This window comes from Mesorhizobium sp. LSHC420B00 (assembly GCF_000503055.1).
Lineage (GTDB): Bacteria > Pseudomonadota > Alphaproteobacteria > Rhizobiales > Rhizobiaceae > Mesorhizobium.
In genome coordinates this window covers 1-57,671 of the sequence record NZ_AYVY01000028.1, presented here as the reverse complement: position 1 = coordinate 57,671, position 57,671 = coordinate 1, and the positions used below count along the sequence as shown (strand labels likewise).

Genomic DNA, 57,671 nt, shown 5'->3' with positions numbered 1-57,671 from the left:
GGACGTGCGGTCCACAAGATCTGAGGGCCGAGCCTGAGTTTATGCAACTTTCCTAAAATGCCCGGAACCGACGCCCGTCCTGCGGCTTAAATCTTTTCTGGAGTCGCAGATTCATGAGTAGCGCAAAGGACCGGCTTTCCTTCATCGAGTTTCAATCACCCACCGTGGTTACCAAAGCACCCGAAGACGCCGAATGGCTCACGAAATAAAGTACGAGGCTACCGGACCCAACTCATCGTCGAGGGGGGAAGAGCACGAGCCTTCACGCGTCGCGCCTATGACTGGTCGCATCGCTACAAGAGCATTGTCCATGCCGCGGCGAACCTGCCGATAAAGTCTGCGATCATCGACGGCGAAGCCGTTGTCCTCGGCGACACGGGTCTGCCGGACTATCAAGCCTTGGAGCGGGAGTTGGGCAACCCGAACTCGCCCAGGCTTATCTTCTATGCATTCGATCTTCTGCACCTTAACGGCGCGACCTTCGGCAGCAGCCGCTGATTGAGCGCAAGGCCGCGCTGGAGAAGCTGCTGAGCGATACAGCGCCGAGATTGACCTATGCCGAGCACCTCCAGGTAAGCGGCAGCGACATGTTCGCTCACGCCTGCGGGATGGGCCTGGAGGGGATCGTGTCCAAGCGAGCGGATGCGCCCTATGGCTCCGGCGTCCAGACGAGTTGGGTGAAAGTCAAATGTATGAAGAGCGACACTTTCCCGATTGTGGCTTTCGTCGAGAAGCTCGGCGCCGGTCTGCGCCGTATCGCATCGCTCTACATTGGCAGGCGACAGGACGAGGCTGTGTCCGTGCTGCCAGGATCGATCTTCGCCAACCGCGATCTCGCCTCGGCCACGCGTCGTTGCGCAGCCCGGATCCTGCTGCACAACGCGAGATTGATGCCGACACCGCAGCCTTCATCCATCATTTCATTTGCACGTTCGAGGGAGCGTTCCGCCCGGTTAAGCCGCTGTCGGGCTCTCGCCAGTTCCATATCCAAAAGTTCCATTATTCCGAATCCATTGCGGTCCCTTCGATTTGTAAACCGCTTATTGTAGCCGTTGGTTCCGGCTGTTCGCGAGCGTGCAGCTCAGAGGTCGATGTGGCGGGCACAGTTCTGGAGCGAGAGTGGTGGCGCCGGTGGCCTGGAGGTCGCGACGAACGAAACGCCGGCCCAGTTCAACCCGCCCCATGTATTTCAAAGCTGCGGGGATCGTTCTTCACCAAGCGGTCTGCGGCCTCGACCGCAGTTCGTAGCCTGCTGCACAGCGCGAGATTCTCGGCCAGCATTTCTTCAGTGCGTTGAAGCGCGAGCTCGGTCCGGTGGATTCGCTGCCTGGCATTGGCAACTTCCGATGTCAAAATATCGGCTGCTATCCCATGGCCCTGGGGTTCCATAGTGTCCATAGATCCCTAAATACATTGGGGCCGATATCGTTCCCCTGATGTCGTGCGAAGCGGGGTGTCGCAGCGTTCTGGATTGGGACTGGGGAAAAATGAAGGCCTCGAGCGTTCATCGATTGACCAGTGGAAACGGCACCTGCGTCCGCGGAAGATGGGAACGCGTTCCCGACGCCGAGGCGGCCTCGCCGATCAATTCGCGTCCTTCTGACGACCCGGCCGTTTACTTTCAGTTTGCAGCTGGCGCTCAGCTCATCCCACGCGATGGCAGACGACTATCCGAGCTGGTGAATTGTAACGCCGGGAACAACAGCCTTCGCGATCTCGCAAAGGTGCTGGTGATGCGTCAGATAAATCACCTGGCCAGCGCTTGCCATCTCACCAAACAACCTGAAAACCTCCTCGGACCGGAAATGGTCGAAGGTCTCCATGATGTCGTCGGCAATGAATGGCACCGAGGGTCGAAACTGGGCGAACTCGTAGTATCCGGCAAGCCGCAGCGCCAGGTAGAGCTGAAAACGCGCACCCTTTGATAGCGCGTCGGCGACCTTGGACTGCCCGTCGCGCTGCAATGCGATGAGGACTTCCCCGCCCTTCACAGGTTGGGTCGCAAGCCCCGAATACTGACCGCGCGTGATGAGTGCGAATGCGTCAGATGCCCGCTTCATCATCGCGGAGCGATGGCGTTCGCGGTACACGCGCAGAGCGTTCCCGGCAGCCATGATGCCCAGTTTCAGCTCGATGTAGCGGACTGCCTTTTCTTCGATTTCCAGCAGGACGGTGCGGCGCTCGGCATCTATCCGCGCAACCGCGCTGTCGCCGCCAATCGCGTCCAGCTTGTCGGTCGCCCGGGTCTGGCGAATAAGCTGCTGTTGTATCGCTTCATCGAGATCCCGAAGCCGTTGCTCACTTTCAGCCTTCTCGACCAGGAGACTATCGATCTCGACAGAATCCAGCATCGAACGCGCCTGGTCGAACCCTTCCACCGCGAGCTCTACCGACAGCTGCTCCTCAAGCTCGGCAACGGCAGCGCGTAGGCGATCCCTTTCCCGTAGCAACTCGTCGCGTTCCACGACTTCCGACAGCGTGGTGACGCCAAAGGCGGTCAGGACCTCACTTTTGCGTCGCTCATGCGCCGTTGTCTCGAGATTGAGACTGTCACGAGCGTCCTGCAGGCGCTGCAGGTCATTGATGAGGTTTGCCTTCATCTCTCTGGCGCGATCGGCGCGCTCCAAGCGCTCAGCAAGCCGGATCGCCAACTGCTCCGGTTCGTCGTCGTTCGCCGGCTCACCCGCTTCAGCTGCGGCAGCGGCGACCTCGACAATGAAATTGTCTCGGTCTGCCTCCATCTTCTCGATGCGGAGCTGCATGGCATCCCGCTCCTGAATGCTTTTCGACAGCTCAGCCAATTGATCGAGCACGTTGCCGATGCCGGGCGCTGAAATGCCGCTTTCAAGCCAGGTGCCGGCAAGCGCTTCGGTAATGCCGGCCAACCATTCCTCCTCGCGCCTTTCTGCCACGTCCAAAGCCCGTCGTCTGGCGGCCAGATCCTCCTCTTTCGCGCTCACGGTCTTAAGCGCCTCGGCACGCTCCGCATCGACCTTGAGCTGCCTGTCGAGGAACAGTTCTGCCACGGCCATGACAGTCTCCAGGCTGTCGCCGGGTTCCGAGTCTAGGCCGACCCTCGCCAACGCCCCGATCAACTCCTGCTGGATCTGCTCTCCCTCGTCGAGCGCGCGGCGGGCCTTCTTGCGTGCCAACTCGACCTCCTCCCAGGCCGCGAGCGCATCAATGCGGGCAGAGGTATGATCCTCGATCGTTTCGATCAGACGCTCGGGCGAGAATTCCAGGCACTCTGCCAGTAGCTCGCTGGCCACCTCGCGAAGTTCGGAGAGTACAGCCTGATCGTCCAGGTCGATCTGTGCAAGCTGGTCGCGGATACGTGTGATGGCGGCTGTTGTTTCGGTGAGGCTGCAGAGCGTTGTCCGGATCTCGGCGAGCTCTCGCGCGTTGGCCAGCCGAACCGCTGCAACACTGTCGTCACGCGCCAATAGCGCCTCGAAATCGTCAGCAGTTTGGCCAGTAAGTTCGCCCCGATGCCTGGCCCACGCCTTGTCTCGGGCGCGGCGAATGGCGGAGGCCGCCGCATCATCGGGTACATCGACCGAGGCACGAAGCGCATCCAGGCGAGCCGACCGCAGGTCGTGACTCTCCTGGTGTTCGGCGAGACGTTCGCAAAGGACAGCCCTGCCCTTTCCCAACCCAGCTGCCCGCACCTTCCATGCACCAACTTGCGTGACACTCGGGACGGGCACCCTGGCCAGTGCCCCGGCGTCTCCGGACCAGGGATGCAGTCGAGCGATTGCCGCCTCCCATCGAACCGTGCTCGCGTCCTCCGCCTCGCGGGCCATCCTGAGGTCTTTTAGGTGCCCGCTGGCTCGCGCTTTCGACAAGGCCGAGGCGAGCCTTGCCCTGGCAGGTTCGGGCACCCCCCTCTCTTGCCCAACCCGCTCGCGTGCCGCCTGAAGTGCATCGAGCGCCGCCGCGCATTCGTTGCGGGCAACGCGTACGCCGGTGGTGATTCCCGATCGCTCTTCGAGCATGGCGCGAACAGCGCCGACTGTGGCAGCAGGCAAAAGCAGCGCAGCCGGATCTGCCTCGGACGATCTTCCAAGGGCGGCAAGGCAATTCGCCACGGCGCTGTCGAGTATCTGCAGCTCGGTCCTGCGGCTTGGCAGGTCCAGGCCTGCGGAGACATGGCGCACTTTGCGATCCGCGAGCGCCCGAACCCGCTCGGACATTGCCAGGATCGCCTCGTCCACATCGACCGAGCCGATTTTCATTGTCACGCGCTCGGCGTCGTCGATGTTCCCTGACAGCCGCGTTCTCAGGCTGGCGTCGTCATCGATCAATCCGGTGACGGTGCCTGTCCAGGTCCGCAATGGTGAAGCGATGTCAGGCAGCTCGGCAAGCTGGGCCGCCTTGCGTCGAATGTCGGCGAGGATCGGCATAGCGCGAAGGTACCTGGCAATGGTGTCAAGCCGAGCCGACAGCAATGATCGTTCAGCAATACTGCGGTCGTATTTTTCCGCCGCGTCAAGACGTTCGGCCTCAAGGCTCTCAAAAGTCGAGGCCAAGGTGTCGATCGCGTCCCTGCGCGACTTGAGTTCCGCAAGGCGCTTCTTGAGCAGCGCAAGTTCGGTTCCGTGAGCCTGCTTGCGATAGAGCCCGTCCGCTTCGGTCTCTAGCGCGCTCAACATGTCGCTCGCATGCCCAAGCCCGGCGCTGGCCGTGAACAGGAGCTTGCCCAGGTCGCCACGCGACTCCAGGATTGATTTTCCGCCTGCTTCCAGCGTCTCGTCGTCCAGCGAGAACATGGTCTCGTATGCGTCCCGCGACAGACCTGCGAGATGGGCTGCTATCGCCACCTCGCTCACCGGTTGCTCCATTGCGTTCAGCAGCGAGTTGGTGCGCTGCTTCGTGCGCGTGAATGTGTGCTCAGTGCCGGCGAGTTCGAGCACCCCGCCTATACGCATCGCGCTGTACTCGTGCAGGAAATTGTAGCGGCTGCGTTCCTCGATACCGAACAGCAGGTCCAGATAACCGGAAAGTGCGGTCGACTTGCCGGCCTCGTTCAGCCCGAACACAATGTGGAAGTCGGGACCGGACTCCGGCCTTGGGCCGAATTCGATCGTCCCGTCGGTGAACTTTCCATAACGAATAAGATCAAGGCGCCGGAGCCTCATTGCGCTCCACCTGCTTTGAGGCGGGCCGTGACCAGGTCGGCACCGCTGGCAAGCACCTTGTCGATGAACAGTTCCAGCCCAGCTTCGTCCCGTCCGGCGAAGTCGCGCCCGTCCGGCGGCAGATCGGCAATCATCTTTTGGACAAGCGCCCTCGCCTCGGCGCGGAAGGCCTCAGCCTTGACATTGGCATGCATGGATTGCGCGAGTTCGAAAATCGGATCGGCGACGTCATCGGCTGTTTCCGCGCTCTGTGGAGCGAGATCAAGCTCAAGTTTTTCGACCCATGTGTCGCCCGTCTGCTGCGCCGCCTGCTCGGCTTCGGCCAGCAGCAGGTCCCTGTCGCGGATCAGCGCCCATGACAACGGCGACGCCCCGGCCAGTCCGAGACGGACCACAACGTGGCGGGATCTGACGGAACCCCGGATACCTTCGAGCGCGGAACGGACACGGCCGACGACCTCAGACCATTCGACCGTCCCGGTCAGATCGACGCTCGCCCGCTCGAACTGCGCGATACTGGTCAGTTTTTCCTCGATCTCGACGGACCGGTCATCTCGTATCGTGACCAGAGTGGCGGATTTCTCTCCGGCCTCGTTGATGTCCCTGCCCTGCGGCATTCCCGTCATCACAACGGTGCTTGCTCCAGGATGGACTTGGCGGACGTGGATGTGCCCAAGCGCCCAATAGTCAAAACCATGGCCGTGCAGGTCAGCGATGCTGCAAGGGGCATAGACATCGTGACCGGGCGATCCAGCGAGGCTGGTGTGCATGATGCCCACATTGACCGCCCCTTCCCGGGCCGCCGGATATTTGGGCAGCAGGCTTTCCGGGGCCTTTGGGTTCGCGAAGCTCAATCCATGGAATGCGACGTCAAGCCCGCCGGCCGTTTGCAGCACCGACTGGGGGCGGCCGCCGAAGATCGTGACCGTGTCAGGAAAAACGAGCTGTTTCGATATGCGCGATAAGGCGTCGTGGTTTCCGCGAATCTTGAAAACCCTGATGCCGGCCTGGTGGAGGCGTGTCATTTGCGACGCCAGGAAACGGGCGGTCTTCATCGACGTCTGGTCGCCATCATAAAGATCGCCGGCAATGACGAGCGCATCGGCACGTTCCGCAAGGCAGAGGTCTATTATCGAGACAAATGCCTGGCGACTGGCGTCCCCCACAAGTTCGGCAAGATCAGGGTTTCGCAGCGCCAGCGAACGTAGCGGCGAGTCGAGGTGAATGTCGGCCGTGTGTACGAATCGAAATGCCATTCGGGTCTCCGCCCGGAGCATAGAGGGGTTCGGCCGCGGCTCGGTGAAAAAATTCCAGGATGCGCGTTGTCGGTTGTCCAAATGGTGCGCAATCGCTTACGCTTATGGTTCCGTTCAACTCCATCTGCGTCGCCGCTATCAGCGCCGTGCCGATCAGTAGTCGTCTGATCGTTTGTCATCGGCATTCGTCGGTTCTTTGGAGATAGCGCGCCGCAAGGTGTCGTTGATCCGATCCTGCCAGCCCGGTCCATCTTCCTGGAAGTGGTCCAGCACCGCCCTATCGATCCTGATCGAAACAAGCTCTCTGACATTTGGAGCAGCCGACGGTTCGCGAACCGGCGCCGCCGGCTTTTTGATCGGCTTGAAGGCGGCTTCAGCGGCTGACATCGGATTTGTGGGTCGGCGTGGAGGATTTGCCATTTGATGATCCTGACTGGTCATAATGCTTGTCGAGCGGCTCAGTGCGAATGCGCATCGTAATTGAGCCTGGCCAAGTATGAAGGCAGCTTAAACCTCCAAAAGGGGAGGAAAAATCCGACGCGATGTCCATGTGGGGCCAACTCAGGCAATTCAATGACATTGCTGTAGGATACAACAAGCCAAAGTGCTCCACGGGGCAACACCACGTCGCCAACCATCCTACGCTGGAGGACGCAAACGCGAAAAACGCGGGGGACTTCCCGCCTTCCGTTACCTGACAACCTGGTTCACACGATCGTTTCTGAAGCGTCGCAGCAATCTGCTGCCCAGGTCTCTCCATCACACCAAGCTTCGCGCGCTTTTTTTAACGGCGGTCAGTACATTCGCGACTTGCCGCGCTCCTGCGGCTCTCGCCACGGCGCGCCAGAGAAATCAACCTGCTTTGCGGAGATTGCCAGCAGAAGACTTGCCGGTACGTCGGTCCTGCTCGATGTCGTAGTTGATCTTTTGGCCCTCAACGAGGTTCGACAAACCAGCGCGCTCGACGGCGGAGATGTGAACAAAAACGTCCTGACCGCCATCGTCGGGTTGGATAAACCCAAACCCTTTAGTGCTGTTGAACCACTTCACGGTTCCAGTTGCCATGTGCATATACTCCTTGTGACTTCCCAGCGTGTTTGATCCGACGAAGAGGCCAGACCGGTTCATAGATAGACGCAGCAAAAGCGAGAAATCGCAAGGCCGGATGGATCGACCAGAATACCAACTTCTCTCGGATGGCCCACTCGTCTCACAAGTCGACAGGAATTTTCCTTTCCGGCGTGAAGCCCCTCCAGCCATCCTTGCTGTCCTGGGTTATCACGGTCCGCTCGTTTCCCTCCGGCCCTTAGCCTGCCGACTTGCGTTTCGAGTTCTTGGTCGACCGTGCTGACGCGGGCGTAGCCTATCTGGCTCATAATGTGTCACCTCAATGTCTAGACTCGAGGCTTGGTCACAAATAGTCGATGCCAACTCCGACGTTACGCTGCCCAAAAAGCCATTGATCCGGGAGCACGACCCCTGCAAAAGTCCGACCTTTACAGGAACATTTCGCCTATGGCGGAGTTGGGCGCGTTGCCCGCGATAAGGTGCCAACAGGTGACGCCGGCGGGCTTTTGGGAGGAAGCCATGATACGTGCCATCCCTTCACTCCACCTTTCCCGTCGCCGCGCATTGCAGTTCGGGCTGGGAGCCAGCCTCGCCGCCACGACGGGCCTGGCGCCGGTTTCTCGCGCCTACCCCAAGGAGGAAGTGCAGGACGAGGACATTTTCCGCTTTGCGCTCAACCTGGAATACATGGAGGCCGAATACTACCTTCGCGGCACCACCGGAAAAGGCATCGACGCCGCCGATGCCGGTTCGAAACCCGGCGATGTGGTCGGCGGAAAGAAAGTGTCCTTCGAGACACCCGCCATCGGCGAATTCATGCAGGAGGTTGCTGAAAACGAACTCGCGCATGTCCGGTTCTACCGCAAGACGCTTGCAAAGAACGCCGTCGACAGGCCGGCCATCGATTTCGATGCTGGGTTCAAAGCGGTTGCGGAGGCAGCGGGCCTCGGGCCGGACTTCGACCCCTTTGGCAACGAAACGAACTTTGTTCTCGGCGGCATGCTGTTCGAGGATGTCGGCGTCACCGCCTATGCCGGTGCTGCGACGCTTCTGAAGAACAAGGACTTCCTCGCCGCCGCGGCGGGCATATTGGCGGTCGAGGCCTACCACATGGGAATGGCGCGCTCCACTCTATACCGGAAGGGAGAGAAAGCCTGGAAGGCCGCCAACGCCGTCTCCGATGCACGAGACAAGATCGACGGGCCGGAAGACAAGGACCAGGGCATCCAGGTGAATGGCAAGGCCAATTTCGTTCCCTCGACTCCCGACGCGATCGCGTTCACCAGGACGCCGAAAGAAGTGCTGCGGATCGTCTATCTCACCGACAAGGACGGCGTCAGCAAGGGTGGCTTCTATCCGGAAGGGATGAACGGGACGCTGAAGAGCACCTGACCCGCTCGCGACAGGCGATCGGATCGCCGGAAGAGACGCAGCGGACCTGCGGTCGGCACTGCTGGTACGGCTGCGCGACGATCACGATTCAAATCCGCTGCAGGAGTCCCCCACCCAAGATTGATTGAATTCCGAACCGCGATCATTGCGGCGTTCACAAGAACGTCAGGAAAGTGCGGTCGGTTCGTTCCGATGGACGGAACGAACCGACCGCTTTGCCGAGAAGCAGGCTCTGCAGTTGGTGCGGCGAGAACCGCCAATTTTCCCGCATTGTTCCGTACGGCCGACCGCCAAGCTGTAAAATGGTGGCGATATGGAAGACACGCGACGCTCTGCCCGACGATCACATCCTCCGGCTGGCGAGCAGCCTTGTGAGCCAATCGGGATCCATTTCCGGCACGGAGGACAAAAGCCGTTCGGTATAGGGGGCATGCGGTGGCGTGAGAACTTCGCTCTTTAATCCCTGCTCGACGATTTTCCCCTGGTGCATGACCACAATCTCGTCGGCGATCGCTCGCACGGTGGCAATGTCATGGGTGATGAAAATGTAGCTCATGCCGAGCTCGCGCTGAAGCCGCATTAAGAGCTTCAGGATTTCCTCCTGCACAATCTGGTCGAGCGCGGACGTGATTTCGTCGCAGATGATGAGTTCCGGATCGGCAGCCAACGCTCGGGCGATGCAAACGCGCTGCTTCTGACCCCCCGACAGTTCGGCCGGCAGACGATCCAGGTAAGTTTCGCTCATCTCGACCATGTGCATGAGTTCGCCGATCCGCCTATCCCGCTGTGCACCCTTGAGGCCGATGTAGAATTCAAGCGGACGAGCTATGACTTCTTCGACCGTCTGGCGCGGATTTAGGGCGTTGTCGGGCATTTGATAAATCATCTGTATGCGGCGCAAGATCTCTTTTGGGCGCGCCTTCAGGGTCTTGGAAAGGGCCTGGCCAGCAAAGGAAATCGATCCCGAAAGCGGCGGCAGCAGGCCGGTAATAACGCGAGCGAGCGTCGATTTCCCGGAACCGGATTCGCCGACCACAGCCACCGTTCTTCCACGTGGAACTTTGATGGAGACATCCTGGAGCACCTTAACCGCCCGGCCGTAGGCCGCCGTGACGTTGTCTATCGTAAGCAGATAGTCATCGGCCGGAACTTCGGGCTTGGCGAGCTTGCGCACGGCCCAGAGCGTCTTAGTATATTCCTGGCTGGGCGAGGCGAGCATCTGGCGCGTTTCTGCCTCCTCCACGGTAAGTCCATGGCGCAAAACCATGATCCGGTCCGCCATTTGCGCCACCACCGCCAGATCATGCGTCACATAGATTGCAGCGGTGTTGAATTCCTCCACGATGTTGCGAATGGAGGCGAGAACTTCGACCTGCGTCGTCACATCGAGCGCCGTCGTTGGCTCGTCAAAGACGATGAGGTCCGGACGGCAAGCCATCGCCATGGCGGTCATTGCCCGTTGCAACTGTCCGCCGGAAACCTGATGAGGATAGCGAAAGCCGATGGTCTCCGGATCTGGAAGCTGAAGACGGCGATAGAGATCGACGGCACTCCGGTTCGCTTTCTCTCGGCTGGCAATCCCATGCGCCACGACTGTTTCGACAGTCTGATCGAGGAGTCGGTGGGCCGGATTGAAAGAGGCCGCTGCGCTTTGCGCGACATAGGCGATACGGGAGCCTCTGAGGCGGCGGCGCCCTGTTTCGCTGAGGGCCAGAAGATCAGTCCCGTCGAACAGGATCGAGCCCTGTGTGATACGGCAGCCCGGCTTGGCGTAACCCATCGCGGCGAGGCCAATGGTGGATTTGCCGGCGCCTGACTCGCCGATCAGGCCAAGAACCTCCCCCCGCTTCAGCGCCAGATCGACCCCACGGACAATGGGATGCCACCGCTCGTCCGAGAAACCCTCGACATGTAGGTTGCGGATCTGCAGCAGATCCTTGCCTTTTTCGCGCGAGCCCGGACCGCTACCTTTCATCGCGCAACCCGCTGGTTGCGTGCAGGAACCAGTCGACGACGAAATTCACGGAGACTGTAAGGAGGGCAATCGCGCCGGCCGGCAGCAGCGGCGTGACATCACCGTAGGTGATCAGGGTCGCATTCTCGCGCACCATCGACCCCCAATCAGCGGTCGGCGGCTGAATACCGACGCCCAGGAAAGACAGTGCCGCGATCGTGAGGAATACGAAGCAAAATCGCAAACCGAACTCCGCGACCAGCGGCGGCATGACATTGGGAAGGATTTCCTTGGCGATGATCCATTTCGGGCCTTCGCCGCGCAATCGCGCCACCTCGACATATTCCATCACTGCCACGTTAAGCCCGACGGCGCGTGCGAGCCGAAAAACGCGGGTGGAATCGAGCAGCGCAATGATGATTATCAGGCTGGTGATCGACGAGCCGAAGATCGAGAGCAGCACCAGGGCGAAGATCAGGCTTGGGATCGACATCAACACGTCCACCGCACGCGACAGTATCTGGTCGAGCCATCCCCTATACAATGCGGCAAGAAGGCCGAGCGAGACGCCGACCGCGAAGGACAGCAATGTGGTCGCGACGGCGATACCGATGGTGTTGCGCGCACCGTAAATCAGGCGCGTGAGCATGTCCCGGCCGAGCTGGTCGGTTCCCAATTTGAACTGCTGGCTCCACGGTGCAAAGGCTTCGCTGAAGACCTGCGTTTCGCCGAATGGGGCTATCCAATGCGCGAACACCGCAACGATGACATAACCGAGGATCACGAGGATGCCGAACCATGCACTGAAGGGTGCCTTCTTCAGCGCCGTTTTCGCACGGGTGGCGCGCGAGCGCCTCAGCCTGTGAACCTGAGCCATGGGTTCGTAGCTGGTCATCGTGGATGCAAGAGTCTTGGATTGGTGGCGATGGAAATAATATCGGCGGTCAGATTGAGCAGGATGTAGGTCGCGGCGAAAATCAGGGCGCAGGCCTGGACAACCGGAACATCCCTTGATTTGACCGCGTCAACCATCAGCTGACCGATGCCGGGATAGACGAATACCACTTCGACCACGACCACTCCGACGACGAGATAAGCAAGATTGAACGCCACCACCGTGACGATCGGAGCCCATGCGTTGGGCAAGGCATGCCTGAGTACGATGGCCATGGGCGACATTCCCTTGAGACGCGCCATGTCGATATATGGGCTTGCCAGCATGTTGATGATCGCCGCTCGTGTCATTCGCATCATGTGCGCCACGATGACGAGCGTAAGAGTGATCGCCGGCAAGGCTACTCTCCAGACATGTTCCCAAAACGGCGTCTGATCGTTCACATTCGACAATGTCGGGAACTTAGGAACTGCATTGAGTATCCAGTTCAGCGAGACCGCGAGCCAGTGCGGCAGGGATTGTGCGAACTCGGATCCGATGAACGTGTCGCGCGAGATGACAAGGTAGGCAAGCATATAGGCGACGAAAAACTCGGGGAACGAAATGGTCGTCAGCGTCACTGCGTTCACCAGCCGGTCGAACCAGCCATTGCGGTAGAGCGCAGCGAGGATGCCCAATCCCAGGGCCAGCGGAACTGCTATCAGCGCGGTCATCGATGCAAGGAACATCGTATTGTAGAGGCGCGGGGCGATAATCTCGGCGACGGTGCGCCGGTATCCGGTGCGGCTCGCGAATGAAGAGCCGAAATCACCGTGGAGCATCTGCCCGACCCAGACGAAGTAGCGCTCGACAGGCGGACGGTCGATGCCGATTTCTCGCTGGAAGGCGACGACCGTTTCGGGTGTCGCCGATTGCCCGAGCATCGCCTTGGCGAAGTCGCCCGGCAGCATTGCAATCGCAGAGAAGATGATGATGGACACGATGAACAGCGTGACCAGGCCGAGGCCGAGGCGCTGCAGAACCGTTCTTGCGACGGGGTTCATGGGTACGCGTTTCCCGTTGCTGCCGCCGCCCTGCCACACCAGTCAGGGCACGCGGTTGCAAGCCGGAGCCTAATAGCCATCGCGGGTCCGGCCCGCACTCTCACGCAGTGGCGATCCACCAGCGTTCGGCCATCTTCAATCCATCATTCTCCCAGTTCGGCGCCACCTCGCCATGTGCGAGCTTATTGGATTTGGCGCTGACGAAATTGTTGAACACCAGCACGATGCTGCCGCCATCATCATGGGTCAGTTGCTGCATCTCGGCATACATTGCCGCCCGCTTGGCCTCGTCCGTCTCGGCGCGCGCCTGGACAAGCAACTCGTTGAAGCGGGGATTTTTCCAGAACGACTCGTTCCAGCTGGAGTCTGCGGCGAAGGCTTGCGTGAACATCCAGTCGGCCGTCGCGCGACCGCTCCAGTAGGAAGCGCACCAAGGTTTCTTGAGCCAGACATTGTCCCAATAGGCGTCCTCGGCCTCACGCACGACGTTTACCTCGATGCCGCACTGGGCTGCCGTCTCGCGGATGAGGGCAGCCGCGTCCACAGCGCCGGCAAAGGCGGCATCGGCGACCGAGAGGTCCACCTTCAGCTTTTCCATTCCGGCCTTTTTCAGGTAATGCTTGGCTTTTTCGGGATCAAAACTATGTTGCGGCTGCGGATTCGTAGCGAATTTGATCGCCGGCGCGATCGGGTTGTCGTTGGCCACAGTGGCGTGGCCGAGAAAGATCTTGTCGACGATCTCCTGACGGTTAATCGCCCATTTCAAAGCCATTCGCACGTCTGGATTGTCGAACGGCGCAACCGTGACATTCATCGGCAAGGTATAGTGGCCATAGCCGGTGACCTCGACGATCTCCACCTTGGGATTGCGTTTCAACATGCCGAGGGTCTTGAGGTCGGCGCGGCCAATATAGTCCACCTCCCCTGTCGATAGCGCGGCCATGCGAGCGGCGAGATCGGTGATGGCGATGAACTCCACCTCGTCGAGATAGGGTTTGCCGTTCTTGAAGTAGTTCGGATTGCGCTTGAGTTTTGCCGAAACTCCGGGCTGGAAATTCTCAAGCACGAAAGCACCGGTGCGAACGCCCGATCCCCAATCCGCCTTGCCGTCCTTGGCCGGCATGATGACCAAATGGTAGTCACTCATGATGTAGGGGAAATCGGCGTTGCCGCTTTTCAGCGTGAAGACAACCGTTTCCGGGCCATCCGCCTTGATGCTCGCGACGGGCTCAAGCAGCGGCTTCGCCGCCGATTTGGTTTCGTCGCCCATATGATAGCGCAGCGAAGTCACGACATCGTCCGCCGTCACATTCTTGCCATTGTGGAAGGTTGCGCCCTTGCGCAGCTTGAAGACCCAGGTTTTGGCGCCATCGGATGATTCAAAGCTCTCGGCAAGATCCGGTTGGACGTTGCCTTTCGCGTCGACCTCGGTGAGGCTGTTGGACATCGAGCCGGAGAATGCCGTCTGTGTGAATGTGTCCGGGTAGCCGGCCGGATCGATCGAATCCGTCGTTGCGCCATGTGCCATGCCGAGCTTGGCGAAGCCGCCCTGCAGCGGTTCGGCCCGGGCCGTGCTGACAAAGAGCTTGTCCGCAGCGGTGACCGTCAGCCCAGCGGCCAGCCCAAGATGAATGAAGTCACGGCGGGAAATCTTGCCGTGACCAATCAGGCTTTGAGCGATACCAAGCTTGTATTCAGATTCTGACATTTGACTCTCCCATTACGGATTTTCCGCGTTATTGTTCGTCAAGCACCTGTGAAGTTAGTTTCGATCACCTTTCTTCTACTCTTCGAATCCGTACCTCAATCAGGCCGTCACATAGATGCTGCCCGCCTCGACGGTTACTGGAAATGTGCGCGCGCGAACGGACGGATCGACCAGGGCCGCGCCTGATTTGATGTCGAATTCCCAGCCATGCCAGGCGCAGCGCACGATCTCGTTTTCGCGGTGATAGATGAATTGCGCCTCTTCGACCGGTGCAGTTGTTCCGCATTGCGGCCCCTCGCAAAGCGGAGCGCCGCGGTGCGGACAAACATTCAGCAGCGCGTGGAATGAGTCTCCGATGCGAAAAACGCCGACCGAAAGGCTGCGGATCTTGGCGATGAAGGCAGATCCGGTTTCGATCTCGTCGACACGGCAAATATATGTCTTCTCGGGCATCGTCTGCTTCCTCAGGCGGCATTCGCCGCTTGCGCGCGGGGGATGCGTTTGTAAACCTCCAGCGCATTCAGCCCCATGATCTTGCTCTTCCAGGCAGGAGGGATTTGCAGCGTGTTGGCATCGTCGTAATCCCAATGCGGATAGTCTGAGGCAAACATCAGCGTATTTTCTCCGTCCATTGCCTCGAGAGTGGACCAGAGATGCTGAATATTTGCGGGCTGCTCCAGTGGCTGCGTGGAAAAGCGGATGTTGCGCCGGCAGTATTCGGAAGGCAGCATTTTCAGCCATGGCGTCTCTTTGCGTAGGGCTTTGTAATCGGCGTCCAGGCGCCACAGCACCGACGGCACCCAGGCGACGCCGCATTCGATGACCACGAAGTAGAGGTCCGGCCATTTTTCGAAGACGCCATGCGCAATCATGCTTGCGACATGCGAAATCGCCGACATGTGCAGGATGGCATGGGTCTCCCAGAAGAATGTCGTCGGGGCCGGAGCAATCGCGGTCGAATTCACGCCGCCATGGCCGCCCAGATGTATGGCAAAGGGCAGCCCCACCTCGGCGCAAGCCTCGTAGATTGGATGGTAAAACGGATCGCCATAAGGCTTGACGGAGCCTTGCGAAGCGAGAACCTGAACCATGCGCGGATGATTGCCCAGACGGCGTATCTCGGCGGCCGCGAGCTTCGGATCCTGTGGCGCGATGATGATCGAGCCCATGAAGCGATCGTCCTTCGGCAGCCATTGGTCGATCTGGTAGTCATTGTAGGCGCTGACGAGGGCGCTGGCATAATAAGGATTGGCGAGGGTGGAAGCCTCGATCGGCTCATCGCCGGTCAGGATCGCCACATCGACCTTGTACTTGTCGAGGTGCTTCTGTTTCATGATGAGATAGTTGTCGGCTTCCGTTTTCGGACGGACGTCCTTGCGGGAGAAGTCCTGCGGATGAAACCAGGGACGATGGCCATGCGGGAAGGCGCCAACGGGGCCTGTCTTCTCGCCTTCAACGAACATGTCCTTCCATAGGCCGGAAAGGTAGGGCTCCAATACGGTCGCGCTTGACCAGTAATTGTGACAATCGCAGTCGACTATGAACACGTTGCTCAGCTCCGTAGCTTCAGCCTGGTCGATCTGCCGGCCGATTTCACCGAGGGCAGCTTCCGCCTTGAGTATTGTTTGATCAAGCTTATGATCCTGCGCAATATGATCGACTTTTTCGATCGGGAGGTCCCGTGCAGCTAGATCACATCGAAACCTTTCTCGACATCATCGAGTCGCGAAATTTCAATCGTACCGCCGATCGCTTGGGGTTGACCCAGTCGACGATCAGCACCCGCATCAAGAACCTCGAGAGCGCGATCGGGTCCGAGCTCTTTCAGCGCGGGCGCGCCGGCGCTGAGCCGACAGCCGCGGGACGGCGGTTCGAAGCGTACGCCAGATCCCTGCTGTCGACCTGGTCGCAAGCTCGCCACGACGTGCGGGCGTTCAACCGTTTCGAGGGCACCTTGCGCATCGCCGCACAGGTGGGCATGACCCGCTCGGTCCTGCCCGGATGGGTCGAGACACTATGCCAGGCCCTTCCAAAGTCCTCGATCCATGTCGAGTCGGATTATTCAAACCAGATGGTCAGCGATCTTAGCATGGGAAATCTGGATATCGCCGTGCTTTATGCGCCTCGCTACCTGCCTGAGATCGCCTACGAACATCTGATGGTCGAGGAATATGTGATGGTTTCGACGGCTGCCAGAACGCTGTCCGACGTCGACCCCGAAACCTACATTCGCCCGGGCTACACGGCCGTGCTGGAAAAGACGCACGCAGAGTTGCTGGCCGAGTTGGCGATCTGCCGGCTTTCGACGGGATCGGAAACTCTGGCGGAGATCATGCTCCGACGCACGGGTGGCACCTGCTATATGCGCAGCGACGATGCGCGCAGGTTCACTGCTGAACTCCCATCGTTCCTGGTCGAGGGAGCGCCGACGCTGTACCAGCCAGTCCACACCGCCATACTCGCGCGCCGCAAACACGAACCCATCATTCGCAAAGGCATCCGAGCTCTCCAGGTCGCTGTAATGTCTCTGGAAGTTTAATCGAAATTGCCGATCATAAAGGCAGGATTGCGCGGCTGTTCAGCGGGTGTTGAAGTGGCATCTTGGCTCGACTTCAAACCCGAGTTGAATGATGAATGCACACGCGGCCTTTGGAACCTCCGGCTTCGTCCCGACGAAGCGTCACCGACAGTGGGCACAGACCACACCACAACTTGCGCTCTGCCGGCGCGTGATCGACGAAACGCACGATGTGAAAACGTTCGTTCTCACACCCGCCTCAGATCGGATGTTCTGCTTCAGCGCTGGCCAGTATGTTCTTGTGCACCTGAGGATCAACGGTGCCGCGGTGACGCGCTCCTACTCCGTTTCGTCACCGCCGACGCGACCGCTCGACCTGCAGATCACCGTGAAACGGACGCCGGGCGGGCTCGTTTCGAATTGGCTCCATGATAATTTGAAGCCGGGTGATGGGATCGAGATCGAAGGGCCGCTCGGCTCGTTCAATCTCGACGATCTGCCGCATGCAAAGTCCCTCTTCCTTTCGGGTGGCAGCGGGATAACTCCCGTCATGTCAATGCTGCGCACACTTACCGACCGGGCAGCCGACCAGGATATCCGCTTCATTCACAGTGCGAGAACGCCGGACGACATCATCTTTCGGCTCGAACTGGACGCACTTGCCGCTCGCTTTCCCAATGTTCAAGTGACTAGCATTTGCAGTCAGGATGACCCGGCATGGACGGGTCCAACCGGGCGAATTAATCGTGAGATGCTCCTGACCTTGGTTCCCGATCTACTCAGCCGCACGGTTTTTGCCTGTGGGCCGGAGTCGTATATGAAGGCGGCACGCGCCTGCCTGGACGCAATCGGCCTCACCCCTTCACAGTATCATGAGGAGAGTTTCGGAGGCGGCAACAGTTCGCCTTCGGTAACGGCTTCAAAGGTGTCGTCTTCGGTCCGCTTCGCCCGCTCCGGCATTGCGCATCACTGTGCGCCCGGAGAGACCCTGCTGGAAGCGGCGCGCCAATGTGGCGTCCACATCCCCACCGCCTGCCAGCAGGGAGTTTGCGGTACCTGCCGGATCGCCAAGCTGTCCGGCGAAGTCGTCATGGACGACCTGGGCGGGCTGACCTTGGAGGATCAATCGGCAGGCTACATCCTGGCGTGCTGCAGCCGCCCACATGGCGACGTTTTGCTTGATCTCTAACTGTACCGCATCGCGGGACGAAATCGGGTCAGCCTTTGCGTTCCACGACCAAGCCATACTAATGCGACCGCAAGTCGTTAGCGTTTCGGAACCTGTTTTCCGCCTATCACTTTCACCAGCGAGATCGTCNGATCGTCTCGTGCACAATCGCTAGGGAACGAGTGCCCAATTGGCTGTCTTTGCAACCAAGAGCATGAAATTCTCAATCCCATAGCACACTCTAATTCGCTTCGAACACATTACTTGCTGTTCGACGTTCCGGGCGTGGAGTTATTGGAAACGCAATTCTGTTTGTTTGCACATCCGCCGGTCCTGATAGTCACGGTCTTGACCTTTTTCGGCGTAACCTTGCTTGGCTCGGCCGGCTGAGCCTCGGTTTGCTCCGCATGCACACCCTTGCTTTGCTCGGCGGGTGGAGTAGTGCCCACTGCCTCGCACCGAAACTGATCGTACTCCTCCATCTCCGAGTTCACGCCGTAGAACTTGCGCGTGTTGGTTTCCCCGACCGCCAGGGTAAAACTGTCATCAAATCGATCGAACAGCCTCCGAGCCAGTCTGTAGCTGCCTGACAGTGTGCATTGGATGGACGTTGCGCAATCGCTATGAAAATGCAACGACAGAAAGCTGCCCGTCGCGGTATGCGTGATCAACTTGCTGCGGGTCACACATTGGGCCCCCGCCGATGGAGGCCGGTTTGCTGGAGAGTGGCTCCAGACCACTCCCTTTTTCTTCGGAGTGGCCTTGCGCAAATCCATGATGTCGGAAAGGAACGTGTTATCCAGGCCGGTCATGGACCCGTAACTTCCAGTCCGAAGATCGTAGTCAAGTCCGTTCAATTTCTCCAATCCGCTTTCGATCATCAAAGCCACGGCGTTCAAGCCACTTTCGGACTTGACGATAACTGCGCCTCCCGACATGCCTGGGTGCAAGTCGCAATCGGAATGGTAAACCGTCGGCCTATTCCAATCACCTTGCGAAAATAGAATCTGGATCACACCGCCACGATCGAAATCCACGCTCGCGTTTGGCCCGTCGGCGCGCCTTATTGTTTGCCCCCGTCATGGCTAGCCGTTCGAATGAGGAATCCGCGCCTTCGGGCCGACCAACAGCCATGTCGTCATCTTGCCCTTGCCCTTCACATCAATAGGGCCGCGGCTTTCGAAATCAAACTGGTCCTTCACAAGTTCGTAGGTCTCCGGCGAAATCTGGATCCTGCCCGGCACGCCTGTAGTCTCCATGCGCGATGCGACATTCACCGCATCGCCCCAGACGTCATAGAAGAACTTCTTCACTCCTACGACGCCCGCAACAACCGGGCCGCTGGCTATGCCGATGCGGATCGACACGGCGCGTTCATGCGGATCGTGCATCCGGCCGGCGGCATTGAGCATTTCGATCCCAAGACGGACCAGAGCAGCGGCGTGATCCGATCGCGCCACGGGCACGCCGCTGACAACCATATAGTTGTCGCCCGTGGTTTTGATCTTCTCCAGGCCATGGCGTTCAACCAGCTGATCAAAGGCCGTGAAAACGTCGTTGAGGAATCCGACAAGTTGGACGGGCGAAGTCTGGCTGGCCTCCGCGGTGAACCCTGCCATGTCGGCGAAAAGAATCGACACGTGCTCGTGCTTGTCCGCAATAACTTGCGTGGGACCGGACCTCAGCCGATCTGCAATAGCTGTAGGGAGGACGTTCGCCAGCAATGACTCGGATCGCCCATATTCGAACTCTGCGATTGCCTCGGAGCGTGCGGCTTCGCGAACCGCATAGAACACGACGGCGAACATGACCGTCATGGTGGCAGTCACAACCGCGATGAAGCCGCCTAGCATTGCTGCCTCGTCTAGGAGTCCGGCGTTGCGCGGAGCAAAGATTTCCAGAGCCAGGATCAACGCCAAGGAGAGAATGCCGACGATGAGTGGAGGTGCGATGGGTTCCACACCTAGAACTAGCACCGCGCCGGCAGCAAATGCCAAGTACTCCACTTGCATGCCGCTATCGGTACCGACCAAGAAGCAAACGACGAAAATTGCGGGGTAACTCACCAAAATAAAAATCATAGCAGCAACGTTCGGTCCTATGCGATGCAGCAGAGGAATAGCAAACAGAAAAACCGCCATTCCCATGTCAATGAGGCCGACGGTGCGGAGCTTGAAGCTTGGCAGGAACAAAGCGGCGAATCCCAGCCAAACCAGGGCCATGCTCCAACACGTGATATTGAGGACGCGAAGTCGTCTTGCAACTTTCCTCGGATACCGTTCCGTTCCGTAACTGAGGGCTTCAAGCAGGCGCATTAGAATTATCCGCGAAGAAATTGGCGACCCAAGAGGGCATAGGCCGCGCGCCTTATTCTTGACCCTTTTGCTGCCATTTCCCCGGTCACGTCGGCTCTGCCCGTGTCCCCGTCAGCGTCCGCAGGCCACGCAGTTCGAGATCAGCCCGCGTCAGGCCGAAATGATCGCCCACAACTGCGTCACCCCCATCGCAAGGACGAGGATGGTGCTTGCTCCGGTGAACAGCGCCGTGGGTATCTGCTTCAGGTGAGCGCCGAAGCTGCTGCCCGAGAAGTCGTCGACTGCATCGTCCAGCATTGCTTTTAAGTCATCCAAGGCGGCCTTGGCTGCCAAGACTCCGTAAGCCGTGATTGAAACCACAATCGTCGCGAGCGCGAACCTGGCAGCTAGTCCCGCTGATGATGCGTATGCAAGGATTGCGAACATGGTCGCGATGCTGGCGAAAAAAGTGATCGCGTATGTCTGCGTCACATGGGCAAGTCGCGCAGCCGTCGCCGCTACGTATTGATCAGCGGTGAGTTTCGCCATGTGCTCCTCCGGCAAGTGACCCGCTTGGTACCGAATTGCAGTTGCTAAAGAGGAAGCGAGCTCTTTCTCCCCGCATTAAAGGCCGCCAGAACGGAAGCGAAATTCCCCGTTCTGTTCGCACCTCTCCATCCCAACAACTTAGCACAAGTTGAAGGGAACTTCAGCAGCTCCTAAAGAATAATCTTGGGTCGTGCTCCGGGCTGTAAATGTCCGAAAATGGCGCGCATCGCGACCGTTCGTCGTGATTGAGCGGGCGTCTGCTCGCCACCCAACGAAGTCATTCGACGCTCATTTAGGGCGTTCTCGAGGGCGGACGTTTGAACCAGCGGGACGCGCCATCTGCGGACCTTCCTAGACGCTACCGCTAACGTCGGGTTTCGCAGAATCCAGATCTACATCGCCTCCGTTGCCAAAAGTCTCCTCTCGTCCCGTTCCCTGAGCGGTGATGGCGGATCCTGTCTGGAATGCTGCAATGGGCCGTTGATAGAAGGGCACTACGACAAAGCTACAAGCCTCCTAGGCTTGGTGGATCAAATATTGGATGAGAGCGGAGCCGACGCGTATGTGATTGGCTACTTCGGCGATCGGGTTTTGCGGGCAGCGCGCGAAGTCTGTTCGCCCCTGTCCCGCAAGCGCGGGCCAATCGGCCAATATTGTCGGTCTCGAGGAACCCATTTTATCTCATGCTGGACAGGTATTGGCGCCTGCCTCGCCTCTGGACCGTGCTTCCTTGCCTACTCTTCGGCCGACAGCACATTGCGCGCGGCATAGAGTTCCGCCGTGAAATCAGTAATCAGAGTCGAGTTGATGCCGTCTGGCGGTCGCAGGATCAGCGCTCGGAAATGGACCGCCGGCTCGAATGGTGTCGCGATAATGCCAGCGATCATGCGGTCGGCGATAACGGACGGATTAACCAGGCCGATTCCCATGCCTTTTGCAGCAAGAATGGCGATCGTCAAGCCATAGGGGGTCTCGATCAGGATGCGCGGGCGCACGCCATGCGCGGCGAAGACCTTGTCCATCGCAACCCGCACCGTGTCCTCCGGTGACAGTGCCAGGAATGCCTCGTCGGCGAGATCGGTTGGCGTGATCACCGCTTTCTCCGCCAGTCGATGGTTCTTCGGCATCACGCAAACCGCGCGCGGCGTGTTGAAGACGCTGTGGAGCACACCGCTCGTGTCCACTTCGTCAGCGGCGAGCCCTATGTCGAAACTGCCTGATGCCACCAGATCGCGCACCACGTTGGAGGTACGCACCTGATAGCTGATGCGCACCTGCGGATGCTTGCGCGAAAACGCCACGATGGCACGCGGCACCAGCCCATGCCCCAGTGCCGACAGGCTGGCGACACGGATCGTCCCCGTGCCCACTTCCTTGATCTGGGCCGCGCGCAGCTTCAGGCGGTCGAGACCGACCAGATTGGCCTTCACTTCTGCATGGAAAAGTTCGCCTTCGCGCGTGGGTACCAACCTGCCGCGGATGCGGTCGAACAACTTGAAGCCGAGTTCGGCCTCCAACTTCGCGAGCGAGCGGCTGATCGCTGGCTGCGAGGTGTCGAGCAGCATTGCGGCAGCGCCAGGCCGCGCGTGATCATGATTGCGTTGAAGACATCGACGTCGTGCAGGTTCATGGATAAGTCATATCAAAAACGAATGAACTTTATCGTTACAGTCATAGATAGCAATGGGGGAGATGGCTATGGTTTGCCTATGACCCAGCGCGACGACACCTGCCATGTCCATCCTCCCAAGCGTTCGCAAGAGCCGTTCCAGTCGCTGGCGATGCCTGTCGAGCGTGCGTCGACCGTCGTCTTCGACGATCTGGAATCCTTCGAACGTCGCGTCGAGCGTCTGTATGACGGCTTCAGCTACGGGCTCTATGGCACGCCGACCAGCCGTCAGTTGGAGGATCATATCGCCATGCTGGAGCACGCGACGCGCGCGCTTGTCGTGCCTTCCGGCATGGCAGCCATCGTGCTGGCGACCATGGCCCACCTGCTGCGGCGGCGACCGGGTGCTGATGCCTGAAACACTTTACGGTCCGGCGCGCGACATGATGGCCCGTTTTCTGGGGCCGCTCGGCATCCATGCCGTTTCCTATGATCCCCGGCTCGACGCTGGAATAGCCGCGCTGCTTGACGACACGACACGGCTGGTGTGGGTGGAATCGCCGGGCTCGACCACCTTGGAGGTGCAGGACGTGCCGGCCATCGTGGCAGCAGCTCACAAGGCCGGCGCATTGGTGGCGGCGGACAATACCTGGGCTTCGCACCTGCTGTTCAAGCCACTCGACCACAACGTCGACATCTCCATGCAGGCGCTTTCCAAACATGCCGGCGGCCATGGCGACCTGCTAATGGGTTCGGTCGCCGTGCGTGACGAGGCTCTGTTCCGGGGCCTCAAGGATACGGCGCGATTTCTCGGCTACGGCGTTTCGCCAGAGGACTGCGCGCTATGCGAGCGCGGCTTGATGACCATGCCGGTGCGCATGCGACATGCCGACGCCACGGCTCGCAGCATCATGGAGTGGCTGTCGGGGCGGACCGAAATCGCCCAGCTCCTTCACCCGAGCCTGCCGGACCATCCCGGCCACACTGTCTGGAAACGCGACTTCGCCGGTTCGGCGGGTGTGTTCTCCTTCGTGCTACGGCCGGAACTGGCCGCGCTCCAATCCAAAGTTCTCGGTCGCATGCGCCTGTTCAGGCTGGGCGCGAGCTGGGGCGGTGTGCACTCGTTGATCTCGGTCAGCGATCCGCGAAGAGACCGGCTCGCCCCCGACTGGCTGAAGCGTGGTCCGGTCTGGCGCCTATCGATCGGCCTCGAGGCAAGCGACGACCTGCTGGCCGATCTTTCCCAAGCCTTCGACCTTTTTGCCGAAGCCCTGCGGAACGGAGCTGCCTTGGCCGATGCCAAGGCTGCCGAGTGACACCAAACTCAACAAAACAAGGGGAATAATGATGAAAAGCAGAAGTTTGAAATGGATCGCCGGTATAACGATCGGGCTAGTGGGTCTGGCCGCCGGCGTCGGCGAGGTGTCGGCGCAGGCCGTCGTCAACAAGATCAAGGAGCGCGGCTATGTGAGCTGCGGCGCCAGCCAAGGCGTGCCAGGTCTCTCGCGCCCGGACGAGAAAGGCTATTATCGCGGCTTCGATTCCGACATCTGCCGCGCGTTCGCGGTCGCTATCCTCGGCGACAAGGATAAGATCCGCTATGTGCCCCTCAATGCCGGCCAACGTTTCCCGGCACTGCAGACGGGCGAGATCGACATTCTGTCGCGCACATCCACCATCACGTTTACACGGGACACGGTTGTCCGTTTCGTCTGGATCAACCTCTACGACACGGACGGTGTGCTGGTGCGCAAGGCCGACAACATCACTGAGCCGAAACTGCTCGACGGCAAGACTGTCTGCCTGCAGGGCGGCGGCTCCCTGACCGAAAAGGCCATTGAGGAAACCGAGGAGGAATTCGGGATTTCCATGAAGAAGGTCTATTACGACTCGACCATTCAGGCGCGTGACGCCTTCTTCGGTGGTCGTTGCGACTCCTACGTGACCGACGGCACCGCCGCGGCAGGCCAGCGTGCCTCGGTGGCCAAGAATCCGGACGACTACGACATCCTCAAGGTCGGCCACGCCGCCGAGCCCAACGGCGTAGCTGTCGCGCGCGGCGACGACCAGCTCTTCGACGTGGTGCGCTGGACGATGAACGCCTTGTTCTGGGCTGAAGCAAACGGCATCACCGCTCAGAACATCGATGAAAAGCTCGCTGCGAGCAATTCGGAGATCAAACGGGTGCTTGGCGAAGAGCCCGGCTTTGGCGCGCCGCTCGGGCTGGACGACAAATGGGTCTACAACGTCATCAAGCAGATGGGCAACTATGCCGAAATCTGGGACCGGAACCTGGGCAAGGACAGCACGCTCAAGGTCGAACGCGGCATGAATGCGCTGTGGAAAGACGGCGGTCTCAACTATCCCTTCCCATGGGATTGAGCCTTGGTCGGGGGCGCGCCGAGCGCGCGCCCTTCCCTTCAACTGATGAACCGAGACCGCTATGCTAAGCGATGCCAAGACCAGATCGATCATCATTCAAGGCGTGTTGGTGACGGCCGTCGTGGCTTTCGCTGCGCTGCTGGTCTCCACCACCTTCGCCAATCTAAAGGCGCGCGGTATCCCGATTGGCTTCGATTTCCTGACGATGCCCTCCAGGATCATCATTTCCGAGGCCATCCTCACCTATAAATCGCGCGATCCCTACTATTGGGCTATCGTTGTCGGGCTGGCCAACACGGTCTTCATTTCCGCTCTTGTAATCTTCTTCTCCTCCGTCCTTGGCCTCGTCGTCGGCATCACCCGGCTGAGCAGCAATCCGCTAGCAGCGGGTACCTGCCGGGTCTGGGTTGAAATAGCCCGCAACTCACCGCCGATCGTCCTTTTAATTTTCCTCTATTCGTTGTGGTGGAAGGTGCTGCCGCCGGTCGGCGAAGCGCTGAATCCGCTGCCCGGTGTTTACGCCTCCATGCGCGGCGTCGTCGTGCCGGCCTTCAGCATCGACATCGGTATGACAGGCGCACTGATCATCCTGTTCGCCCTGACGCTCGCCGCGCTCAGCTACGGTCTTGCCCGGAGCAATCGCTTGCCGCGTTTGGTTGTGCCGGCGATTCTGGCTGCCGGCGTCGTGGGACTCTGGCTCGCCGATATTCGCTTCACCGTCGATTTCCCGGTCTTCACGGGTTCGAACTTCCGGGGAGGCAGTGAACTGACGCCCGAGCTCAGCACCATCCTAGTCGGCCTCACGATCTACACCACCGGTTTCGTGGCCGAGATCGTACGCGGCGGTGTTCTGTCGGTCGGCCGCGGCCAGTGGGAGGCCGGCCATTCGCTCGGCCTGCCACGCGGCAAGATCCTGCGGCTGATCGTCATCCCGCAGATGCTGCGGGTGATCGTCCCGCCGCTCAACAGCCAGTACATTAATGTCGTCAAGAATTCGACGCTGGCGATCGCCGTCGGCTACCCGGACTTCCTCGCGGTGATGAATACCATCATCAGCAAGTCGAGCCACTCGATCGAAGGCGTCTTCATCGTCCTCGGCGCCTATCTCGCCCTCAATCTTACCCTGTCGAGCGCGGCCAACTGGTACAACCGCCGCATCGCCATTGTGGAGCGCTGACCATGGCCATGTCTCTTCCCATGTCCTCCGCGGCAGGGCCGGACCATTTCCGGTTCGCCGGCCTGCGGCGCCTCGCCAAGCTGTTGTTCGGCACACCGCTCAACGCCGCGCTCACGCTGCTGTTCGGCGCGCTGCTGTTCGTGACCGTGCCGCCCATGCTGCGCTGGCTGGTGATCGATGCGGTGCTCTTCGACCCCGACCCGAATGCCTGCCGAGCAGCCACTGGCGCCTGCTGGAGCTTCATTTATGCCAAATCCGGCCAACTTCTGTTCGGCATCTATCCGTTCGACGAACGCTGGCGCCCAGCTATTGTTTGCCTGCTCATTCTGGCGCTGCTTGGCTGGTCGGTGCGTCCGGCGAGCTGGACGTCACGACTGCTGGCGCTCTGGGTGCCGGCGTTCGCTTTGATCTTCTGGCTGATGGGGGGAGGCTTCGGACTGGCCGAAGTGCCGACTTCATCCTGGGGCGGCCTGCCGGTGACACTGATCTTGACCGTCGTAGCCATCGGCATCGCCTTTCCGGTCGGCATCCTGCTCGCGCTGGCAAGGCGCTCGACGCTGCCGGCCGTCCGGGTCGGCGCGGTGGTGCTGATCGAATCCGTGCGTGGACTGCCATTGCTGTCCATCCTGTTCGTGGCGTCGATCATGATGCCGCNGACCACGAACCGGGCGAACTCACCGATACCAACAACCGCGCCATCGCGCTGATCGAATCCGTGCGTGGACTGCCATTGCTGTCCATCCTGTTCGTGGCGTCGATCATGATGCCGCTGTTCCTGCCCGAGGCGCTGCTGCCCGACAAATTCGTGCGCGCGCTTGTCGCGCTCACGATCTTCGCGGCTGCCTATCTCGCCGAAGTGATCCGCGGCGGTCTGCAGGCCATCCCGAACGGGCAGTATGAGGCAGCAGCGTCGCTCGGCCTGCCCTTTTGGCGCACACAACGTCTCGTCATCCTGCCCCAAGCCATCCGGGTGGTGATCCCTGCGCTCGCCAACACCATTATCGTTATGATCAAGAATACGAGCCTTATCCTGGTCATCGGGCTGTTCGACCTGATCAGTTCAGGCAAGGCTGCGCTAGCCGACCCCGAATGGCCGTCGCCGGCCGCCGAGACCTTTCTCTTCATTGGCGCGATCTTCTTTGCGCTGTCCTTCTCCTTCGCCCGCTTCGCCGATTTCCTGGAGCGGCGAGGCCCGGCCGCTCACTAGGAATGCTGCAATGTTGAATTCCGTATCTGCCATCCGGCACGTTCCATCCCTGCCCATGACAAACGATCCCGCCGTCGTCGAGATGGTCGGCGTGAACAAGTGGTACGGTGCCTTCCACTCATTGAAAAATATCGATCTCACCATCCAACGCGGTGAAAAACTGGTGATCTGCGGACCGTCCGGTTCAGGCAAATCGACCATGATCCGCTGCATCAACAGACTGGAAGAGCACCAGCAGGGCCGCATCGTCGTGGACGGCATTGAACTGACGGGCGACCTGAAGAAGATCGATGAAATCCGCCGCGACGTCGGCATGGTGTTCCAGCACTTCAATCTGTTCCCGCACCTGACCATTTTGGAAAACCTGACGCTGGCGCCGATCTGGGTGCGGAAGATGCGGCGCAAGGAAGCCGAGCAGATCGCCATGCACTATCTCGATCGCGTGAAGATCCCGGATCAGGCGCACAAATATCCCGGGCAGCTTTCAGGTGGCCAGCAGCAGCGGGTGGCTATCGCGCGCTCGCTTTGCATGAGCCCGAAGATCATGCTGTTCGACGAGCCCACTTCGGCACTCGACCCTGAAATGGTCAAGGAAGTGCTCGACACTATGGTTTCGCTGGCCGAAGAGGGCATGACCATGCTGTGTGTTAGCCACGAGATGGGCTTCGCCCGACAAGTGGCCGACCGTGTCGTCTTTATGGACCAGGGTGAAATCGTCGAGATCAACACACCGGCCGAGTTCTTCTCAAGCCCGCATCACGAGCGCAGCAAGCTATTTCTGGCCCAGATCCTGCATTAGCTACTCCTACGCAATTCCTCGTGCGTATGGTCGGCATGGAGCGCGTGGCGTGAGGCAATGTGATGACGACCCCAACGCTCACCTGCGGCCGGCGCGTAGAGGCCGCAACGCGGCCAGAGTGACCGCAACGAGCCGGCGGACCGCTGCTTTGGATGGCAGGCTGCTGGCCGCTGCGAGAGCGTGGAGGCAAAAGATTGCAAGCTCGCCGGGCGCGATATCATGCCGGAAGCCGCCGGTCTTTGCACCCTCAGCGAGCAGGTCCCGGACGAAATCGCTGAGCTGCTGCTGCGCCTGGGCAACGTGCTCACGTCGATGCAGCCGCACCGCGAGTTCGGTGCCGTGGTGCTCGTGGGAAATAAACGCGTAGGCCTCAAGCACAGCTCTAAGCTTCTCGCCAGCGGTGCCAGCCTGGTCCCGGATGGCGATCAGATGTTCTAGGTGGCCGGCGACCTGACGTTCATGCCAGGCGACGAGGATCGCTTCAACGTCCGGGAAGTACTTGTACAGCGTCGCACGGCCTATTCCGGTTTCCTCGGCGATCTTCGCCATCGTCACCGACAGCAGCCCGTGCTTGGCCACCAGCGCCGCGGTGGTGTCCAGCGTCGCGTCGCGCACCGCGCGGCGGTGCGCATCGATGGTTTCGTTCCATAGCTTCGGCATCACCCCAAGATACCTGACGTGGCAACTTTGTCGAGATAAGAGACATCATGACTTGATGTAGACATTACATCTTGATAAAACTCCAGTCGTCGTTAGCGTCGACATCACAGGACGGAGGAGACGCACATGGCCGACCCGCCTCCTACCCCGGCGCACCGCGCTGGGTGAAAGTGTCGGGGATCATCGCGATCATCGTGGTCCTGCTGGTCATCGCTGTGCTCTTCACCGGCGTCGGCGGGCCTCACGGTCCCGGTCGGCACATGCCGACCTCCAGCGTTACAGAGCCTGGCACGCAACAGCCATGATCATGACGCCCGGCCTCCGCAAGTTCGCGCTCACCGCGCATGTCGCTTCATCGGTCGGCTCCCTTGGCGCGGTCGCTGGCTTCCTGGCTCTCGCCGTCGCCGGCCTTGCCAGCAAGGATTCGCAAATGGTGCGCGCCTCCTACCTCGCGATGGAGCTGACCGCCTGGTACGTCATTGTCCCGCTAGTCCTCGCCTCATTGGTCACCGGACTTGTCCAGTCACTGGGCACCAATTGGGGCCTGTTCCGGCACTATTGGGTCCTGGCGAAACTCCTGCTGAATGTCCTAGTCACGATCGTCCTGCTGCTTCAGATGGACGGCATCAGCTATGTGGCGGACGTCGCGGCAGAGGCGACGTTGTCCAGTACCGATCTTCTCGGGCTGAGGCGCTCAATCCGGACGCACGCAGTCGGCGGCCTGCTGGTGTTGCTCGTGCCTGTGGCGCTGTCGCTCTACAAGCCGCGCGGCTTGACCCGATACGGATGGCGCAAGCAGCTTGAGGGGTCCACGGCGGCTCTGCATCCATAGACGCAGCCGCTCCGCCAATCAGCGCCGGCGCCGCGTCGACCGAAAGGTCGTCGGATGCTCAGGCGAACATCCTCAATGCGTCAGCCCGCTACCGGAACAGAGAATCGATTCGAATATCGATGCAGGAGATGGTAGTCTTCTCCTCAGTCCTCGGGAGGAGGAAATGCGCGCCATTGCATTTGTTGCCGGCGTGTTGGTGGCTACGCCGTCGATGACGGCGGAGCAATTGATCTTTTACACTGCCAGTTTTCCGGATGCCACATCGGTCCAGCTCAGCGTCATGAACGATACTGTCTTTCATGAGAAAGAGTATGACTTTGAGGTGGCTATCGGTCTGGTCGAGACCGACGCGAGTGGTGCGATCAAGTATGTGGATCGCAGAAGCCACCATGCACGCATACGGTGTGCGGCACCGGCTTATGTCAGCGTTGGCACGCGCAAGTACCCGGTAGGTGCTGCCCTGCGCGACCTGCAACGCAGGGATTGGAAGCAAGATCTCTGGACAGTGTTCTGCGCTGTACCCTCGTCCTGAACCTTCGACGCGTCAGGGCCTGCCAGGGGCGCGGTTCCGTTCAGCCCCGCCGTCAACTTGGCGACTCGGGTTGCCGGACGGATGCTGCCTTTCTCGCCGCGCCATTGCCGATTTCCGGATGTCCGGACGGCGCCTGCATCGGTTGCGGCAAGATACTTTCACGAGGAAGAAAGGCGAGGTCTATCGGGAATCGGCGGCCGCTCAGCGCAACCGCGTTCTTCCATATCCAGGGCCCTGTCAGTGTGCCTTTTTGCGTCTGGGTCAACAGCGCCGAAGAGACGACGAGTGAAGCGCCGAGATCCTTGGTCAGCGATTCCAGTCGCTGCGCGACGTTGACGGCGTCGCCGATGACAGTGAATTCGTCGTGGTAACCGCTCTCGAGCACCCCGCCGATGATGGTCCCGTAGTGAAGGCCTATGCCTACGTGAAAGACCGACCCATCAGAGTCGCTAAGCGGCTTCCATTCGTTCAAGAGCGCAATCAGTTCCATCGCGCAATCCAGAGCTCGCTCGGCGTCATCCTCTGCAGCGGTCGGCTGGCCAAACACCGCCATGACACCATCGCCGATGAATTTGTCGACCGTTCCGCCAAACGCAAATATTGTACCTGCGACCAATCGCCGATACTCCGCCAGCACACCGGCCAGTTGCGAAGCGGGGGCCGTCTCGGCGTAGCTGGTAAAGTCGCGCAGATCGACAAACATGATCGCGGCGGGACGCCGCTTCAAATCAAGTGCGTTACCCGCCTCCTGCAGGTGCGCGACCACGAGAGGAGAGAAAAAACGCGCCAAATTATGCCGCCACCGATCAATCTTCAGCACCCTTCTGCGGGTTCGGCTGTGATCCACCGCCAGAAGGCAGGTCGAGATCGCGGCAAACCCGAAGCTCAATGCCAGACCGAGATCAAGGTCGAAGAACGCGTCGAGGAACGTCCCGGGCTCGCCAATCTCGTGGCGGAAGGCCATCAGGCCCAGCATTGTCACCCAGGCCGTCAGGACTATCGCCGAGAAGATGACGATTAGGCGACTGCTCAGGTTCATCCCGATATGGCTTAGAAGGATAAACGGGATAACCAGGCCTGCAGTGGTCAAGCCATGATCGTTGGTGATCGGGGTGCCGAGTATGTGCTCGTACAACACACAAGCTACGAAGATCGCATCCAGCACCGCGAAGTATGTGAGCGGCCGCGTCAAGCGGGAAGCCAGAAACATTCCCGTCAAGAACGTGACGACGATTAAGTAGATTGCCGCAGTTGCTACGTAGATTGTCGAATCGCGGCCAACACTACCTATAAGGGTGATTGCGACTGCTGCAAATACAGCCACCATTCGAAGCGATATGAAGCGAATACGCAGGTCGCGGCCAAGCTTTCTGACGATCTCGTTCAAATTAATGAACAGCTGCCTGACGTTGGCGGCCGGAATGTAAGGCAGCACGTTCATTCTCGAGCAGTCTGCGGAATGCCGGCAAGCAAGCCGCGGGCCGTTGCTCACAGCCCGCGGCGGATGGCGTGCATTTACTTGATCTCGGTAACCGTAATCCGTCCGTTGACGCGGTCGGCTGTGAACTCGATTGCTTGACCCGCTTTGACTTTGTCGAGCATGCCCTGCTCCGCAACGACGAACACCATCGTCATCGCGGGCATGTCGAGATTGGTCAGTGGCTCATGTTTGATCGTCAGCTTTTTCTGCTTGGCGTCGACTTTGACGACTTCGCCTTTTACGTATTCCTGTGCGAACGCGCTCCCGCCGATGGCGAGCGCGAGCGCGAGGGTCGAGAATGCTCTTATCAATATCTTCATGACTGCTTCCTTTGCGGTTTGGGGATCAGTGGGCGACGCTGATATCGCCCTTCATGCCGGAATCGTAGTGACCCGGGATTAGGCAGGCGAAGCCGAATTCGCCGGCATTGGCGAACGTCCAGATGATCTCGCCTCTGGCGCCGGGCGCCAGTCGGATCGAGTTGGGATCGGCGTGCTCCATCTCGGGAAACTTCTCCATCAGCGCCTTGTGCTCCATGATCCCTTCATGGACGTCCATGACGAATTCGTGGTCGACTTGGCCCTTGTTGACGAATTTCAGGCGAACGGTCTCGCCCTTCTTCACCTTGAGCACGGCCGGTTGGAACAACATCGTCCCGTCGTCCTTCTCCGACATCGAGATGTTGACAGTCCGCTTTGCCTTGCCANCGGCCGGTTGGAACAACATCGTCCCGTCGTCCTTCTCCGACATCGAGATGTTGACAGTCCGCTTTGCCTTGCCAGCCTCACCAGGGCTGCCGATCGGCATCGTGGCGGCTTTATCGCCATGGCCTCCGGCATGGGTTCCACCGGCAAAAGCTGCTCCCGAACTGACCGCCATCAAAACGGCCGCTGCGATTATACGTTTCATGCTGCACTTTCTCTCATTGTTGAGGTTGAGGGATTTCGGTTTCTCATCCCTGTTTGCCGTGACCGCCGTGCGCTGCCGGGGCCATCGTTTTTGCGTCGCCTGATTTCGTCGGAGCGGGGACATCCCCCTTCCACTCGTAAGCCACGGTTCCCTCCGGATGCTGGTACCATCCCGGATCGGCGTAATCGTTCGAGGCCAGGCCCTCGCGAACTTTCACGACCGAGAACATGCCGCCCATCTCGATGGCGCCGAATTGGCCCCAGCCGGTCATCATCGGGATCGTATTGTCGGGAAGCGGCATCTCCATCTCGCCCATGTCGGCCATGCCGCGGTCACCCATGGCCATGTACTCGGGCTGGACCCGGCGAATCTTGTCGGTGGCCTTCGAGTTGTCGACGCCGATGAACGTGGGCACGTCGTGGCCCATGGCGTTCATTGTGTGGTGTGACTTATGGCAATGGATCGCCCAGTCGCCCTCGTATTTGGCTTCGAACTCATATGCCCGCATGGCGCCGACGGGGATGTCGATCGACACCTCCGGCCATCGCGCCTCCGGCCGCACCCAGCCGCCATCGGTGCAGGTTACCTCGAAATCGTAGCCATGCATGTGGATCGGATGATTGGTCATGGTCAGGTTGCCCACGCGCACCCTGACCCGGTCGTTTTTCGCCACTGGAAGATGACTGATCCCCGGAAAGACGCGGCTGTTCCAGCCCCAGAGATTGAAATCCGTCATCTCCATGATGCGCGGGACGTACGACCCGGGTTCGATGTCGAAGGCGTTCAGCAGGAACACGAAATCGCGGTCCACGCGCATGAATTTCGGGTCTTTGGGATGAATGACGAAGAAGCCCATCATGCCCATCGCCATCTGGACCATTTCGTCGGCGTGCGGGTGGTACATGAATGTGCCGCTCTTCACGAGATCGAACTCGTAGACGAAGGTCTTGCCGGGCGGGATTCCGGGCTGGGTTAGACCGGTCACGCCGTCCATGCCGTTGGGCAGGATCATGCCGTGCCAATGGATCGTCGTGTGCTCCGGCAGCCTGTTAGTCACGAAGATGCGGACCCGATCGCCCTCGACCGCCTCTATGGTCGGGCCGGGAGATTGACCGTTGTAGCCCCAGAGATAGGCAGTCATGCCGGGCGACATCTCGCGCTCGACCGGCTCGGCCACGAGATGGAACTCCTTCACGCCATTGTTCATGCGATGCGGAAGGGTCCAGCCGTTGAGCGTCACGACCGGCTGGTAGTCCGGTCCGCTCGTTGGGAAGATCGGAGGCTGCATGTCGGGGGACTCCATGATTGGGGCGTCGGGCAGCCCCATCGCGGACGTTTTGGTCCATGCAGTGGTGCCGGCGAGCAGGGCTCCCGCACCTAGCAACTGACGTCTTGAAAGCATTTTCTTCTTCTTCTCCTTGAGTTCAGTGGCCTTCGGCGCCCGCTTCGGCCGCGGCTGGTGTGTCGCCGCCCGCGGACGAGCTCGCGCCGCCACCGTGGATGGCAGTTCCGAGATTGACGTCGGCTAGCCAGAAATTGCGCTTGGCGTTGAGGGAAAGCATGATCGAGCTGATTTTCGCGCGTGTGTCCGCTAGCAGCTCGAACGTGTTGGTGATCATGCCGTTGTAGGTGAGGACCGACTCAGCCTCGATCTTTGTCCGCAGCGGCACAACATTGTTCCGATAGTGCCGGGCAATGTCGTAAGTCGAACGGTAGGCGTCATAGGCGGATCTAGCCTCGGACCGGATGTTGACCGCCTTTTCCGCGATCCGGTTTGCAGCTTGCATATAGGCAAGCTCGGCCTTGCGCATGCGTGCCTTGCCGGTATCGAAAATCGGAATGACGAACTCGAGCTCGAGAGTGGGTGAGACACTTGTCTCCGTTCCGCCCTCCTCCGACTCCTCGCGTTCCACCTCCACGCCGGAAAGCAGTTCCAGATCGCTGACGTAGCGCGTCGCCTCGGTCAGACCGTAGGATTTCGCCAGCGCTTCCAGCTCAAGTTTCGCGATCTCGAGGTCGACGCGATTTCTTAGCGCCTCCACCTCGATCGCGCGTTTGGCCTTGGCGCCTTTGGGCAAGGCTGGAAGCATGTTGGGGACTGAGTAATCGACATCCGGCCCCCATAGACCCATCAGCCGGGTGAGCTCTTCCTTGGCGGTCCGGGCAGCGAGCCGCGCCTCCGCCGCCTGACCGGTGATCTCGGCAAAGAAGACGTGTTCTCGGGCTTGGCCGGTCTTTGTGAAGGCGCCCGTCTCTCCAAGTTTTTGAGCGAGTTCGGAGGCAGCATCGGCGGCGGCTTGCGCCTTGTTCAGATAGGAAACGCTCTCCCAGGCAGAGACAGCATTGATCCAGGCCCGCCGCGTGTCCGCGGCCAGTCTTAGCGTTTCTTCGGCGGCGCGGAGCTGGGCCTGACGGAAACGTGCATCCGCGACTGCGACGCGCCGCTTGCGGGTCGCCAGCGCAAGGATGTTGCTGACCACCGCTCCTTCAATCGTCCGCACAGGATCGACGCCGATCATGCCGACCGAGATCGTCGGATTGACGAGCATCGTTTCCTGCCACATGTCAGCCGCCGACAGGCCGATCTCGGCGTAAGCGGCCTGCAGGCCCTTGTTGTTGAGCAAGGCGACCTGCACCGCGGTGTCCGGGCCGATCGTCTTCTTCTGGACAAGGCGCTTCACGCGCTCCGAGACCATCTGCGCTTCCTCGCTGGACTGCACCCACACCGTTTTCTTGCCAGTCACGGAATCGGCACGCGCCGCGACTGTCGTGAAGCCGGCCATGGGGGCTGAGATGCGATCAAGGGCCCCGCTGGTCGTGCATCCGGCAGCGATCAGCGGGATGGTCACCACTGCAGCTATGGTCAGGAACCGGCGCTTCATGATCCGGCTCCTGGGTTCGCGGGAGAACGTTCTTGATTGAGACGCCGCCAATTCCGCGGATCGACTGGCTCCCGGTGGCGATAGTCGACGACCGGGTGGTAGTGCGCATCACGGACGCCCATTGCGGGATCGGCCGGATTGAAGGCTGGAAGGATGTCCGGCGGCGTGGTTGCCGCACATCCGGCAACTAACAGCGATGCGAGCATCGCGGAGCTTGCGATTTTCATTGTAGACCTGAAGCATGACGTGTGCGTTTGGCCGCGCGGGAACGGATTCCCGACGCAGCGCGCGAACGCCCGAAGAGGGCGCGTCAGTTCAGATGTTTGGGGGGTCTTATCAGCGCTGTGTATTCGCCAAGCGGCAGAGTAACGGCAACGACCGACGCAAAGCAGCGGGAGACGACATGCTCCAAGTCAGGGCATTCGACCGGCACCGCATGTGCCGGCGCGCAATGGACTTCGCAGGTTTTGTCGCTGGAATTCTTCGTGCCGGGGTCGTGCTCTGACATATCCGAATCGTCGGCAGCGGCGCCGTGGTTGTGACCACCCATCTCGTGGGAGTGGTCTTCGGCAGGGAGATTCATCCCCGCGTCGCTGTGAAACCCCGTCGCGTTGGCCGTGGCAAACAAGCCGGGCTGAAGAGCCGACATGACCAGGAACACGACCGCAAGCACTGCTCGGAGCGGTATGTTTCCCAAGATCGAGATTCGACCAAGTTTCCTCATCGTGCCCTTCGGACAATTGTTCGCCTGATTTGTCAAGGCAACCTGCGCCCATTTTGTTGCAGTGCAACCAAAAGTGAACGCAACTGCATGTTACTATCCCCTGCATGGTCGGTTACATCAGGCTCAGCACAGCCCCGGCGACCGCCGGGTACCGCGTGACCTTCGCGAGGGCGACGATAGCGACGAAGCTCCACAGGGGCTCGCGCAGAACCCGCGCGACCACGGTCAGGGGATCGCCGACTATCGGCACCCAGCTCAACAGGAGCGACCATCTTCCATAGCGGCGATACCAGCAGCCGTGGCGCGGTCGAGCGCTGCGGGAGGCATCGGAAACCAGGGCCTGTCCCGGAATCGTTCGATCCCTCTGCCCAGAGCCCAATTCACGGTCGAACCGAGGATGTTTCCTGTGCTGGCGACAAGGACCAGCATTGCTGGCGAGAAGGAATCTGTAGCGAGGAGTCCTGCAAGGACGCCCTCCGACTGCGCCGGAAGGATGGTCGCCGCGGCGAAGGCAGCAGCAAACAGGCCGCCGTAAACGGCAAAAGCGTCCATCTAGCTTTGGCCTCGCAGGACGGGATTCAGGGTTGCACATCGATCACGACCATCAGTCCGCCACCACCTTCGACGTTGTTGTTGGTGGTGTGATGCCCGATGTGGCAGTGAATGAGCCATTTGCCGGGCCGGCGTGCCTCCCAGACGACATCGTAGCGCTGTCCTGGACCGACGTTGACTGTGTCGGCGAGGAAACGTGCCGACTCCGGGATGGTCTCGCCGTCGCGGGCGACGACCTCGAACGGACCGCCGTGGATGTGCATGGGATGGATGAACCCGTTGTTGGTGCCGATGGAGCGCACTTTCAGGGTTTTCGCCGACCTTCATCCTGATCGTGTCCGTCGACGGATAGGCGCGGCCGTTGATGGTGAAGTAGTTCGGCTGGCCGCCGTCCATCGGCATCGATGGAAACGTCAGGCCCTCCCGCATCAGCGACTCCTGCAGCTGGATCACATAGTCGTGGTCGGCCGGAATTTCGTCTTCCGCATTCGCGGGATCGATGATCAGCGCCCCGTAGAGTCCGAGCGCCTGCTGGCGGTCGACATGGTCATGCGAGTGGTAGAAATAGGTCCCGGACTGGCCCGCCGTGAACTCGTATCGATAGCTGCCGCCGGGCGGGATCGGTTCCTGCGTGATCTCGGCCGGGCCGTCCATTTCGTTCGGCAGGATGAGCCCGTGCCAGTGGATGGTCGTGCTCTCGGGCAAGCGGTTCGTCACGTTGATGCGAACGCGATCGCCTTGCCGGATATGCACCCTTGGGTCCGGAACCTGGCCGTTGATCGCGTAGGCGTCGACGTTCACGTCCGGCAGGATCGCCCAGCGGATGACGGACGTCTCCAGGTCGAACACCTTCACCCCGTTGTCGATCCTGGGTTCCAGTTCCCGGTCGCCGCGAACGTCCAGTCCATAGCTGGCGCTGATCAGGCGGGGATGCACGGCGGCCATGTCCAAGCATCGCTTCCGCGGGCGTATCGCGGTCCATGATCATGCCGGGAGGCATTATTGCGCCGCCGACGTCGCGGGCGCTGAGGGTGAGATTCACCCAATTGGCGGGTGCGACCATGCCCAGCGCCAGCGCGAGCATGGAAACGCCGCTGACCGCCGCGAGCTGCGGCACGGTCGCGTCCGGTTCCATGCCGTGGCCGCCGTGCGGACCATGCGATCCGTTTCCGCCTCCACCATGCGCGCCGTGGCCGGATCCGGACCTCCGCTGAGTGGCCCCGTGCCGTGCTCCATGGCGATGCGGCCGCATGCCCACGCCGTGACCGAAGACCATCTCGCCGCCGTGCCACCCGGTGAATCCCAGGAGCGCGACGATGACGACCGACAGAAACAGGCCCCAGGGCAGCACTGCTTCGGCCCCTGCCGCCGAAAAGCGCAACCACAGGCTGGCCGCTCCGATCGCCAGAACCGCGAGGTTTCCGGCGAGATGGTAGCGCGCGTGGTAGAGCGCTCGTATCTCGGCGTTTCCGAGAAAGTCGGCCAGACCCGCGGCCGCAGCGACGGCGCCGGTTACGACGCCCGCCGCAACTAGCCAGGCGGCCGCACTTGCCGCCATCGGCGAAGCGGTAGCCCAAAAAGCGAGGTCGGCAAGCAATGCCGCGACGAAGAATCCGATCGGAAGCGGCACAAGCATAGGATGAAGGGGATGGCGGCCGATCGCCGCGAAGACGGCAATGCCCGACTCTTCGTTCGCCGATCCGTGTCCGGATCCATGGTGGCCCGGCCCGGGCTTGCCGTCTGGGCCGTCATGTCCTGGGTTAGCGTGTTGGTGAGGGCGCGCGTGAGCGCCGTGGTCTGAGCGATCTCCCGTGGTTTTGGGTTTGTGCCTTTTCTCGTCGTGACGGTGCTCCGCTACAATGGCCTCCGTGCCGGCGTGCGCTCGCTCGCTCTTACTTTCTTCCGCCTGGTCGGATTCTCGCTCACGTTCGGTCATCAGCCCGTGCTTGAGGCCGCGGGCCACCATCCAGACGTTCGAAGGATAGGCGGTGATGAACCCGACGATCACGCCGAACGACATGACGCCCCAGAACAGGAGCTCGGTCGGCTCCATGGCCCGCATATCGCTGCCCATCATCAGGAAGCTCATGACCGGAGCCATGCCTGCCATCATGAAGTTCATGCTGATGAATTCCGGCATGAAGCTCTTGCGGACATTTTCCCAATAGGTGCCGCCCATCATCGACTTCATGAACAGCGACTGGAAGATGAACAGGCCGAAGGCGAACCCGGCAACGTATTCCACGATGAGATCGATCCACATCGGCAGCCCAAGGGCGGCGGTGACTGCCGCTGCGAGGATGATGCCCGTAGCGTCTCCGGCGACGCAGTGGATCGTCGAGCCGACGCCCTGCTTCCAGAGCGGCTCCGTGAACGCCTCGTGCTCGCCCGGCCGCGGCTCCTTGTCGGCCAGCACGTAAATCAACAGCCCCAGCGGTCCCATATAGAGCGTGACCAGGATAAAGCCCCATTTCATCACTACGGGTTCGGGATTGTTGCGGAACTGGTCCCACGCGACATAGGCCGTGCTGAGGCCCGCCAGAACGAACCAGACTGCGAGGAAATAGTCGACGGGCTGTACGAACATTGCAGGATTCCTGTCGGTTTGCTGTCCTCGTCACCTAGTCCGGCGTCGCATGAAGTCGATGCCCGCGCTTACTGCCGCTTCTCCCTGAACTTGGCGTGGCAATTCGTGCAGTCCTGCAAGATCAGGTGGAACAGATGTTCGGCTGGCATCTTCGAAGGATCGGCCTCAGCCGCCACGCCAGCCCGCTTCCCGAGAAGGCTGCTACCCATGGCCATACCCGGCGCCATCCTCATCGATTCGGTAATGCCGTCGGGAGCATTGTCAGCCGCCAATGACAGCGCAGCCGCCTGGTCTTCGAGATGGCGGGCAAGTGCTGTGAATTCCTCGCGGGACTGTTCGATCTCCACCTTCGCAGCAGACGACGCGCCAAACGAGCCCGCTGGGAAACTCTCAACCATCGCCTTTCCGGACCGCTGGCGGATGGTCTCGGCCGCCGCCTTGAACGTCGCCGCGTCATAGGCCAGCTTCCCATCAAAAATCCCGGAGATGGTTTTGGCGGCGTCCGCCATCGCCTTCATCGCCGCCTGGCGTTCCGCGACAACCGGGGTGACGGCCGTTCCTGACAACGCTGTTCCAGCGACGCCGGTCACGAACAGGACCGCGGCGATGACGGTGATGCGCCTCACTGGACCGTGCCGCTTCCCGCAAGGCCGTCGATGATCGGGCAATCCGGCCGCTCGTCGCCGTGGCAATTGTGAACGAGATGCCTGAGCGTGTCGCGCAGGCTCGCAAGCTCCGCGATCTTGCGATCGATTTCCGCGATCTTGACCTCCGCGATCGCCTTGACGTCGGCGCTCTCGCGCTCCTTGTCGCCGTAGAGCGACAGGAGTTGGCGGCATTCCTCGACAGAGAAGCCCAGGCTGCGCGAGCGCTGCAGGAAACGCAGCCGATGCACGTCTGACATTGAATAGTCGCGATATCCGTTTTCCGCCCGATCCGCCTTGAGGAGGCCGATTTCTTCGTAGTAACGGATCGTCTTGGGCGGTAGCCCGGACTTTTCGGAAGCGGTTCCGATGTTCATTGGCGTCTCCTCGTCGGTTGAAATCGAGGGATAGTTCTTCCAGCTACTGGAAGGTCAAGAGCTGCGAAAAACACCGCCAGGCGGTTACAGCATGGCCAGAGAAATCTAATTCTTTAGATCGCCCCCTTCCGGTCTATATGCTGCCCGTTGGCGGGCAGCTATCCACCACTGTTCCGGACGTTCATCGAACGGATTTGGAGCGTCCGAATCGGGTCAATCCTTCCGGTTCACGAACAGGAAGGATGCGCCAATTGCGGACTACGCTGTTATTGAAGGGCGCCGCAACTCGCGGCGTCCCTATTTCCAGTTGGCAGGTGCGGCTGGTGCTGCTTGGCACTACTTGCCAGTTGCGGCGATTGTCACATGCTCCCAATCCTTCCAAGTCTGAAGGCGCTTGGCATAGATGTCCCCAATCATCAGGGTTGGCGCAACTCCGAGAAGTAGCCGCAAGGGTGGCTCCGGTGCGTCAACAAGTTTGAGGATCGCAGGGCCGGTCGCAGCGGGGTTGCCCACGAAATTCGCCGGCATCCGTTCGGCCATAGCCATCATGTCTTGCCGGATGAAATCGTATTGGGGAAGCGGTGCTGCATGGACAGCGGAAGCGCCGGCCCAGTCAGTCTCGTAGCCGCCAGGCTCGACCAAGGTGACCTTGATGCCGAACTTCGAAACCTCTTGCACAAGCGACTCCGTGAGACCTTCGACCGCCCACTTCGATGCGTGGTAGCCGCCTAGATTGGGAAATACCATTACACCGCCCATACTGGTGACCTGGATAAGGTGGCCGCTGCCCTGCTTGCGGAACTGCGGCAGCACGGCTTGCGTGACGTTCAGGACACCAAAGAAGTTGACTTCCATCTGGTCTCGGACCTGCTTGTCAGACACTTCCTCGACAGCGCCAAACAAGCCGTAACCGGCGTTGTTGAGACCACGTCGAGTCGTCCGAAAGCATCCAGTGCCTCTACGACCGCGGCGATGGCCCTATTGCGATCGGTCACGTCCAGCTCTAGCGGAAGGATTGCGTCGCCATAATTTTCGACGAGGTCCTGAAGCGCATCAGGCCTGCGGCTGGTGGCAACAACCTTGTCGCCGCGCGCGAGCGCTGCCTCCGTCCAAATTCGGCCGAAGCCGCGATTAGCACCGGTGATGAACCAGATTTTCGACATCAAACTACCTCATGATTTGGGTGCCATTGGGCACTTCTCTTGAGGTAGGCAGGCCCCCTGTCGAGTTCATTTGCAGGTTGCGACAGAAAACTGGCGATGGGCGCCAATCTAGTTCAGGCGAGAGGCCTCGATGTTCTGCTCGCGCCACTGAGCGGAGGTGACGCCTTCCCACTCGCGGAAGGCGCGATAGAACGAGCTGGTATCCTGAAAGCCTAACAGGTAGGCAATCTCGTCGGCCGCATTCGCGCCACTGGCGAGCATTTCGCGACCAAGCTCTTGGCGCGACCCGCTATCTCAACATGGATCATCTGCGCGAGCACAAGAAGGAGAGCCTGAGGGCCTTGGCCGCCTGAGCACCGTCATGTGTCCGCCGCTCCGCTAAACACGGGAGCTGCGCGGCGGACACGCCGACGTCACCGCAATGCCACGCCATTTTGCAGAACTTGACGCACACAACTATCTCGGGTGTGCAATGAGCCAAGCTTGCATCAAATCAACGCAAACCACGTTGTCGGAACCGACGCAGATGGTGCGACCTCAACGGCTCAGGGCGTCCAGCGCCCTTTGTGCCGCGATGAGGTCGACGATTGGATACCTAGTGTTAAATGTGTGGACCACCGCTTGCAGACGCGTCGCGGCCTCATCGACACGACCTTGACGTGCCAGAACTGGTGCTAGTTGCGTTGCGGCGCGAAGCTCGAAGAGTCTCGCTTGCTGCCGACGGGCAGTGGCAATTGCTGTTTCGAATAACTGCGCGGCACCCGTCAGGTCACCTCTGCATGCGGCTATTTGGCCACGAAAGCGAATACATTCGGCTAGGTAGCATGCTTCGTCCGTATCGAAAACGAGCGCATCGACGTCATCAAGCACTTGCGTTGCGTCTTCGATGCGACCGGCCCGCAGGAGAAGATCACAAAGTGCGCATGCCTTCTCAGGGGTATGAAATACGACGCCCTGCCCACGCCAGAGAACCACGCTCTCCCGGACGTCATCGATGCCGGCATCCAGTTCACCTAAATGGGAGCGGGCATAGCCACGCCACCTGATGCCGCTGCTTCGACGCGCCGCGTAGCCATGCCGCTCGCAAATTTCGACGATCTTCGTAGCGATCTCAAGTAGTTCCTCGTATTGACCGAACATAGCAAGCAATTCACACTGAGCGAGAAGATACCATGCGAGATCGAATGGTTTATCGAGCTGACCGAAAGTTCGAATCAGTCGCTCTTTTTGTTCGACTGAATCGTCAAAGAAGCCCAATGTGATCAGCGAATCGCTAAGATATTCTTGGGCAGAGAGACGTTGATCGGCACCGGCAAACAGGATACGACGACTTGCTTCAACACGTTCAATCAGAGCTAAGGCCTTGCGTAGGGCCTCCGCTGCCAGCGGTTGTTCTCCGCGGTTGGAGTGAGCAATCCCCTTTGCCGCCCAAAGTGCGCTCAGATAGGCCGTTGGAACGAGATCGGCATCGTTTGCGAGCTGCTCTTCGGCCAGGGCCAGGTAATCTTGATTGCGCCCAGTGGCATAAAAAAATGGAGCGACTGATAGCGCAACGTCACATTGCAATTCAACCGATGCAGTGTTCGCAGCGGCAAGACGTGCATCTTGAAGCGCCTTCCCAAGGCGCTCGGAACGATACCCTTCGGCCTGCATCAAGGCATTGGCCATCGCAAGGTGGAGACGTGTCATCCGTTCGGCGCCGCCGGACACGTCGCCAAGTCGCCTGCTGCAGTCAATCGCACTGGCAAAGTGCGACACGGCTTCCCGAGTCGCAGCTCTGGCCACGGCGGCCCCTCCCGCCTTTTGCCAGTGATCGAGCGCGCCCGCCCAATCCCCAGCTTCCTGAAGGTGGTGCGCGAGGAACTCGGGTTGCGCTTCAGTGAGTTCGGTCCACTTTTTCTCCAACACACCTGCGACACGCTTATGTAGCTCCTGGCGCTTAGCGCGCAGCAGCGTGCCATACGCTGCGTCCTGAACGAGCGCATGCTTGAAGAGGTAAGTGGCCAGTGGCCGCGTCCCGCGGCAGAACACCAGACCGGCCCCGACGAGTTGATCCAGTGCGCCATTTAGGTCAGCGGCATTTCGCTGTGCGACCGCTGCCAGCAATTCGTGGGAGAACTCCCGACCGAGAACCGCGCCGACCTGTGCGACCTCCTTAACGGTTAAGCCGAGGCGATCGAGCCGCGCCATCAACGAGGCATCCAGCGTGGCGGGTACGTTCAACGCCGTCGCAGCAGCTCTTGAAAGCACTGTCCTGGTGTTGCCGCCCTCCAACACCGCCTTGGTCAGCTCCTCGACGAACAGTGGCACCCCATCAGTGCGCTCGATGATCTCCGCGACAACGTCGCTCGGCAGCGCTCCGGTGCCGACGACCCGCTGGACCAGCGCGGCGCCTTCACGACGGTCGAGCCGGTTGAGGACAAGAACCGTGACGTGCGCCTGCCCGGTCCACGGCGGTTGAAACTCGGGACGGAACGTGAGGAGAAGCAGAACTGGCAGGCGCGGCACCCGCTCGATGACTAGGTCGAGCAGCTCGCGCGAGCTGGGGTCGATCCAGTGCACATCCTCGAAGAGCATCAGCACCGGACCTTGTCGCGCCAGGTCTTCGAGCTGCCGGAGCAGCGCATCGAAGGTTTTCTCTTTCTTACGCTGGGGCGTCAGTTGGAGAGGCGGGAAACGGCCCTCGGTCGGCAACGACAGCAGCTCGGCCAGCAGCGCCCCGTCCTCCGGTGAGGCCGGGGCAAGCAGGGCGCCAAGCTTATCCAGCTTCCTCGCAGGCGGGTCGTCGCGCTCCAACCCGGCGGCACGTTCTAGCTGCGCAATGGTCGGGTGGAGCGCGCTGTCTTGATGGTGCGGCGAACAGAAATAACGCAAGCGGGTGTGTGGCTCATTCTGGATCCGCTCCTGCAAGGTGACTATGAGGCGCGACTTTCCGATGCCGGGCTCGCCTGAGAGCAGCACCACACGACCTTCACCACTTTTCGCGCGATGCCAGTGGCGCTGCAACAGGTCGACCTCCTCCTCACGCCCGACCAGCGGCGTCGGCGTCGTCCCATGCAGCGCCTCGAACCGGCTTTCGACAGCGCTCTCACGAACCACTTGATAGGGATAGATCGGCTCCGGAAAGCCTTTCACCTCGACGGCGCCGAGTTCGCGATATTCGAAAAGATCGCCGACCAGCTGCCGCGTTTGCGGCCCGATCACGACCGCGTCGGGTTCGGCAAGAGCTTGCAGGCGAGCGGCGAGGTTCGGCGTCTCGCCCACGACGCCGCGCTCTTGCCCTTCGCCGGCGGCGATCAGATCGCCAACGACGACCTGTCCGGTGCCGATGCCGATACGAACCCGCAATGGCTCGGGCTCCGGGAGTCGCCTAACGGCATCGACGAGAGCAAGGCCAGCGCGCACCGCCTGCTCGGCGGCGTTCTCGTGTGCCTGCGGGTAGCCGAAATACACCAAAACTCCGTCGCCCATGTACTTGGCGACAAAGCCGCCGAAGTGGGCGACCGTATCGGCGACACAGCGGTGATACGCTCCGATGATCTCACGCAGGTCCTCGGGATCCAGACGCGTCGCCAGTGCCGTCGAGCCGACGAGATCCACGAACATGACGGTCAGCTGTCGACGCTCCGCGCTCAGCTCCTGGCGGTTCTGAGCCACGATGTCATCGGTGTTCGGGTCGGGATGGCTTGACGACGGCCCCAGCCCCACTACCGCCTTGCGGAATCGCTTGCGATGACCGAGGAGCATACCGAGCTTCTCGAGGTCGGCATCGGTCAGCTCCGGCAGGACTTCCGCGTCGATCGCGTTGTCGCGAAATGCCTGCTCGTACTGCTGGAGCCCGAGGCTTCGCAACCAAGCGGCAACGTCCACACCAGCTCTCCTAAGGCTGAATTCGGGTCCCTCAGCCGCAATATTAACTCAGATGCCAAGGAAATGCTGTAGACTTGGATTTCTATCGAAGCTGAGGGTCCCTCTCGAAGAATTGGAGGCTTGGAGTTCGACATGGTGTGGCAGCTTTTGGCAGCATGCACGAACATGACGTAATCGCGGGAGCGGTGGCCACCTGAGACGTGGCGGCGATGTTCGAACCTCTAGCCGGCTGGCTGTCCCCCGATAGGATGAAGAACGGGCTCACGATCGACACCGGGCCCAGGCATCGAACGGAGGACAGCCATGAAGCAGTATATCGGTCTCGACGTATCCATGAAAGACACGGCAATATCGATCCGGCAGGACGGCAAAAGGATGTGGCGGGGCAAGTGCGCGTCCGACCCACAACTGCTCGCGGCGGTGATCCGCAAGCGCGCACCGTATGCCCGGCGGGTTGTGTTCGAGACGGGGCCGCTGTCGGTGTGGTTCTACCATGCGCTGACGGCAGAGGGGTTGCCGGTAATCTGTATCGATGAAGTCGCCGACCCGAAGGTTCTTCATCCGACTGACCCATCATCCAGCTCTCGGCGACCTGCATTTGCGGCTCGGACCTGTGGCCGTATAGGGGGATGCAGGATGTCGAAGCCCCATGCACATGGGTCAAGAATACTGCGGCATCGTCATCGAGGTCTGCAGCGAAATCAGGACGGTTCGTCCCGGCCAGTTCGCTGGCGCAGAGTTGGCTTTCGAGTTTGCTGAGGCCGAGTGAGACGGCGCAAGCCATTGCCAGAACTTGATGTTCTGAAGTTCGCTCTGCACTGGGGTCATACACCTTCATATGGTCTTATGTCCTTAGTCCTAGGACAGAGGACACACCGCATGAATCGGATGAAAAGTCAGGATATCGTGGTGCTTCTGAAGCTCGTGAGCTTGCAGGAGCAGGAGGGGCAAGTTGGCTCCGGGGAGCTTCATTGGAGCTTCTCGGGCGAGCCGGGTACTCAGTTCGCGGCCTGGAACCGCTACTCCGGATCAGCAAAACGGAGATCAACGCTTCGATGAAGCGAAGCCTCTCGTCGGGACTCGCCATCAAAGATCGAGATACGGGCCGAGCCAATCCCCATCGCCGCAAGCTACACAATTTTATCGACGACGGACTGAAATTTGTGTTCCCCGCAAAGGCGGGCGGCATCACGCGCGGCATGCCGGCGGCCTTTGCCGCGCCAATGCTAAAAGGACTGCTGATAAGCGGCGGTGAGTACATCCACATCTGGCAGTTTGCGGAAGGCCGGGATATGGGGCAATCGATCGAGCCCTTGTTCAAGAGCGTGCCTGAAGCTGTTCCGAAAGATGAGCGGCCTACGAATATCTTGCGCTTGTCGATGCGATCCGGCTCGGAAACCAGCGGGAGGTGGGCCTTGCCGGTGAGCGGCTTTCTGAAAGGCTTCTGAAGAAATGACTACCATCAGAGGCCAGCTGCTCCACATGCTACAGATAGTAGCCGAGGCGCTGGGAAGCGACTTTCGGGAGCGTCTGATATTTGTGGGCGGATGCACGACCGCTCTTTTCATTACCGACGAAGTCACGCTTGGGGATGTCAGGGCGACGGACGATGTCGATCTCATTGTCCATCTGGCAGGATACGCGGACTGGGCACAATTGCAGGAGGAGCTGAGGCGAAGAGGATTTGCCGAAACGATGACGTTATCTGCCGGATGCCTCGTCGATGGCCGGCCGGAAATCGCTGATGAAGTCCTTGGCGCCAATGCCGAAATCCGTCAAGTCATCGCCGACCAATTCGCGGCGTTGCTCAAAGATACCGATTTTGACTATTTCCTTGAAGGTAATGTCCGGGGGCGGGGCGCCCAGACATCGTGCGAGACCGCTTTGTCGTTATAAGTCGCGGCGGTGGCAACTAATATGGTGGTGGCCGTCAGATGGTTCAGCCAGGTCGGCACAAGAACCGAAGATAACCGGGACTGTGCCGGCGTCGGCATTCGCAAAGAGGGGCACTCTGCATCGTTGTCGATGGCTAATCAGCAGGAAGGAACGTCTTGGCCTCTTTGGCAGCAGCCTCGAAGGCCTGACGGACCTCCACCGGGGTCACCTGCCCCTAAAATGCGTCGGCGCAGGACTGGATCGCCAGCTTCCACTTCGGTCCCCTCTTCGGCCACTTCATGTTCCTCGGCGGCTCCCTTGACGTGGCTCACCCCGCAGGTGAGCCCAGGTCGGTTGGCCCTGACGTAGACCGGAGGGGATAACCAGTGGAGTGCCAGGAGGGGGAACTTAGGCGGGAAGAGCCCGTTGACCAACCCAGCTGTAGGCGCGGATAGGGGAACGGGTTTAGAGGTTGCAGCGGTCGTTCTTCGGATGTGCAGCCGCTGTGGCGGGGTTCTGTCGCCTCTCCTTGCTGGCGGCGGGCTCCGCAAAGCGCGGTGTCTGCAGGCCTCCTCCGGCTCCATCTGACGCTGCCCCCAGTTTCTATCCATTTTTGAGTTCCTCAGCCCTCCAGGAACGCCAGAAGCGCCGCATTCACCGCGTTGCTCTCTTCGCGTTGAACCCAATGCGTCCCTTTCTCGAAAGTCTGCAGGCGGCCATCGTCGCAAAGGGCGAGACTGCGCTTGGCCAGCCCGGATTCCAGAGCCTGGTCCTGCATCCCCCACATAACAAGAGTGGGCGTCGTGATCCGCTCCTTCAGGCTCGGGCGAAAGCGCAAGGCGCGATACCAGTTGAGCATGTTGGTCAGCGCCCCCGGCCGCTCCCAAGCCTGCCGATATTCTGCAATCTCCTCTTCTTCGAAGGCGCCTTCCCGGCTGGATGTCCTGAGTGCTCGTGCGAGCAAGGCCGAGCGGCGCGCACCCAAAACGGCTTCGGGCAGCGATGGGATCTGGAAGAAAACCACGTAACTGCTCCGCAGAAACTGCGTCGGAGATCGCAGGACATGGGTAAACACCACGTCGGGATGGGGCGCATTCAGGATGACGAGCTTGTCCAGGCGATGAGGCAACTTTGCCCCGGCCGCCCAAGCGACGATGCCGCCCCAGTCATGGCCGACGAGGTGAAACCTTCCGATGCCGAGCGCATCGGCCAGGGCGACGACATCGCCGAGGAGCTTGGGGAGCGTGTACTCGCGGATGCCCTCTGGCTTGTCGCTGGTGTTGTAGCCCCTCTGGTCGGGAACGATGACCCGATATCCGGCGGAAGCGAGCGTACCGATCTGCCGTCTCCAGCCGATCCAGAAGTCCGGGAAGCCGTGCAGGAGCATGACCGGCTTACCCCCGGCAGGCCCGGCCTGAATGACATGAAGCCGAATGCTTCCGGCGTTGACGAACTGATGTTCAGGCGCGAGTGAGATCATGGCTGGAAACGCGGGTGTCCTAAAACTGATCCAGCGCAATGAGGATTTAGATCAGGCTGCGTCGTCCCGACAACATGCACGCTCAGCCGTCGCATCCCCGCCAGATGGGCATGGGAGCCGAAGCTCCAAGTGGGGATGCCGCTAGTGTTTCTGCAGCTGGGGATGTTATTTTGTAAGCGCAGGTCTGCACCTGCATCCTTTCGCGCTATTATACGTTTGCCCGCGAAGAAGATGCTCCGGACCGGCGGCCATGTCGAGGAAAACAACCGAGGACGCTTACGAAGATCAAGTGCAACTTGAGCGGCGGGCCGAACGGGAGAGCCGCGGACGCAATGCCGAATGGCCGTCAGAAATTCCCGGCCGCGGCTGGAAGGACGTGCTGTGGCGGGTCTTTGCTGAGGTAACCGAGGACCGTGTTATGCTGATCGCGGCCGGGGCCGCATTCTATCTGCTTCTTGCCCTGTTTCCAGCGCTTGCCGCGTTCGTGTCCATCTATGGTTTCGTCGCCGATCCTCAGACCATCGCTCAGCACATTGCGTTCCTTGGCGGCGTACTGCCTTCGGGAGGTCTGGATATTATCAGATCTCAGCTTGCTTCCTTGGCCGCTCAGAAGGCTGGCGCGCTCAGCTTCGGCTTCATCTTCGGCCTTGCCGTCGCACTGTGGAGCGCCAGTAACGGCATAAAGACGCTATTCGAAGCCATGAACATCGCCTACGAGGAGAGTGAAAAGCGCGGTTTTATCCACCTGAATCTCCTGGCGTTGGGCTTCACACTTGGCGCCATCCTCATTGGTATCGGCTTTATCGTCTCGGTGGGGATTGTGCCAGCCATGCTTGTGCTGCTGAACCTCGGCGGCTGGACCGAAGCCCTTGTGCGGATCCTTCGGTGGCCGATGATGCTGATCATGGTCGGCGTCGGGATCACGCTGATTTACCGCTACGGACCCAGCCGGGAAAGGGCAAAGTGGCAATGGGCGACATGGGGCGCCTTCCTCGCGGCTGTGGTCTGGGTCGCAGTTTCGATAGGATTCTCCTATTATCTTGAAAACTTCGCCAACTACAACGCGACGTATGGAGCCCTTGGGGCAGTCATCGGCTTGATGATGTGGACCTGGATCTCCGTGATTATCCTGGTTGTAGGTGCGGAGCTGAATTCCGAGATGGAGCATCAGACAGCGAAGGACACCACCACAGGTGCGCAGCAGCCGATGGGTGCGCGAGGTGCCACGGTCGCCGACACGCTGGGCGAATCGGCCGATGCGGCCGACCAGCAGTCGCGTTCGAGCGAGCGCAACACTTAGCGCGCAGATCACTTTGCACGCCATCGTCAAGCGGCTGCAGCCGAGCGTGGCCCAGCAACGGCTCAAGTCGCTGGTCGCCGGCTTGCCCAATGACTGGCGATCTCACCATCCAGAAGCAACGCACAAGCACCGTCGCCGATGCCGAAACCTCGCCAGCCTCGACGAGGTCATTCTTCTGCTCAAACGTCAGAGCCGCCGACTTGAAGGGCGAGATCGCCTCCCTAATCGACGACGATCCGCCGTGGGCCTGTCTCGATCAGGTCTTCCGTTCGGTCAAGGGCCCCGCGTACTCCTGACGCCGAGTTGTCCGAGATTGACACCTTTCCAATAAGGCCATCGCAAAATCGTGGGCTTGGCGCCGATCGCCAATGACAGCGGCAGGCGCAGCGGTCGAAGACCGGTGCGCGGCGGCCGTAAAGGTACGCGCTCCAGCCTCTTCCTCATCGCGCTCACCGTCGCCAGATATGATCCCCACCCGGCGCCTTCAGGCAGGAAAGGGAAAGATGATTATTCGCATTGCGCCCGCCCGCAAGCTACCCGTCATTCCCAATGCAAAAGCACGCGATGCGCGCCACGAGTTCGCAAACGCAACTTGACACCCCAGATAGTCACTCATTGGGAACCAACGGGCCTTACCTCCGTTTGCTCCTCGAATGGAGGAAACCATGAACAACCGGAATTCTGAACGGCGTCCCCCGACTGCGGCAAGAGCTGGTGACGGTACCTCGGACGACATAGGAGCGACCGTAAGCGGCACGTTATCCAAAGCGTCCGACATAGCGCAGGGGGCAGCGGAAACCGCCAAACGGGCGGCCGTTGGTGGCGCGTCCACCGTGACCAATCAGGTGAAGGAGATGTTGGACCGTCAGGTCGGCAGCGGCGCCGAGGTGATGGGCCAACTGGCGAGTTCGACCAAGCGTGCGGCCGAAGACCTCGACGCAAACGCACCGATAGTCGCTGGGGTCGTGCGCACCTTCGCGAATAGGCTTGATGGATACGCAGACGACCTGCGAGACAGGTCCGTCGATCAGCTGGTTCTTGCAGCGTCCGATTTGGCCAGGCGCAAGCCGGGTTTGGTGTTTGGGCTGGCCGCAGTAGCGGGCTTTTTGACGTTCCGCACACTGAAGAGCGCGCCTCCCGCACCAGAGTCCATCAAGGGAAGGCGGCAGGGAGCGAACTGATCTGATGGCACAGGAACAACTGAAGAATTCGCCTCTCCCTCAAGCACTGTCGGCAGTGTTGGCGGACGTCGCGGACCTCTTTCAAAAAGAGTTGCGCCTGGCGCATGCGGAGCTGTCCGCCAACGTCTCAACGAAGCTCCAAGCAGGTGTGTGGATGTCTGCTGCTGGCGTGCTGGGAGTGGTCGCCGCTCTGCTTCTAGTGCAAGCCCTCGTACTTGGAATAGCCAGCTTAGGGATGGCCCTGCACTGGTCGTGTCTGATCGTCGCGGCCGCAACGGCCGTCGCCGCCGCTTTCGCCTACTATCGGGGCCGCGCTGATGCGCAAAAAGAACTTCTGCCGACACACTCCATAAGCCAAATAAAGCAGGATATTGCGACAACTAAGGAGCAATTAACATGAGCCGCAATTCACAGGTCCAGGATTTTGGAACGAAAGAATGGCTTCTCAGCTCCGCTAGGAACAATCCCGAAGGCCTTCTGCTCGTCGCAGCAGGGTGCGCGTTGCTAATGCGCAGCCGCGGTTCAAGTGCCGGGCATCGCGAGCAATCCCGTGGAACCAACGGGCGCCAAAATGCTGCGCACGTACGCACCGCCAGCGGCGGGGCGTCAAAAGCGCAGGAAGAGGCTAGCGAGACAGCAGAGGCCATGCGCGACAATTTAGCCGGCATTGGGGAGAAGGTGAGTGAAACCGCAAGTCACTACGCATCATCTGCCACGGCATACGCCGAACAGATCGGTCGCACCGTATCCGAGAAGTCAGGGCGCGTGGTGCAGCAAGCCCAATCAACGTTCCAAGACACGATTGGCCGCATGGTGGAAGAACAGCCATTGGCTTTTGTTCTGGCCGGCTTCGCAGCCGGTGCCGCTATAGCTGCTGCTTTGCCGGCCAGCGATGTCGAGAGGCGCACGCTCGGCCCAGCAGGAGAGCGATTGACGGATGCTGCTGAAAAAGCTGGGGAACGCTTGAAGTCCTCGACAGCAAAGGCGGGCGAACGGCTCAAAAGCGCCGCCGAGGAACATGGGCTGAATTCGGACGGCCTCAAGGAGGTCGCAAAGGACGTTGCGGGCACCTTTGGAAGCGCCTTATCAGAAGAGCAATCAAGTGAATCCGTGCAGCCGTCTTCGCCAAGCCCACGTGGATCTAGCGGTCCATCCAGTCCGGCCGCCAAGCTGCACCCGGGCAGCGCCACCCCTTCGGAAGGAATAACGGCCAAATCGCAGCGGGCGGGCAACGCTCGGTCGAGCAAACCTGCCCGCCCCGGTGGCAAGAGAGATTTATGATTGCCGATCCGCAACTTGAGCATCTTGAATACGAAGTTGAGGCTGCCCGGGCTAAGCTCGCCGACGACTTGTCGACACTTCGGTCGCCAAACACGCTGTCCGAGTTTACCGGTGACTTGAAACACGAGGCGCTTGAGGCAAAGGATGCGCTGGTGGAGAAAGCAAGAGCCTCAATGCAATCGGTGGCGCAGGCGATTATTGACGATCTCAAGGCCAAGGCGGCTGCCAATCCGAGCGCTGCTTTGGCGATTGGGGCCGGTTTGGGGTGGCGTTTCCTCCGCCATCCGCCGATCGCAACCGCACTCGTCGGAGCGGGATTGATCAGCTTATTGCGGACCAATTCAGCCCCGCCACCCGGCGAGCAGCAGGTTGATCACCTATCGTACGCCAAGGAGCGCCTGAAGGAGCAATCTAGCGATTTGGCGGAAAGCGTCAGTGATTTCGCTGTTGAAACGGCTGGCAAAATAAAACGCGAAGCTGCCGAGTTGACCGGCGTGGCCAAGGAAACTGTTAAAGAGAAGACAGAACGTCTGGCTGCGGGTATCCGCCATAGCGGCGATGGGCAGCACCAGGGCGAGACTGCCGCAAGAGCACCCGGGCCCTTGGATGATGCTTGGTTAGCTGTTCAAGACGCATCGGGCGATGAGCATACGCAGGACAAACTCCTTCTGGCGGCGGCAGGGTTGGCAGTCGCCGCGGCTGTCGGCTTTGCGTATCAACGACGTCTGAATGACCGGCTGGAAACCGACCGAACTGGAACAGCGTAGACAGAGGTCATTGCAGAGAAACAGTCGTCCTGAAGCAAAGCATGATGCCGCGCTCAGTTATCGAGTCCAGACCAGTTCAGACGGGATGCCATCGGATTGCATATTCTGGCAACCACCGGCTCATCGCTGCCGACAATCGGTGACCTATATAAAGGGCCATGTTCACGCGCCGAAAAATCAATGCAACAGCGAAGCTGATTGGAGAGTGGCCCTTAACCCCGGCTGCAACGCTTGGATCGTCCGTCAGAGCGAGGGGTATTTTTCTCGAAATACGCGCCCGCCTTCCAACGGAGTTCAGGAAACTGCTCAATATCAGATCGGAAGAGCGTCGTGNTTAACCCCGGCTGCAACGCTTGGATCGTCCGTCAGAGCGAGGGGTATTTTTCTCGAAATACGCGCCCGCCTTCCAACGGAGTTCAGGAAACTGCTCAATATCGAGTCCCGCGTGCTTACCGTGCACCTGTCTGAGGGCGCCCAGAATGATGTGCAGGTGGTATTCGGGATCGTATCCAAAGCAATGCGGAATATCGAAGACCTGCCCGTAATCCCCCGTGAAATCGAGGACATTCTGACGATCTCGACGGCCGAACGGCACCGCTGGCTGAAAGACGGTCGCTTGCAGAGCGCCGGGACGAAAACGGTGAAACTCCGCGGGCGGGCAAGGAACATCACCTTTCACGTGTTCGACCCGCAGCACGTCGAGGATGTGCTTGACCGCGACCTGGTCACGGTCTGGCGCGAACAGGACGCAGCGACAGCTGCAGAGAATAGGCGGCGTGGCGCGGGGAAGGCGGCTATGAAACGTGCTCAAAGAAGCGTTCGCGGAACTGCAGCTTCAGCTGGCTATGGCCCCGATGAGAACTCGCACTCCAGTTTGCGCGGCTGGGACGATTTCGAGAAGGACGGTCTCCTGCGCTGATAGGCCGGGCGCACAGCCAGGTTAGGACATTTGCCTGCGCCGTGCGAGATGCGCAAGGAGGGGCGTCAAACGCATCGCGTTCAGGACCCGCTTCGCAGGGACACCGCCCTTGCGCGCCATCTCGACACCCCAATGCATGTGGTCGATCTCGCGGATCGAATGAGCGTCCGGATTGATGCTGAAGATGCAGCCCTGATCGAGTGCCTTTTGATGCCAACGCCAGTCGAGGTCGAGTCGCCAAGGATGTGCGTTGATTTCGACAGCGACGCCGTGTTTCGCACACGCTTTGAGGACTTTGTCGACGTCGAGATCATAACCGGGTCGGCGCAACAGCTGGCGACCGGTCATGTGCCCGATGATTGTCGTCCGAGGATTTCCGATCGCCTCGATGATACGCTCCGTCTGTTCCTTCTTGGGCAACTTGAAGCGGCTGTGCACGCTCGCGACGACGAAATCGAACAGCTCCAAGATGTGATTCGGGTAATCGAGCGAGCCATCCGCCAGGATGTCCGCCTCGATGCCCTTCAGTATGCGAAATTTTCCATTGTATGCCTTGTTCAGCCGGTCAGCTTCGCGGTGCTGTTCAGCAATCTCCTGCAACGAAAGGCCNCATTGTATGCCTTGTTCAGCCGGTCAGCTTCGCGGTGCTGTTCAGCAATCTCCTGCAACGAAAGGCCGCCTGCGTAGTGAGCGGACTGCGAATGATCGGCGACACCATAGTATTCGAAACCGCGCTTGCGCGTGGCTTCAGCCATTGCCTCAAGCGTTTCGGTTCCATCGGATGCGGTCGTGTGAGAATGCAGGATGCCATGCAGATCTTCATCCCGAACGAGAACGGGTAGCTTCCGCTTTGCGGCTCGCTCAATCTCGTCCCTGCCTTCGCGCAATTCAGGCTCGATAAACTGCAGGTCTAGAGCTTGGTAGATTTCTTCTTCTGTCGCTGACGCGATCAGTTTTTTCCCGCGATGAAGCCCATCGGCGTGCAGAGCAAAACCCTTGGCGGCTGCGAACGTCTTCAGTTGCTCAAGGTGGTCTGCCGAACCGGTTGCTTCGAGCAGGCGCGCGCCAAAATGCTTCTTGTCCGTGACAACAAGCCTGAGGGTCGTATCCTCGATTCCAGTCGACTTTCTGGCCTGCGCTACCAGGGCGAAGNTGTCCGTGACAACAAGCCTGAGGGTCGTATCCTCGATTCCAGTCGACTTTCTGGCCTGCGCTACCAGGGCGAAGTCGGAAACGAGCTCGCAACCGCGTCGGAAGTCACCTGCAATTTCGACGCGCGAAAAGTCTGGATGCTCTTGCTTCACCGATATGACCGCATGTTCGAGAAGGGCGGCGGCCTTGTGCAGGTGAAGTTGCGTTTCGCCGCTTCGCACGATGGCCAGGTTCTGCAGCAGCTTTGTCTGAAGCGCGGCGCCGAGGCCTTTGACTGGGCGTATGCGGTCCTCTCTTGCTGCGGCCTCGAGCTCCGCCAGCGAGTTCACGCCGAGCGCCTGATGAAGCTTCAGTATCTTATCGGGACGAAGCCCNATCGCATCACCGATCCCCGGGATCTTGGTGAGGGCGCCGGCGGCGATGATCCGATCAAGCGGCTGCGACAGAGCCGTCAGACTGTCTGCCGCGCGCAAGTATGCCTTTGTGCGATAGGGATTGTCGCCGCGCAGGGACGATCTTTGCGCATATTCCCTCAAAAGACTGGCGACGGTCCTGGGATCGATTTTTGCCATGGCTTCAGCCAAACGAGGCCGACCTCCACAGGTTCCAACCAGGATGATCGCGGTCGCCCCGCGCTGATTCCCTAGATAGTCCACAAAGATGCGACCCTTGCGCCTTGACCGTGGGGAGAATGCTTTCCCTTTGCGAACTCACGGGCTGGGAGCTTGACGATCTCATAGCGCGAAGCGCGGTCGATGCGGGATTTGCGATTGAACTTGACGGGCTGGGTCCCTGAAACGCCTGTCGAGGCCCAGTATCGTCGACGTTTTCGCGCCGTATGATCTTCTCGATTGAGACCTCGGCACTGCCTGAAACGCGCGGCAATATCCTCCGCGCCATGACGTGTGCGACAAGGTCACGGTAGACAATGACCTCTCCGCCGCATCGGAATGCGAGCCTACCCATCGACTACATCAGGCAAAGTATCTTCGACGACGTTCAAATTCCTATCGAAAGCCTCGATATCGGATGCGTGGGCCCGGAGAGACCGCACCTTGTTTAGGATCGCCGCAACCGCCGCTTCTTTGTCGGGCGGTATGCGTGTTGTCACCGCTTTGGCCGCCAAAGCGGAAAAATCTATTGCGGCATAGGCGGGTACGTCTGCAGCGTCTGTTGCTTTCAGCCTTTCTTTTACGATTGCGCGCCGGCCCGGCGACGGAGCTATACGGCCTGCTTTTGTGGCAAATGTCGCGCCGCGCCGCAGGCGGGCCTGCAAGAGGCCTGAGCGATACGCGGGTGCTGTCGGCACAATCGTCGGGAGCACAGGAGATGGAACCGCCGCAGAGGAGTCCAACGCTGGGCTTTTCGTGCGCGAAGCATCGGTAGAGGCTGGCAGGGACATGAACGCACGTTTGGCGAGCTGGCCGTCGGCGAAATAGAAATTGCGGGTGCCGAGGATCGGCAGTTCGCCACGCGGCAATATGATGACCTTGTTCTTGTCGAGCGTACGGATTTCATCTGGCCGCATCAGAGGCCGCCGCACTTCCTTGCGGTGCTCCGAGCGCGTGTAATAAGTGTCGAACAACGTTGCCTTGGTGCGCGTCACGTCCTTTTGCACGTCCGACGTTTCGCCGAGCTGCTCGGAAATGTAGCGCAGATCGTCAGCGTCCTGCGCACCGAAAAAGATCTGCACGCGAGCCGCGTTGATGAGCGTCTTGCGCCCTTCCTGGCGATAGATCTCGTCTACGGCCTTCAGCGACTGCACGAAAAACCAGATCGAAACGCCGTTACCGCCGAGCACGCTCGCCATTTCGGTCACATTCTCCAGCTTGCCGAGGTTCTGGAACTCGTCGAGCAGCACAAGCACTGGATGCTCGCCTGGCTGCGGCAGGCTTTCCGACATGAAGTTCATCATCTGCGTAATCAGGACATTGAACAGCGGTCCAAGCGACGTGATCTGCTCACGCCGCACGTCGAGATAAAGAGAAATTCGATCACGCTTAAGCCTGCGAATATCGAACGTGCTGCGGGACGTAGCTCGCATCAAGCGCTCGTTGAGAAACGGGGCCATGCCGGTGCGTACGCCAGCGTAGATGCCGGAGAACTGCCGCTCTGACATCTCAAAATAGGGCAACAGGGTTTGCAGTGTGAAATGCGAGCATTCGCGGCGGCGTTCCTCGCGCAGCGAGCCGATGAATTCCAGGAGCGGCTGCTCGGCACCATTCATGATCTCGAGGATTGTGGCGAAGGTCTTCTTCTCGTTCGGGATCGCAGGCGATTCCATGACGAAGGATGCTATGCCGGTAAAAAGGAGACGGGCGTCGTTCACCCAATAAGGGTCGGCATT

54 protein-coding genes and 7 pseudogenes are annotated in these 57,671 nt (G+C 60.2%); 27 read left to right on the top strand and 34 right to left on the bottom strand.

Annotated features, from left to right (window positions below):
- Window positions 1-234: 234 nt before the first annotated feature.
- Both X760_RS78265 and X760_RS78260 read left to right on the top strand, forming a co-directional pair.
- The gene (locus X760_RS78265) at window positions 235-498 is read left to right on the top strand and encodes a hypothetical protein (protein ID WP_245278709.1); all 264 of its coding nucleotides are present in this window, start codon (window positions 235-237) and stop codon (window positions 496-498) included.
- Window positions 489-1,049: pseudogene (locus tag X760_RS78260) on the top strand (hypothetical protein); the annotation flags it as partial. The gene X760_RS78265 and the pseudogene X760_RS78260, both read left to right, overlap by 10 nt.
- Before the next feature lie 618 nt (window positions 1,050-1,667).
- Here X760_RS78260 and X760_RS67165 read toward each other — a convergent pair.
- The 4 genes from X760_RS67165 to X760_RS0139395 all read right to left on the bottom strand — a co-directional run bounded on the left by X760_RS67165 (window position 1,668) and on the right by X760_RS0139395 (window position 7,459).
- A complete protein-coding gene (locus X760_RS67165) occupies window positions 1,668-5,138 on the bottom strand; it encodes an AAA family ATPase (RefSeq protein ID WP_023721735.1) in 3,471 nt (1,156 codons plus the stop codon).
- Complete coding sequence (locus X760_RS67160) at window positions 5,135-6,394, bottom strand: DNA repair exonuclease (RefSeq protein ID WP_031194810.1); 1,260 nt, start codon at window positions 6,392-6,394, stop codon at window positions 5,135-5,137. Before X760_RS67160 ends, X760_RS67165 begins: the two co-directional genes overlap by 4 nt.
- Window positions 6,395-6,547: 153 nt before the next feature.
- Window positions 6,548-6,814: a BrnA antitoxin family protein gene (locus X760_RS67155; protein ID WP_031194808.1), complete on the bottom strand. Its 267-nt coding sequence runs from the start codon at window positions 6,812-6,814 to the stop codon at window positions 6,548-6,550.
- Window positions 6,815-7,246: 432 nt separating this feature from the next.
- The gene (locus tag X760_RS0139395) at window positions 7,247-7,459 is read right to left on the bottom strand and encodes a cold-shock protein (RefSeq protein ID WP_031194806.1); all 213 of its coding nucleotides are present in this window, start codon (window positions 7,457-7,459) and stop codon (window positions 7,247-7,249) included.
- 522 nt (window positions 7,460-7,981) lie between these two features.
- Here X760_RS0139395 and X760_RS67150 point away from each other — a divergent pair.
- Window positions 7,982-8,854 carry a ferritin-like domain-containing protein gene (locus X760_RS67150; protein ID WP_031194805.1) on the top strand — a complete coding sequence of 291 codons (873 nt, stop codon included), beginning with the start codon at window positions 7,982-7,984 and terminating at the stop codon, window positions 8,852-8,854.
- Between the two features lie 343 nt (window positions 8,855-9,197).
- Here the strand turns inward: X760_RS67150 and X760_RS67145 are convergent, their stop codons facing one another.
- The 6 genes from X760_RS67145 to X760_RS67120 form a co-directional block, all read right to left on the bottom strand.
- Window positions 9,198-10,829 (bottom strand): ABC transporter ATP-binding protein, encoded by a 1,632-nt coding sequence (locus tag X760_RS67145; protein ID WP_023721729.1) that lies wholly within the window; start codon window positions 10,827-10,829, stop codon window positions 9,198-9,200.
- On the bottom strand, window positions 10,819-11,703 hold the full coding sequence (locus tag X760_RS67140) for an ABC transporter permease (protein ID WP_023721728.1): 885 nt from the start codon (window positions 11,701-11,703) through the stop codon (window positions 10,819-10,821). Before X760_RS67140 ends, X760_RS67145 begins: the two co-directional genes overlap by 11 nt.
- Window positions 11,700-12,746, bottom strand: coding sequence for an ABC transporter permease (locus tag X760_RS67135; protein ID WP_031194803.1), 1,047 nt, complete (start codon window positions 12,744-12,746; stop codon window positions 11,700-11,702). Before X760_RS67135 ends, X760_RS67140 begins: the two co-directional genes overlap by 4 nt.
- A 100-nt stretch (window positions 12,747-12,846) precedes the next feature.
- Window positions 12,847-14,454: an ABC transporter substrate-binding protein gene (locus X760_RS67130; RefSeq protein ID WP_023721726.1), complete on the bottom strand. Its 1,608-nt coding sequence runs from the start codon at window positions 14,452-14,454 to the stop codon at window positions 12,847-12,849.
- Between the two features lie 99 nt (window positions 14,455-14,553).
- Window positions 14,554-14,907 carry a Rieske (2Fe-2S) protein gene (locus X760_RS67125; protein WP_023721725.1) on the bottom strand — a complete coding sequence of 118 codons (354 nt, stop codon included), beginning with the start codon at window positions 14,905-14,907 and terminating at the stop codon, window positions 14,554-14,556.
- Window positions 14,908-14,918: 11 nt separating this feature from the next.
- Window positions 14,919-16,001, bottom strand: coding sequence for an amidohydrolase family protein (locus X760_RS67120; RefSeq protein ID WP_031194801.1), 1,083 nt, complete (start codon window positions 15,999-16,001; stop codon window positions 14,919-14,921).
- A 74-nt stretch (window positions 16,002-16,075) separates the two neighbouring features.
- On the opposite strand from X760_RS67120, the gene X760_RS67115 reads away from it, so the two are divergent.
- A complete protein-coding gene (locus tag X760_RS67115) occupies window positions 16,076-16,993 on the top strand; it encodes a LysR family transcriptional regulator (protein ID WP_084642962.1) in 918 nt (305 codons plus the stop codon).
- 91 nt (window positions 16,994-17,084) lie between these two features.
- The gene (locus X760_RS67110) at window positions 17,085-18,161 is read left to right on the top strand and encodes a hybrid-cluster NAD(P)-dependent oxidoreductase (RefSeq protein ID WP_198030546.1); all 1,077 of its coding nucleotides are present in this window, start codon (window positions 17,085-17,087) and stop codon (window positions 18,159-18,161) included.
- Window positions 18,162-18,400: 239 nt separating this feature from the next.
- On the opposite strand, the gene X760_RS67105 is transcribed toward X760_RS67110, so the two are convergent.
- The 4 genes from X760_RS67105 to X760_RS67090 form a co-directional block, all read right to left on the bottom strand.
- The gene (locus X760_RS67105) at window positions 18,401-19,177 is read right to left on the bottom strand and encodes a hypothetical protein (protein ID WP_031194798.1); all 777 of its coding nucleotides are present in this window, start codon (window positions 19,175-19,177) and stop codon (window positions 18,401-18,403) included.
- Between the two features lie 48 nt (window positions 19,178-19,225).
- Entirely contained in the window at window positions 19,226-20,455 is a 1,230-nt protein-coding gene (locus X760_RS67100; protein WP_031194796.1) for an adenylate/guanylate cyclase domain-containing protein, read from the bottom strand.
- A 150-nt stretch (window positions 20,456-20,605) separates the two neighbouring features.
- Entirely contained in the window at window positions 20,606-20,983 is a 378-nt protein-coding gene (locus X760_RS67095) for a hypothetical protein (RefSeq protein ID WP_023721718.1), read from the bottom strand.
- Window positions 20,984-21,717: 734 nt separating this feature from the next.
- A complete protein-coding gene (locus tag X760_RS67090) occupies window positions 21,718-22,548 on the bottom strand; it encodes a LysR family transcriptional regulator (protein WP_023721717.1) in 831 nt (276 codons plus the stop codon).
- A 144-nt stretch (window positions 22,549-22,692) separates the two neighbouring features.
- Between X760_RS67090 and X760_RS79200 the strand changes: the two genes are divergently transcribed.
- The 7 genes from X760_RS79200 to X760_RS67060 all read left to right on the top strand — a co-directional run bounded on the left by X760_RS79200 (window position 22,693) and on the right by X760_RS67060 (window position 28,157).
- Entirely contained in the window at window positions 22,693-23,010 is a 318-nt protein-coding gene (locus tag X760_RS79200; RefSeq protein WP_023721716.1) for a PLP-dependent transferase, read from the top strand.
- Window positions 23,003-23,908, top strand: a complete 906-nt coding sequence (locus tag X760_RS67085; protein ID WP_023721715.1) for a PLP-dependent transferase — start codon at window positions 23,003-23,005, stop codon at window positions 23,906-23,908. The genes X760_RS79200 and X760_RS67085 overlap by 8 nt, the downstream gene beginning before the upstream one ends.
- A gap of 31 nt (window positions 23,909-23,939) precedes the next feature.
- On the top strand, window positions 23,940-24,974 hold the full coding sequence (locus tag X760_RS67080; RefSeq protein WP_031194795.1) for a transporter substrate-binding domain-containing protein: 1,035 nt from the start codon (window positions 23,940-23,942) through the stop codon (window positions 24,972-24,974).
- 61 nt (window positions 24,975-25,035) lie between these two features.
- On the top strand, window positions 25,036-26,151 hold the full coding sequence (locus X760_RS67075) for an ABC transporter permease subunit (protein ID WP_023721713.1): 1,116 nt from the start codon (window positions 25,036-25,038) through the stop codon (window positions 26,149-26,151).
- 2 nt (window positions 26,152-26,153) lie between these two features.
- Window positions 26,154-26,858 (top strand): ABC transporter permease subunit, encoded by a 705-nt coding sequence (locus tag X760_RS67070; protein WP_245278706.1) that lies wholly within the window; start codon window positions 26,154-26,156, stop codon window positions 26,856-26,858.
- An 8-nt stretch (window positions 26,859-26,866) separates the two neighbouring features.
- On the top strand, window positions 26,867-27,358 hold the full coding sequence (locus X760_RS67065; RefSeq protein ID WP_245278705.1) for an ABC transporter permease subunit: 492 nt from the start codon (window positions 26,867-26,869) through the stop codon (window positions 27,356-27,358).
- Between the two features lie 55 nt (window positions 27,359-27,413).
- On the top strand, window positions 27,414-28,157 hold the full coding sequence (locus X760_RS67060; protein WP_023721710.1) for an amino acid ABC transporter ATP-binding protein: 744 nt from the start codon (window positions 27,414-27,416) through the stop codon (window positions 28,155-28,157).
- A 78-nt stretch (window positions 28,158-28,235) separates the two neighbouring features.
- Here the strand turns inward: X760_RS67060 and X760_RS67055 are convergent, their stop codons facing one another.
- Entirely contained in the window at window positions 28,236-28,817 is a 582-nt protein-coding gene (locus X760_RS67055; RefSeq protein WP_023721709.1) for a TetR/AcrR family transcriptional regulator, read from the bottom strand.
- Between the two features lie 301 nt (window positions 28,818-29,118).
- Here X760_RS67055 and X760_RS67050 point away from each other — a divergent pair, with 301 nt between their 5' ends.
- Together X760_RS67050 and X760_RS67045 are read left to right on the top strand one after the other, a co-directional pair.
- Window positions 29,119-29,649, top strand: coding sequence for a hypothetical protein (locus X760_RS67050; protein ID WP_023721708.1), 531 nt, complete (start codon window positions 29,119-29,121; stop codon window positions 29,647-29,649).
- A gap of 163 nt (window positions 29,650-29,812) precedes the next feature.
- Window positions 29,813-30,181: a hypothetical protein gene (locus X760_RS67045; RefSeq protein WP_023721707.1), complete on the top strand. Its 369-nt coding sequence runs from the start codon at window positions 29,813-29,815 to the stop codon at window positions 30,179-30,181.
- Between the two features lie 52 nt (window positions 30,182-30,233).
- On the opposite strand, the gene X760_RS67040 is transcribed toward X760_RS67045, so the two are convergent.
- The 5 genes from X760_RS67040 to X760_RS67020 all read right to left on the bottom strand — a co-directional run bounded on the left by X760_RS67040 (window position 30,234) and on the right by X760_RS67020 (window position 35,452).
- Entirely contained in the window at window positions 30,234-31,622 is a 1,389-nt protein-coding gene (locus X760_RS67040) for an adenylate/guanylate cyclase domain-containing protein (protein ID WP_023721706.1), read from the bottom strand.
- A gap of 74 nt (window positions 31,623-31,696) precedes the next feature.
- A complete protein-coding gene (locus tag X760_RS67035; RefSeq protein ID WP_023721705.1) occupies window positions 31,697-31,981 on the bottom strand; it encodes a copper-binding protein in 285 nt (94 codons plus the stop codon).
- A gap of 25 nt (window positions 31,982-32,006) precedes the next feature.
- Window positions 32,007-32,570, bottom strand: coding sequence for a cupredoxin family protein (locus X760_RS67030; protein ID WP_023721704.1), 564 nt, complete (start codon window positions 32,568-32,570; stop codon window positions 32,007-32,009).
- A gap of 43 nt (window positions 32,571-32,613) precedes the next feature.
- Complete coding sequence (locus tag X760_RS67025) at window positions 32,614-33,972, bottom strand: copper oxidase (protein ID WP_031194790.1); 1,359 nt, start codon at window positions 33,970-33,972, stop codon at window positions 32,614-32,616.
- Window positions 33,973-33,994: 22 nt separating this feature from the next.
- Complete coding sequence (locus X760_RS67020) at window positions 33,995-35,452, bottom strand: TolC family protein (protein WP_023721702.1); 1,458 nt, start codon at window positions 35,450-35,452, stop codon at window positions 33,995-33,997.
- A 32-nt stretch (window positions 35,453-35,484) separates the two neighbouring features.
- On the opposite strand from X760_RS67020, the gene X760_RS76650 reads away from it, so the two are divergent.
- Window positions 35,485-35,643 carry a hypothetical protein gene (locus tag X760_RS76650; RefSeq protein ID WP_156948228.1) on the top strand — a complete coding sequence of 53 codons (159 nt, stop codon included), beginning with the start codon at window positions 35,485-35,487 and terminating at the stop codon, window positions 35,641-35,643.
- A 119-nt stretch (window positions 35,644-35,762) separates the two neighbouring features.
- On the opposite strand, the gene X760_RS67015 is transcribed toward X760_RS76650, so the two are convergent.
- The 10 genes and pseudogenes from X760_RS67015 to X760_RS66980 form a co-directional block, all read right to left on the bottom strand.
- Window positions 35,763-36,113: a hypothetical protein gene (locus X760_RS67015; RefSeq protein ID WP_156948226.1), complete on the bottom strand. Its 351-nt coding sequence runs from the start codon at window positions 36,111-36,113 to the stop codon at window positions 35,763-35,765.
- Window positions 36,114-36,288: 175 nt separating this feature from the next.
- A pseudogene (locus X760_RS67010) lies at window positions 36,289-36,728 on the bottom strand (YqaA family protein).
- Between the two features lie 26 nt (window positions 36,729-36,754).
- Window positions 36,755-37,030 carry a multicopper oxidase domain-containing protein gene (locus X760_RS78255; protein ID WP_023721698.1) on the bottom strand — a complete coding sequence of 92 codons (276 nt, stop codon included), beginning with the start codon at window positions 37,028-37,030 and terminating at the stop codon, window positions 36,755-36,757.
- A gap of 247 nt (window positions 37,031-37,277) precedes the next feature.
- Window positions 37,278-37,673: pseudogene (locus tag X760_RS78250) on the bottom strand (multicopper oxidase domain-containing protein); the annotation flags it as partial.
- A gap of 361 nt (window positions 37,674-38,034) precedes the next feature.
- Window positions 38,035-39,171 (bottom strand): annotated as a pseudogene (locus X760_RS78245) (DUF4396 domain-containing protein); the annotation flags it as partial.
- Between the two features lie 212 nt (window positions 39,172-39,383).
- Window positions 39,384-39,905, bottom strand: a complete 522-nt coding sequence (locus X760_RS66995) for a cytochrome c (protein WP_280940431.1) — start codon at window positions 39,903-39,905, stop codon at window positions 39,384-39,386.
- 32 nt (window positions 39,906-39,937) lie between these two features.
- Entirely contained in the window at window positions 39,938-40,336 is a 399-nt protein-coding gene (gene cueR, locus X760_RS66990) for a Cu(I)-responsive transcriptional regulator (RefSeq protein WP_023721695.1), read from the bottom strand.
- 336 nt (window positions 40,337-40,672) lie between these two features.
- A pseudogene (locus X760_RS66985) lies at window positions 40,673-41,499 on the bottom strand (SDR family NAD(P)-dependent oxidoreductase).
- Between the two features lie 108 nt (window positions 41,500-41,607).
- A pseudogene (locus tag X760_RS75340) lies at window positions 41,608-41,763 on the bottom strand (AraC family transcriptional regulator); the annotation flags it as partial.
- A 273-nt stretch (window positions 41,764-42,036) separates the two neighbouring features.
- Entirely contained in the window at window positions 42,037-45,369 is a 3,333-nt protein-coding gene (locus tag X760_RS66980) for an AAA family ATPase (protein ID WP_023721691.1), read from the bottom strand.
- Window positions 45,370-45,672: 303 nt separating this feature from the next.
- On the opposite strand from X760_RS66980, the pseudogene X760_RS75335 reads away from it, so the two are divergent.
- The 4 genes and pseudogenes from X760_RS75335 to X760_RS75330 all read left to right on the top strand — a co-directional run.
- A pseudogene (locus X760_RS75335) lies at window positions 45,673-45,903 on the top strand (IS110 family transposase); the annotation flags it as partial.
- A 345-nt stretch (window positions 45,904-46,248) separates the two neighbouring features.
- The gene (locus X760_RS78240) at window positions 46,249-46,428 is read left to right on the top strand and encodes a hypothetical protein (protein WP_245278703.1); all 180 of its coding nucleotides are present in this window, start codon (window positions 46,249-46,251) and stop codon (window positions 46,426-46,428) included.
- Window positions 46,425-46,817 (top strand): hypothetical protein, encoded by a 393-nt coding sequence (locus tag X760_RS66975; protein WP_023721688.1) that lies wholly within the window; start codon window positions 46,425-46,427, stop codon window positions 46,815-46,817. The genes X760_RS78240 and X760_RS66975 overlap by 4 nt, the downstream gene beginning before the upstream one ends.
- Window positions 46,818-46,821: 4 nt before the next feature.
- Entirely contained in the window at window positions 46,822-47,265 is a 444-nt protein-coding gene (locus X760_RS75330) for a hypothetical protein (protein ID WP_023721687.1), read from the top strand.
- A 601-nt stretch (window positions 47,266-47,866) separates the two neighbouring features.
- Here X760_RS75330 and X760_RS66965 read toward each other — a convergent pair.
- A complete protein-coding gene (locus tag X760_RS66965; protein ID WP_023721686.1) occupies window positions 47,867-48,724 on the bottom strand; it encodes an alpha/beta hydrolase in 858 nt (285 codons plus the stop codon).
- 289 nt (window positions 48,725-49,013) lie between these two features.
- On the opposite strand from X760_RS66965, the gene X760_RS66960 reads away from it, so the two are divergent.
- The 8 genes from X760_RS66960 (at window position 49,014) to X760_RS0139345 (ending at window position 54,172) form a co-directional block, all read left to right on the top strand.
- The gene (locus tag X760_RS66960; protein WP_348633252.1) at window positions 49,014-50,024 is read left to right on the top strand and encodes a YihY/virulence factor BrkB family protein; all 1,011 of its coding nucleotides are present in this window, start codon (window positions 49,014-49,016) and stop codon (window positions 50,022-50,024) included.
- Window positions 50,025-50,113: 89 nt separating this feature from the next.
- A complete protein-coding gene (locus X760_RS78235) occupies window positions 50,114-50,320 on the top strand; it encodes a hypothetical protein (protein ID WP_023721684.1) in 207 nt (68 codons plus the stop codon).
- A 50-nt stretch (window positions 50,321-50,370) separates the two neighbouring features.
- Window positions 50,371-50,709, top strand: coding sequence for a transposase (locus X760_RS78230; RefSeq protein ID WP_348633251.1), 339 nt, complete (start codon window positions 50,371-50,373; stop codon window positions 50,707-50,709).
- 148 nt (window positions 50,710-50,857) lie between these two features.
- Entirely contained in the window at window positions 50,858-51,205 is a 348-nt protein-coding gene (locus tag X760_RS66950) for a hypothetical protein (RefSeq protein ID WP_156948222.1), read from the top strand.
- A gap of 4 nt (window positions 51,206-51,209) precedes the next feature.
- Window positions 51,210-51,605: a phage holin family protein gene (locus X760_RS66945; protein WP_023721682.1), complete on the top strand. Its 396-nt coding sequence runs from the start codon at window positions 51,210-51,212 to the stop codon at window positions 51,603-51,605.
- Complete coding sequence (locus tag X760_RS76635; RefSeq protein WP_156948220.1) at window positions 51,602-52,486, top strand: hypothetical protein; 885 nt, start codon at window positions 51,602-51,604, stop codon at window positions 52,484-52,486. Before X760_RS66945 ends, X760_RS76635 begins: the two co-directional genes overlap by 4 nt.
- A complete protein-coding gene (locus X760_RS66935; protein ID WP_023721680.1) occupies window positions 52,483-53,253 on the top strand; it encodes a hypothetical protein in 771 nt (256 codons plus the stop codon). The genes X760_RS76635 and X760_RS66935 overlap by 4 nt, the downstream gene beginning before the upstream one ends.
- A 316-nt stretch (window positions 53,254-53,569) precedes the next feature.
- The gene (locus X760_RS0139345) at window positions 53,570-54,172 is read left to right on the top strand and encodes a hypothetical protein (protein ID WP_031194787.1); all 603 of its coding nucleotides are present in this window, start codon (window positions 53,570-53,572) and stop codon (window positions 54,170-54,172) included.
- Window positions 54,173-54,193: 21 nt separating this feature from the next.
- Here X760_RS0139345 and X760_RS79195 read toward each other — a convergent pair whose 3' ends face one another.
- The 3 genes from X760_RS79195 to X760_RS66925 all read right to left on the bottom strand — a co-directional run.
- Window positions 54,194-54,772 carry a PHP domain-containing protein gene (locus tag X760_RS79195; RefSeq protein ID WP_023721678.1) on the bottom strand — a complete coding sequence of 193 codons (579 nt, stop codon included), beginning with the start codon at window positions 54,770-54,772 and terminating at the stop codon, window positions 54,194-54,196.
- On the bottom strand, window positions 54,730-55,908 hold the full coding sequence (locus tag X760_RS66930) for a hypothetical protein (RefSeq protein ID WP_023721677.1): 1,179 nt from the start codon (window positions 55,906-55,908) through the stop codon (window positions 54,730-54,732). The genes X760_RS79195 and X760_RS66930 overlap by 43 nt, the downstream gene beginning before the upstream one ends.
- A gap of 374 nt (window positions 55,909-56,282) precedes the next feature.
- On the bottom strand, window positions 56,283-57,671 hold a 1,389-nt coding region (locus X760_RS66925; RefSeq protein WP_023721676.1), incomplete at its 5' end, for a type IV secretory system conjugative DNA transfer family protein.

Bases quoted from the DNA above. Each gene is read 5' to 3' on its own strand.
- X760_RS67155 (WP_031194808.1), bottom strand. From the start codon at position 6,814: ATGGCAAATCCTCCACGCCGACCCACAAATCCGATGTCAGCCGCTGAA.
- X760_RS66975 (WP_023721688.1), top strand. From the start codon at position 46,425: ATGAAGCGAAGCCTCTCGTCGGGACTCGCCATCAAAGATCGAGATACG.
- X760_RS78235 (WP_023721684.1), top strand. From the start codon at position 50,114: ATGACTGGCGATCTCACCATCCAGAAGCAACGCACAAGCACCGTCGCC.
- X760_RS67095 (WP_023721718.1), bottom strand. From the start codon at position 20,983: ATGGCGAAACTCACCGCTGATCAATACGTAGCGGCGACGGCTGCGCGA.
- X760_RS66945 (WP_023721682.1), top strand. From the start codon at position 51,210: ATGGCACAGGAACAACTGAAGAATTCGCCTCTCCCTCAAGCACTGTCG.
- X760_RS67035 (WP_023721705.1), bottom strand. From the start codon at position 31,981: ATGAAGATATTGATAAGAGCATTCTCGACCCTCGCGCTCGCGCTCGCC.
- X760_RS67090 (WP_023721717.1), bottom strand. From the start codon at position 22,548: ATGCTGCTCGACACCTCGCAGCCAGCGATCAGCCGCTCGCTCGCGAAG.
- X760_RS67085 (WP_023721715.1), top strand. From the start codon at position 23,003: ATGCCTGAAACACTTTACGGTCCGGCGCGCGACATGATGGCCCGTTTT.
- X760_RS67150 (WP_031194805.1), top strand. From the start codon at position 7,982: ATGATACGTGCCATCCCTTCACTCCACCTTTCCCGTCGCCGCGCATTG.
- X760_RS67045 (WP_023721707.1), top strand. From the start codon at position 29,813: ATGCGCGCCATTGCATTTGTTGCCGGCGTGTTGGTGGCTACGCCGTCG.
- X760_RS76635 (WP_156948220.1), top strand. From the start codon at position 51,602: ATGAGCCGCAATTCACAGGTCCAGGATTTTGGAACGAAAGAATGGCTT.
- X760_RS67025 (WP_031194790.1), bottom strand. From the start codon at position 33,972: ATGCTTTCAAGACGTCAGTTGCTAGGTGCGGGAGCCCTGCTCGCCGGC.
- X760_RS67040 (WP_023721706.1), bottom strand. From the start codon at position 31,622: ATGAACGTGCTGCCTTACATTCCGGCCGCCAACGTCAGGCAGCTGTTC.
- X760_RS67060 (WP_023721710.1), top strand. From the start codon at position 27,414: ATGACAAACGATCCCGCCGTCGTCGAGATGGTCGGCGTGAACAAGTGG.
- X760_RS0139395 (WP_031194806.1), bottom strand. From the start codon at position 7,459: ATGGCAACTGGAACCGTGAAGTGGTTCAACAGCACTAAAGGGTTTGGG.
- X760_RS67135 (WP_031194803.1), bottom strand. From the start codon at position 12,746: ATGAACCCCGTCGCAAGAACGGTTCTGCAGCGCCTCGGCCTCGGCCTG.
- X760_RS67160 (WP_031194810.1), bottom strand. From the start codon at position 6,394: ATGGCATTTCGATTCGTACACACGGCCGACATTCACCTCGACTCGCCG.
- X760_RS78240 (WP_245278703.1), top strand. From the start codon at position 46,249: ATGAATCGGATGAAAAGTCAGGATATCGTGGTGCTTCTGAAGCTCGTG.
- X760_RS67145 (WP_023721729.1), bottom strand. From the start codon at position 10,829: ATGAAAGGTAGCGGTCCGGGCTCGCGCGAAAAAGGCAAGGATCTGCTG.
- X760_RS67165 (WP_023721735.1), bottom strand. From the start codon at position 5,138: ATGAGGCTCCGGCGCCTTGATCTTATTCGTTATGGAAAGTTCACCGAC.
- X760_RS66935 (WP_023721680.1), top strand. From the start codon at position 52,483: ATGATTGCCGATCCGCAACTTGAGCATCTTGAATACGAAGTTGAGGCT.
- X760_RS67055 (WP_023721709.1), bottom strand. From the start codon at position 28,817: ATGCCGAAGCTATGGAACGAAACCATCGATGCGCACCGCCGCGCGGTG.
- X760_RS67050 (WP_023721708.1), top strand. From the start codon at position 29,119: ATGATCATGACGCCCGGCCTCCGCAAGTTCGCGCTCACCGCGCATGTC.
- X760_RS67140 (WP_023721728.1), bottom strand. From the start codon at position 11,703: ATGACCAGCTACGAACCCATGGCTCAGGTTCACAGGCTGAGGCGCTCG.
- X760_RS67100 (WP_031194796.1), bottom strand. From the start codon at position 20,455: ATGCGCCTGCTTGAAGCCCTCAGTTACGGAACGGAACGGTATCCGAGG.
- X760_RS67130 (WP_023721726.1), bottom strand. From the start codon at position 14,454: ATGTCAGAATCTGAATACAAGCTTGGTATCGCTCAAAGCCTGATTGGT.
- X760_RS67110 (WP_198030546.1), top strand. From the start codon at position 17,085: ATGAATGCACACGCGGCCTTTGGAACCTCCGGCTTCGTCCCGACGAAG.
- cueR (WP_023721695.1), bottom strand. From the start codon at position 40,336: ATGAACATCGGAACCGCTTCCGAAAAGTCCGGGCTACCGCCCAAGACG.
- X760_RS67125 (WP_023721725.1), bottom strand. From the start codon at position 14,907: ATGCCCGAGAAGACATATATTTGCCGTGTCGACGAGATCGAAACCGGA.
- X760_RS67020 (WP_023721702.1), bottom strand. From the start codon at position 35,452: ATGAAGCGCCGGTTCCTGACCATAGCTGCAGTGGTGACCATCCCGCTG.
- X760_RS75330 (WP_023721687.1), top strand. From the start codon at position 46,822: ATGACTACCATCAGAGGCCAGCTGCTCCACATGCTACAGATAGTAGCC.
- X760_RS66965 (WP_023721686.1), bottom strand. From the start codon at position 48,724: ATGATCTCACTCGCGCCTGAACATCAGTTCGTCAACGCCGGAAGCATT.
- X760_RS67080 (WP_031194795.1), top strand. From the start codon at position 23,940: ATGAAAAGCAGAAGTTTGAAATGGATCGCCGGTATAACGATCGGGCTA.
- X760_RS79200 (WP_023721716.1), top strand. From the start codon at position 22,693: ATGACCCAGCGCGACGACACCTGCCATGTCCATCCTCCCAAGCGTTCG.
- X760_RS67075 (WP_023721713.1), top strand. From the start codon at position 25,036: ATGCTAAGCGATGCCAAGACCAGATCGATCATCATTCAAGGCGTGTTG.